This window comes from Streptomyces sp. NPDC001678 (assembly GCF_042892945.1).
Lineage (GTDB): Bacteria > Actinomycetota > Actinomycetes > Streptomycetales > Streptomycetaceae > Streptomyces.
Genome location: NZ_JBIAUP010000010.1, coordinates 57,672 through 115,342, shown reverse-complemented (window position 1 = coordinate 115,342; position 57,671 = coordinate 57,672). Strand labels below are relative to the sequence as shown.

The window sequence follows — 57,671 nt, the reverse complement described above, 5'->3', positions numbered from 1 at the left end:
CCCGCGCCCGTGGTCTCCTGTCCCACGCAGCCGCACGCCAGCGGCCAGGTCTCGTCCCGCTCGCGGGCCGCCTGGCCGCCCACGCGCAGCTGGAGCAGGACGGCGTCGGCGCCGTCGACGGCCGCGTCGAGGTCGTCGGTCCAGGTGACCCGGCCCGGGTGGCCCTGTGCGGCGAGGATGCGCCGCGCCAGGCCGCCGACCGGCTCCAGCCGTCGCGCGTCGGGGTCGACGAGGACGAGCTCCTCGACGGCGAGGACGTCGCGCAGCCGTGCGAATCCGTCGACGAGTTCGGGGGTGTAGGTGGAGCCACCACCCACTACTGCGAGCTTCAACCCTTGACTCCTGTCAGTGTGACGCCTTCGACGAAGGCCTTCTGGGCGAAGAAGAAGACGGCGATGACCGGCGCCATGACCAGCAGGGTGGCGGCCATCGTCAGATTCCAGTTGACGCTGTGGGCGTTCTTGAAGGACTCCAGGCCGTAACTCAGCGTCCAGGCGCCCGGGTTCTGGGCGGCGTAGATCTGCGGCCCGAAGTAATCGTTCCAGCAGGCGAAGAACTGAAACAGCGCGACCGCCGCGATGCCCGGCTTCGCCATCGGCACGACGACGCGCAGCAATGTGCGCAGCTCGCCGCAGCCGTCGAGCCGCGCGGCCTCCAGGTACTCGACGGGGATGGTGAGCAGGAACTGCCGCAGCAGGAAGATGGAGTACGCGTCGCCGAACGCCAGCGGCACGATCAGCGGCCACAGCGTCCCCGACAGGTGCAGCTGCTGGGCCCACACCAGGTACATGGGGATCACGACGACCTGCGGCGGCAGCGTCATCGTGGCGATCACCAGGCCGAGCGCGGCCCGCCGGCCCCGGAAGCGGAACCGGGCGAGCGCGTAGGCGACCGGGACGGAGGAGCACACGGTGAACAGCGTGCCCAGCCCGGCGTACAGCAGCGAGTTCCGCCACCAGGTGAGGAAGCCGGGGGTGCGCAGGACCTCCGCGTAGTTGGACCAGTGCCAGGAGCGCGGCCACAGCTCGCCGCTCATGGCCTGGTCGTCGCTCATCACGGAGGTGAGGAGGACGAAGACGAACGGCAGGGTGAAGAAGAGCGCCGCCGCCACGGCGGTGGTGTGCACGGCGATCCAGTGCAGGACGCGGCTCCGTCTCATGGTTCAGTCCTCCGCCCCGAGCAGCCCGGCGCGGCCGCGCATCAGCAGCGCGGCGGCGGCCATGGCGACGGCGAAGAGCACCAGGGAGAGCACGCACGCGGCGCCGGTGTTGAAGTTCTGGAAGCCGAGGGAGTAGACGAGCTGGGTCACGGTGAGCGTGGAGTGGTCCGGATAGCCGGGCTGGAGGGTCGAGCCGGGGCCGACGCCGACCCCGGAGGCGAGCTTCCCGGCGACGAGCGCCTGGGTGTAGTACTGCATCGTCTGCACGACGCCCGTCACGACCGCGAACATCACCACCGGGGTGATCGCCGGCCAGGTGACATAGCGGAACGTTGCGATGGCCCCGGCGCCGTCGAGCTTCGCGGCCTCGTACTGCTCCTTGGGCACGTCCAGCAGGGCGGCCAGGAAGACGACCATCAGGTCGCCGATGCCCCACAGCGACAGCAGCACCAGCGAGGGCTTGGCCCAGTCGGGGTCGTTGAACCAGTCGGGGGCGGAGACGCCGAGCGCCGTGAGGGCGCCGTTCACCGGGCCGGTGCCCGGGTTGAGGAGGAAGACGAAGGCGACCGTGGCGGCCACGGGCGGGGCGAGGTAGGGCAGGTAGAAGGCGGTGCGGAAGAAGCCGGCGCCCGTCTTCACCTTGGTGACCAGCAGCCCGGTGCCCAGCCCGAAGACGACGCGCAGGGCCACCATGACCACGACCAGCCACAGCGTGTTCCACAGCGCCGGCCCGAACAGCGGCATCTGCGTGAACACATACGTCCAGTTGCGCAGCCCCACGAAGGACGGGGGCCGGATCTGGTTGTAGCGCGTGAAGGAGAAGTAGACGGTGGCGATCAGCGGATAGCCGAAGAAGACGGTGAAGCCGATCAGCCAGGGGGAGAGGAAGCCGAGGACGCGCAGGCGTTCCCGGGTGTGCCGGAGGTGTGCCATGACAGGGGGGCCTTCGTCGGGTAGCGGACGGTGCGGGCGGGTCGGCCGGCCTGGTCAGTCGGCCGTCTGCCGGGTGTCGGCGTCGATCCGCCGGTCGAGGCGGCGCAGCCCCCGGCCCAGGTCGGGGACCCGGCCCGCCTCGCTGCCGTAGGCGAAGTCGCGCAGGGTACGGAGGTACATCCCGCCGTTGGCCGAGGGCGGCATGGAGACGCTGTGCGGGTCGGCGGCGATGTCGACGAAGGTGCGGAAGGCGGGGTCGGCGTCGAGCGCGGGCGAGGCGAGCGCGGCCTTGGTGGAGGGCACGTTGTGGATGGCGTTCGCGAAGGCGACGACCTGATCGGTGTCGGTCGTCAGGAACCGCACCAGCTCCCAGGCCGCGTTCTGGTGCCGGCTGCTGTGCGCGATGCCGATGACCGTGCCGGTGAGGCAGCCGCGCCCGTAGGCGTCCGCCTGGTCGTCGGGTACGGGCATGGGGGCCGTGGCCCAGCGGAAGTCCGCGCCGTCCTCCTTGAGCATCCGGCCGCGCCACTCACCGTCGAGGTGCATGGCGACCTTTCCCGTGCGGAAGGCGTTCTGCGTGGACATCTCCGCGCCGAAGGTGGTGCGGAACCGTTCGAGCGGGCCGTAGCCGCCGAGGGCGGTGACCAGGCCCCGCTGGAAGCGGAAGAACTGTTCCGTCGCGGGCTCCCGGGCGAGCCGGGACGTCCCGTCGGCGTCGAACCAGTCGGGCGCCCACTGGGCGAAGAGCCGGTCCGGGCTGTTCTCGTAGAACCGGAAGCCGGGCATGAAGCCGAGCTGTTCGTAGGAGCCCCCGGCGGACCGCCGGGTGAGCTTGACGGCCGTCTCCTTGAACTCCGACATGGTGCGCGGCGGCCGGGCGATGCCGGCCTTCTCGAAGGCGTCCAGGTTGTAGTAGAGCCCGTAGGCGTCGGCGAGCAGCGGGAGGGCGCACTGCCGGCCCCGGTAGGAGGTGTAGCCGAGGAGGGTCCCGGGGAAGACGGCCGTCTTGTCCAGTCCGGACTTCCGCAGGAAGGGGTCGAGGTCGGCCCACATCCCGGAGGAGCAGTACTGGCCGACGTTGTCGGTGGTGAAGGACGACACCACGTCGGGCGTGGCGCCACCGCCCGCCCGCAGTGCCTGGTTGACGGTGTCGTCCGTGACGTTCCCGGTCGTCACCACCCGGATGTTGGGGTGCCGCCGCTCGAACCGGGCGATCGCCGCGTCGACGGCCGCGACCTCGCTCCTCTCCGACCAGCCGTGCCAGAACCGGAGCGTCACCGGGCGGGCCGGGTCGTCCTCGGCGCTCCCCACGGCGGGGCGGGCGCAGCCGGAGAGGAGTAATCCGGCCATCGTGAGGAGCGTGATGCGGTGTCGTAATCGCTGCATGGCGGAGCTTCCTTGGCGGCGGTGGACGGGGGGTGTCGCGCGGTGGGGGGAAGCCGGGGAAAAACGGCGTCAGGCGGTGTCGAAGACGTCGTTCCGGACGTCGGCGAGGGCGGTGCGCAGGGCGCCGATGAGGATGGCGGAGCCCGTCACCTCGCTCAGCCGCAGCCGGGGCCGGGGCAGTGCGAGCCCGGTCAGCCCGGTCTCGACCACCGCGCGGAGCCGCTCACCACCCGCGCGGCAGACCGCGCCCGAGAGCACGATCAGCTCCGGGTCGACGACGGCGACGACCGCCGCGAGCCCGGTGGCGACACGCGATCCCAGCTCGGCGAGGAGGGCGTCGGCGGCCGGGCCGGGGGTGCGCGCCGCGCGCTCCAGCGCCTCGGGGCCCGTGGGGGCGTCGAAGCCGTGCTCGCGCGCGAGGCGGGCCACGGCCGGGATGCCCACGAGCGTCTCGAAGCCGCCCCCGCCGTCCGGGGCGTTCCCGGCCCCGCCGCGGGCGAGCGGGGCGCCGGGCAGGGGCATGTAGCCGATCTCGCCGGCGCCGCCGGTCGCCCCGCGCAGCAGTCGGCCGCCGAGGACGATGGCCGCGCCGACGCCCTCGTCGATCCAGACCAGGACGTAGTCGTCGGTGTCGTGCGCGGCACCGGTGTGGCGCTCGGCGACGGCGGCGAGGTTGACGTCGTTCTCGATGACGACCGGGGTGCCGATGACCTCGGCGAGCTCGGCGCGCAGGGTGCGCGAGTGCCAGCCGGGCAGGTGCGGGGCGTAGCGCAGGGTGCCGGTGCGCGGGTCGAGGGCGCCGGGGGTGCCGATGACCGTGCGGTGGAGGGCCTCGCAGCCCAGGCCGGCGGCGGTCAGCGCGCCGTCGACGGCGGCGGCCACCAGATGGGCGGTGCGGCCCGGCACCCCCTCGTCCGTGACGTCGGCCTCGACGCGGTGCTCGCCGAGCACGGTGCCCGTGATGTCGGCGACGGCGGCCGAGATGCCCTCCTTGTCGACGGAGAGGCCGGCCACATGGGCGACCGAGGGGTCCACCTCGTACAACTGGGCGTTGGGCCCGGGGCGGCCGGTGACATTGCCGACGGCGCGCACCAGCCCGGCGGCCTCCAGCCGGGCGAGCAGCTGGGAGGCGGTGGGCTTGGACAGCCCGGTGAGCTCGCCGAGGCGGGTACGGGTCAGGGAACCGTGGCTGATCAGCAGGTCCAGCGCGGCGCGGTCGTTCATCGCGCGCAGGACACGGGGCGTCCCGGGGATTCCGGTTCCGGCCATGGCGTGTGGTCCCCCGACCTGTCTGTAAGGAAACTTTCCTATCGTTTGCATCAGGACGTTAGGCGCAGGTCAGCGCACCGTCAAGAAGTCCGGACCGGCGGAATTTAATATTCCGTGGGTGTCCCGCAGTAAAAATAGCGCGACATCCCCGCGACCCCACGGGTAGGTTCCCGACGCATGGAACCACTGGGCGACAGCGAGATACGCGCCTCTTTCGTCAACTGCTCGAAGGGCGAGGCCCGCAGGATGAGCCTGCCCCGGGAGCTCGACGGGCTCCCCTGGGCCGATCTGGACTTCCTGGGCTGGCGGGACCCGGGCGCCCCGGACCGGGGCTACCTCGTGACGGAGCGGGCCGGTGAGCTGATGGGGGTCACCCTGCGGGTGCCGCAGGGCGGGCCCCGGGCCCTGACCAAGACCACCATGTGCTCGCTGTGCCTGACCGCGCACGGTGGTTCGGGCGTCTCCCTGCTGGCCGCCCGCAAGGTCGGCGCCTCCGGCCGCGACGGCAACACGGTCGGCGCCTATATGTGCGCGGACCTGGCCTGCTCGCTGTACGTACGGGGGAAGAAGACGCCGCTGATGGCCATGCGCTACAAGGAGTCCCTCTCCGTCGAGGAGCGCCTGGACCGGCTGCGCGGCAACCTCGACGACTTCCTGGACAAGGTCCTCCGGGAGGGCTGACACCCCGGGACGGACCAAGGGCCCCCTTGCCACATCGGCGGCGAGGGGGCCCTTGGCCTGTCCCCGGGGACTCCGGTGCTACGGCTTGCCGAGCGTCACGCCCGGCGGCACCGGCGGTATCGGCGCCGTGGCCAGCGACTGAGGGGAAGCGGGGTTGGCCATGGCGGACGGGGCGGCGACGGCCGCCGCCGGGTCCGCCGCGGCCGCCGTCCGCAGCTCCTGCTCGTGCGGCTGGCCGACGATGGCGATGCCCTCGGCGTCCAGGGCGCGCTTGATGCGCCAGCGCAGCTCGCGCTCCACGGAGAGCGCCTTGCCCGGCACGGTCTTGGCCGACACCCGGACGACCACCGAGTCGAGGTAGACCGCGTTCAGGCCCAGCACCTCGACGGGCTCCCACAGCCGCTCGTTCCACGGCTCGGCCTTCTGCATCTCCTCGCCGGTGCGCTCGATCACCGCGCGCACCCGGTCCAGGTCCTCGTCCGAGCGCACCTGGACGTCGACGCCCGCGGTCGCCCAGCCCTGGCTGAGGTTGCCGATCCGCTTGACCTCGCCGTTGCGGACGTACCAGATCTCGCCGTCGGCGCCGCGCAGCTTGGTCACGCGCAGCCCGACCTCGATGACGGTGCCCTTGGCGACGCCCGCGTCGACCTCGTCGCCGACGCCGTACTGGTCCTCCAGGATCATAAAGACGCCCGAGAGGAAGTCGGTCACGAGATTGCGGGCGCCGAAACCGATGGCCACGCCCGCCACACCGGCGCTGGCCAGCAGCGGCGCCAGGTTGATCTTGAGTACGGAGAGCACGGTCAGCGCCGCCGTACCCATGATCAGGAACGAGGCGACGCTGCGCAGCACCGAGCCGATGGCCTCCGAGCGCTGGCGCCGCCGCTCGGCGTTGACCAGCAGACTGCCCAGCGCCGTGCCGTCGACGGCCTGGGCGGTGCGGTTCATCCGCGCTATCAGCTTGGTGATGGCCCGGCGGATCAGGGAGCGCATGGCCACCGCGATCACGACGATCAGGATGATCCGCAGGCCGTTGCTCAGCCAGATGGACCAGTTCTCCTCGACCCAGCCCGCGGCGTCGCCCGCCGTGCGTTGGGCCTCGTCCAGGGACACCGGGCGGGGCGTCGCGTCTGCGGCCAGGGCGGCGGACCGGAACACAGCAGAAATCCTCCGATAGGGGACGTGACCCGTGGCGAGGAGTGGTACGGGCCGATCCACCACACTAACGGGGCAGACGAAATGCTCCGTTGTTGTGTTCGAGATGGGACGCGTCTTGCGCATGCGTGGCCGTGATTGTCCGGGGTGTGCCCCAAAACACCTGAGACCCGTTACCCGATGATGGTGGCGCTTGTGGCGGGGGCCAGGGGACACTTGCAGGAGATCGTCCCGGCGCGAGCCACGCGCCGCCGGCGTACAAGGAGGCACCCGTGCCGCATGTCCTGGTCCTCAACGCGTCGTACGAGCCGCTCGGCGTCGTACCGCTCCGCCGCGCGCTCATACTCGTCCTCAATGAGAAGGCCGTCAGCCTTGAGGACACCGGCGCCTTTCTGCACAGCGCGACCTGCACCATCCCCGCACCCAGCGTCGTCCGCCTGAAGCGCTTCGTGCGGGTGCCCTTTCGGGGCCCCGTCCCGCTCACCCGCCGTGCCCTCTTCGCCCGGGACGGCGGACGCTGCGCGTACTGCGGTGGCGTCGCAACCAGCGTCGACCACGTCGTCCCGCGCAGCCGCGGCGGCCAGCACAACTGGGAGAACGTGGTGGCGGCCTGCCGCCGCTGCAATCACGTCAAGGCCGACCGGCACGTGTGGGAGCTCGGCTGGCGGCTGCGCCATCAGCCCGCGCCGCCGTCCGGCCTGGCGTGGCGGATCATCGGCACGGGCCATAGGGACCCGCGCTGGTTGCCCTACCTGGAGGCATACGGCGCCGAGGACGCGATGGCCCGGATCGACGGCATTTCCGCCTGAGACGACCGGGCCTTCTTCGTTCACGGCCGCACGTTTGTCCACGGCCACGCGCGCGGGCGGCGCCGGGCGAGGCCCGGCGCCCCCGCTCAGGAGCCCTTGGCGGGCTCCCGCACGGCGTAGGCCTCCACCTCCCACAGCGAATACCCGAAGCGGGTCGCCCGCTTCTCGCCCTGGACGCGCACGAACCGCGCGTCCGGCGCGTCCATGCGCACCGACTCCACGCCGCCCTTGCCGTCGGTGACCACCGCCGCGTCCCGCCAGGTGCGCCCGTCCGGCGAGACCTGGACGCGGTAGCGGAGGGGGTGGGCGTCCTGCCAGTGGAGCACCAGCCGGCCCAGCCGGACCGGCCGGGCCAGCTCCAGCTGCCACCAGGCGGCGTCGGTGCGCGGGGACGACCAGCGGGTGCGCGGATCGCCATCGATCGCGGCCGAGGCCGGGAAGGCGGCGGTCTCGTCGCCGGAGGACGTCGCCCGGGCGCCGCGCGCCAGGTCCGGGCCACCGGTCGGCGGATACGCCCGGACGGTCACCGTCTTCTCCTGCCCGGCCAGCCGGATCGGCACCGTGAACGTCCGGGCGGGCGCCCCCGCCGGCACCGACAGCTCGATCCGGGCCGTGGTCACACCTCCGCGCACGGCGGTGAGCTCGGCCGGGGCCTTGACGTTCACGCCCGTCGGCGCGGCGACGGCGAGCCGCTCCCGGATCGCCTCCGGACGCTGATTGATCATGCGGAGCTCGACGACCGCGGGCCGCCCGCCGATCTCCGCGTCCATGTCGCCGCCGGTCAGCTCGACGTCCGCGGTGGGGCTGTCGGCGAACCACGGGGTGAGCTCGTGCACCGGGGGCGGGGTGGCGCCGCCGTCCCACACCACGCGCAGCGCGTCGGCCCGTACGCCCTTGCCCGGCAACTGGGTCCAGCCGCCGTCCGCGACCCGGCCCAGCGGCTGCCAGCCCCGGGCCGGGTCATGGGCCTCGACCACGCCGGCCGCCCCCGGCGCGGGCCCGGTGAGCAGGGTGACCACGGTCAGCGGACGCGGCTCGGGCAGCCGCACGGACAGCGGGACCCCCGGCCGGGGGGTGACGGCCGTGGCCGGGTCGCCGTCGGTGGCCGCGCCCGCCGTGCGCAGCGGCCGGTCGACACCGGTCCAGCCGTTGGCCCGGGCCAGGGCCGTCTCGAGGAAGGGCAGCAGCACGCCCTTGCCCACGGTCGCCCGGCCCGCCGTGATCGCCTCGCGCAGCCGCTGGACGTCCAGCTGGGCCTGCCAGGCCGCCGCGCCGTCGCCCCGCGCCTGCGCGGTGATCATGTCCACGGCCCGCTGTCCCGCCTCGCCGTGCCGGCCCAGCTGCTCCAGCCACGGCCGCACCTCGGCGCCGAGCAGCGGGGTGAGCCGCGCGGGGGCGTCGGCCATGGTGCGGAAGGCCGCCTTCAGCCGGTCGGCGGCCTCGGCGAGCCTTCCCGCGTCCGCCGTGCCCTGGGCGTCCCAGAAGGCGTCCAGCAGCGGGCGCAGATACGCCGACTCCTCGCCGCCGAGCACCGAGGACGCGTCGTTCGCCGCGAGCGCCCGCAGGGCCTCGCGCGTCGCCGGGTCACCCGACTGTCCGCCCGCGAGGTCGTCGACGGCCGCCCGCCAGGACTCGTCGGGCCGGTAGCCGCGCGGATTCCACGCGTAGTCGGCGGCGGTGAACAGCGGGATGCGCGAAGCGACGGGCTGCGCCGCGGCGTTGGCCAGCAGCGCGGCGGAGCCCGCGGCCACGGCCGGCTCACGGCCGGTGTACGGGCCGAGGAAGATACGGTCCTGCGCGAAGTCGTTGACCGGGTAGTTGTCCATGGTCACCAGCGGGTGCCCCAAGGCCGCCCGGGCGTCGGCCAGTTCGCCGCCGGTGATGGTCTTCGGCACCACCCCGACCCCCGTCCAGGCCACCTCCACCCGCCGGTCCAGCGCCTCGGCCAGCGCGCGCCGGAAGGTGGTGCGCCCGTCCTGGTAGTACTCGGTCGGCAGCAGCGACAGCGGGGCCGCCTCCGGGCCCTTGGCCGCCAGGTGCTTCGCCAGCTCGCCCGCGACCTTCGCCTGCGCCTTCGCCGCCGCCTTGGGGCCGGAGCCGAACGCGTCCGCGTCCGCGTCGCAGTGCCACTCGCTGTAGCTGACGTCCTGGAACTGGAGCTGGAAGGCGCGCACCCCCAGCGCCCACATCGCGTCGACCTTGCGCTTGAGCGCTCGCATGTCCGAGGCCGACGAGAAGCACATCTCCTGCCCCGGCGCGACCGCCCAGCCCAGCGTCACATGGTTGCGGCGGGCCCGCTCGGCCAGCTCCCGGAACTCCGCGCGCCGCTCGGCGGGATAGGGGGCGCGCCAGCGGGCCTGGCGGTAGGGGTCGTCGCCGGGCGCGTAGAGATACCGGTTCTGCTTGGTGCGGCCCAGGAAGTCCAGCTGTGCCAGCCGTTGCTGGTGCGACCAGGGCTGCCCGTAGAAGCCCTCGGTTAGCCCGCGCACCGCCGTGCCCGGCCAGTCGCGGATCACGGCCCCCGCGAACGCGCGGCCCCCGTCGTGCGCCACGGCCAGCTGGCGCAGCGTCTGCGCCGCGTGGAAGAGCCCGTCCTCGCCCACGCCCGCCAGCGCCACCACCGGCCGCCCGTCCAGCTGCCCGGCGGCCAGCCGGTAGCCGCCCGAGGGCAGGTCGTCGACCGGCTGGGCGCCCAGCGAGCGCAGTGTGTCCTCGGCGGCCTTCCCGCCCGCGTAGACGATCAGGCCGTCGGCCGGCGGGGTGCCGCCGGGCTGCGCGTCGACGACCGTCCGGGCGCCCTGGGCGCGCAGCACGTCGCGCAGCGCCTCCAGGGCGTACTGGTCGGTCCCCTGATCGGCCATCAGCGTGACCTCGTCGCCCACCCGCGCGTACGCGCCCAGGGCCCGCGCCGACTGGGGGCGCGGCCACACCGGCGGCAGGGCCCCGGCGCTCTCCCGGTCCGGCGAGCCGGGTGAACCGGCGGCGGCCGACGCGGCGTCACCCGGTAGGGGGTCGGCGACGGCGTCTCCCGCCCCGCCGAGCAGCCCGCCGAGGAGCGCGGCCGCCAGCACGGTGACCCCGGCGCGGCGCGGTCCGGGGCGCCCCAGACGCCCCGTGCCCACGGCCCTGCCGGTCCGCTCGCTTCCGTGGGACATGGTTCTTCTCCTCCGGACGCGTTGCGGGACCGAGTTGCGGGACCAAGGTGGGGGACCAAGGTGTGGGACCAAGGCGTGGACCGAGGTGCGGGGCGGCGCCCCGGAAAAGCCGCGACGAGCCCATCACCAGCGCTGAAGCGATGTCAACGCAGGTGACCGAACTGCCGGTAATGCCCGGCGGGATGTACGGATGTGTCGTCCGCCGCGCGGAGTGGGTAGGCAGAAGCAGTCGGCGGTGGCGACCACGGAGGTCCGGATGGACAGAGCACGCCTCGCCGCTCTGCACGGCGTCGCGACGTCCTACGAGAGCGCGCCCGGCAGCGTCGTCCGGGTCCCCGAGGACACGCTCGTCGCCGTCCTCGCCGCGCTGGGCGTCGACGCCTCCACGCCCCGGGCCGTCCGGGACGCCCTGGAGGCCCGCGAGCAGACCGAGCGCGGCCGGCTGCTGCCCCCGGCCGTCGTCCTGCGGGGCCGCGCGGGCGCCCGGCCCCGGCTCCCGCTCCCCGAGGGCACGGCCCTGAGCGTCGAGACGGAGGACGGCGCCACGCTCCCGTGGGGCATGGAACAGGACGGGGAACCCCTCCCGTACGGCGGCCACGTCCTGCGCGCCCGCACCCCAGACGGACGGTCCGCGAGCGCGCCGCTGATCGTCGCGCCCGAGCGGCTGCCCGCGCCCCCCGCGCGCGGCCACGGCTTCCTGGTCCAGCTCTACTCCCTGCTGTCCGCCCGCTCCTGGGGCATGGGCGACCTGGGCGACCTCGCCGACCTCGCCGCCTGGGCCGGCCGCTCCGCCGGCTCCGACTTCCTCCAGGTCAACCCCCTCCACGCGGCCGTCCCCGGACCGCCCACCGACCCTTCGCCCTACCGCCCCTCCTCGCGCCGCTTCCCCGACCCCGTCCATCTGCGCGTCGAGGAGATCCCCGAGTTCGCCTATCTGGCCGGAGCGGCACGCGAGGAGGCCGGGACGCTGCTCGCCCGCGCCGCCGCCCTCCGCGAGGCCGTCCTGCGCCACGACGCGCTGATCGACCGCGACGCCGTCTGGGAGCTCAAACGCCGGGCGCTGGAGTTGCTGCGGGCCGTCCCCGCGTCCCCCGGCCGCCGGGCCGCCTACGCCGCCTTTCTCGCCGAGGGCGGCCAGGCCCTCGACGACCACTCCACCTGGTGCGCCCTCGCCGAGGTCCACGGGCCCGACTGGCGGTCCTGGCCCGCGGGCCTGCGCGACCCCCGCTCGGCCCGTACCGCCCGCGCCCGCGGCGAGCTGCTGGACCGCGTCGACTTCCACTGCTGGCTCGCCTGGCTCACCGACGGGCAGCTGGCCGCCGCCCAGCGGGCCGCCCGCGACGCCGGCATGCGCGTCGGACTCGTCCACGACCTGGCCGTCGGCGTCCACCCCTCGGGCGCGGACGCCTGGGCCCAGCAGGACGCCTTCGCCGCCGGGATGTCCATCGGCGCGCCCCCCGACGCCTTCAGCCCCCACGGCCAGGACTGGGGCCTGCCGCCCTGGCGCCCCGACGCCCTCGCCGCCACCGGCTACGCCCCCTACCGCGATCTGCTGCGCGGGCTGCTGCGGCACGCGGGGGCGCTGCGCATCGACCATGTGATGGGCCTGTTCCGGCTCTGGTGGGTGCCCCAGGGCTACGAGCCCCGGCGGGGGGCCTATGTGCGCTACGACGCCGAGGCGATGCTGGGCGTCCTCGCCCTGGAGGCGCACCGCGCGGGCGCCGCCGTCATCGGCGAGGACCTGGGCACGGTGGAGCCCGGCGTCCGGGAGGCCCTGGCCGAGCGCGGGGTGCTCGGCACATCGGTGCTGTGGTTCGAGAAGGACTACGCCGGTGACGAGGAGGACCCCGGTCCGCTGCCCCCGGAGCGCTGGCGCGAGGCCTGTCTGGCCACCGCCACCACCCATGACCTGCCCAGCACCGCCGCCCGGCTCACCGGTGACCACGTGGCGCTGCGGCACCGGCTCGGGCTGCTCACCCGGCCGCTCGCCGTCGAGCAGCGCGAGGACACAGCGGACGTCGCCCGCTGGCTGGCCGTCCTGGGACGGCTGGGCCTGCTGCCGGAGGGGCCCGGCGACGAGGAGGGGGCGGTCCTGGCCGTCCACCGCTTCCTGCTGCGCACCCCCGCCCGTCTGGTCGGCGTCTGGCTGCCGGACGCGGTCGGGGACCGCCGCCCGCAGAACCTGCCGGGCACCTGGGACCAGTACCCGAACTGGCGGCTGCCCGTGGCCGACGCCTCGGGCCGGCCGCTGTCGATGGAGGAACTGGTGGCCTCGCCCCGGCTCCAGGCGCTGGTGGACGAGGTGCGGGCCCTGGCGGACGGGGCGCGGGGCGGGCCGGCCGGCGGTCCGGGTGGCGATAGGCCACCCCGGGCGCGCGGCCCCCACGCCGGTCCGATAATTTGAGGTTGTGAGCAATAAGGTCAACAAGAACGCCGTGCGCGCCGGTGCGATCTCCGCCGGCACGCTGCTGATGCTGCTGATGTCGTCCCCCGCCTTCGCGCTCACCCGCGACGACGGTGACGACCCGGGCCCCGGCCTGAGCGTGATCAACACGCTCGGCCTCTACGTGGCCGCACCGATCGTCCTCTTCCTGGTCATCGCGGGCCTGACCATGGTCCTCGCCAGGAACTCCGACAACGCCGCGACCCACACCGTCAACACCCACCACTCGCGCTGACACCACCGCGCGGAAGCGAAAGCCGACACCCTGAGGGTGTCGGCTTTTTTGCTGCCCTTTTCGCTGTAGGGGCCACGGGCTTTGGCATTCGGGGGACGGTTAACCTACGGTGTCGTAACCTACGCCACCGTAGGTGATGATCGTTCCAGGAGCTGCCCGTGACCATCGCCCCCACTTCCCACGGCTCGGCCGTCTGGAGCGACAGCCGCCTGCTGTACGCGCTCGAGGAAGTCGTCGAGACCGAGCTGAACCGCCACCTGAAGGTCGCCAAGGAATGGATGCCGCACGAGTACGTGCCGTGGAGCGACGGGCGGAACTTCGACGGCGTCATGGGCGGCGAGGCCTGGGCGCCCGAGCAGTCCAAGGTCAGTGACATCGGGCGCACCGCCCTCATCGTCAACCTGCTGACCGAGGACAACCTCCCCAGCTACCACCACGAGATCGCCCAGCTCTTCGGCCGCGACGGGGCCTGGGGCACCTGGGTGCACCGCTGGACGGCGGAGGAGGGGCGGCACGGCATCGTCATGCGCGACTACCTGCTCACCTCGCGCGCCGTCGACCCGGTGGCGCTGGAGCGGTTCCGGATGCAGCACATGTCGGAGGGCTTCGAGTCCGACAACCGGCACAGCATGCTCCACTCGGTGGCCTACGTCGCCTTCCAGGAGCTGGCCACGCGGATCTCGCACCGCAACACCGGCCACCACTCCGGCGACCCGGTCTGCGACCGCATGCTCTCGCGGATCGCCACCGACGAGAACCTCCACATGGTCTTCTACCGCAACCTGCTCAAGCAGGCCTTCGTGCTGGCGCCCGACCAGACGATGAGCGCGGTCCGGGACGTCGTCACCGGTTTCCGGATGCCGGGGCACGGCATCCCGGGCTTCGAGCGGGCGGCCGCGACGATGGCGATCGGGGGGATCTACAACCTGCGGATCCACCACGACGACGTGCTGCAGCCGGTGCTGCGCTTCCTGAAGGTCCTGGAGATCGACGGGCTGGGGCCGGAGGGGCTCCGGGCCCAGGAGGAACTGGGCCTGTTCATGGAGGGCCTGGACGACCAGGGCCGTAAGTTCGAAGAGCGCCGCCAGGCGCTTCTCGCCCGTCGCGCCGCCCGTCAGGGCTGAGGGGCCCCGGTCCCGCCCTTTCACCGTTTCTTCCAGGGGCTCCGCCCCCGGACCCCCGCTCCTCAAGCGCCGGAGGGGCTGAAATCAGCCCCTCCGGCGCTTGAGCGCGGATTACGCCGTCGCCGCCGCGTCCGCCGCCTGCGCCTTGAGCGCCCGCTCGACCCCCGCACGGGATTCGGTCACCAGCCGCCGCAGCGCCGCGTTCGGCTCGGCCGAGGCCAGCCACGCGTCCGTCGCGTCCAGCGTGGCCTGGGAGACCTGGAGGGCCGGGTACAGCCCGACCGCGATCTGCTGCGCCATCTCGTGGCTGCGCTTGTCCCAGACGTCCTTGACGACCGCGAAGTACCGCTCCGCGTACGACGCGAGGAGCTCGCGCTGGTCGGCCTGCTGGAAGCCGCCGATCACCGACTCCTGGACCGCGTTGGGCAGCTTGTCGGACTCGACGACCGACGCCCAGGCCTCGGCCTTGGCCTCCGCCGCCGGGCGGGCGGCCCGGGCCCACGCGGCGTGCTCCTCGCCCGCCGACGTCTTGTCGCGCTCCAGCTCGGCGGCGATGGCCTTCTCGTCGGCACGGCCGGTCGCGGCCAGCCGGCTGAGCAGGTCCCAGCGCAGGTCGGTGTCGACGGCCAGGCCCTCGACGGTCTCGGTGCCGTCCAGCAGCCCGGCGAGCAGGTCCAGCTGCTCGCCGGTGCGGGCGGTGGCCGCGAAGGCCCGGGCCCAGGAGAGCTGGTGGTCGCTGCCCGGCTCCGCCGCGCGCAGGTGCTCGAGCGCCGCCTCGGTCCACTTCGCCAGGCCCGTCTCGCGCCAGGCCGGGGACGCGTAGAGGTCCAGGGCGGTCTTGACCTGGCGCTGGAGGGACTGCACCACGCCGATGTCCGACTCCTTGGCGATGCCCGAGAGCACCAGGTCCAGGTAGTCGCGGGTGGCCATCTCGCCGTCGCGGGTCATGTCCCAGGCGGAGGCCCAGGACAGGGCGCGGGGGAGGGACTCGGCGAAGTCGCCCAGGTGCTGGGTGACGACCGCCAGGGACTCGGCGTCCAGGCGCACCTTGGCGTACGACAGGTCGTCGTCGTTGAGCAGCACGACCGCCGGGCGCCTCTTGCCGACCAGCTGCGGGACGTCGGTCAGCGCGCCGTCGACGTCCAGCTCGACCCGCTCGTCGCGGACGAGCTTGCCGTCCTTGAGCTCGTAGAGGCCGATCGCGATGCGGTGCGGGCGCAGGGTCGGCTCGCCCTTGGCGCCGGCGGGCAGGGCCGGGGCCTCCTGGCGGACGGCGAAGGCGGTGATGACACCGGCCTCGTCCGTGGTGATCTCGGGCCGCAGGATGTTGATGCCGGCCGTCTCCAGCCACTTCCTCGACCAGGCGGAGAGGTCGCGGCCGGAGGTCTTCTCCAGGGCGCCCAGCAGGTCGGACAGCCGGGTGTTGCCGTAGGCGTGGGCCTTGAAGTAGGCCTGCACGCCCTGGAAGAAGGCGTCCATGCCGACGTAGGCGACGAGCTGCTTGAGGACGGACGCGCCCTTGGCGTAGGTGATGCCGTCGAAGTTGACCAGGACGTCGTCCAGGTCGCGGATCTCCGCCATGATCGGGTGGGTCGAGGGCAGCTGGTCCTGCCGGTAGGCCCAGGTCTTCATGGAGTTGGCGAACGTGGTCCACGAGTGGGGCCACTTGCTGCCGGGCGCGTAGGCCTGGCAGGCGATGGAGGTGTACGTGGCGAACGACTCGTTCAGCCAGAGGTCGTTCCACCACTCCATGGTGACCAGGTCGCCGAACCACATGTGGGCCAGCTCGTGGAGGATCGTCTCGGCGCGCAGCTCGTAGGAGGCGTCCGTGACCTTCGAGCGGAAGACGTACTGGTCGCGGATGGTGACCGCGCCCGCGTTCTCCATGGCGCCGGCGTTGAACTCCGGCACGAAGAGCTGGTCGTACTTGGCGAAGGGGTAGGCGTAGTCGAACTTCTCCTGGAACCAGTCGAAGCCCTGCCGCGTCACCTCGAAGATCGCGTCCGCGTCCAGGAACTCGGCGAGCGACGGACGGCAGTAGATGCCCAGCGGGACGGTCCGGCCGTCCTTCTCGTAGGTGCTGTGCACCGAGTGGTACGGGCCGGCGATCAGCGCGGTGATGTACGTCGAGATGCGCGGGGTCGGCTCGAAGCGCCAGACGTTGTCGGCGGGGCGCTCGGGGGTGGGGGAGTTGGAGATGACCGTCCAGCCCTCGGGGGCCTTCACGGTGAACCGGAACGTCGCCTTAAGGTCGGGCTGCTCGAAGGAGGCGAAGACCCGGCGGGCGTCCGGCACCTCGAACTGGGTGTACAGATAGGCCTGCTGGTCGACCGGGTCCACGAAACGGTGGAGGCCCTCGCCGGTGTTGGTGTACGCGCAGTCGGCGACGACCTTCAGCTCGTTGCGCCCGGCGGCGAGGCCCGGCAGCGCGATGCGGCTGTCCTTGAAGACGTCGGCCGCGGCCAGCGCGGTGCCGTTCAGGACGACCTCGTGCACGGTGGGGGCGACCAGGTCGATGAAGGACTCGGCGCCCGCCTCGGCGGAGTCGAAGCGCACGGTCGTCACGGACCGGTAGGTGCCGCCGTCCTGGGCACCGGAGAGGTCGAGCTCGATCTCGTACGAGTCCACGCTGAGCAGCCGCGCCCGCTCCTGTGCCTCTTCGCGGGTCAGATTCGTACCGGGCACCTGGGCCATCTCCTTCACATCGCGATTTTCCGGCCATCCTTCCACGCCGTGCCCGGGACGTCGCCCTCCGTACGCTGACGGCGGATGAACGAAGGGGCGGGCCGTGGCGGCCCGCCCCTTCGCCTCGTTCGCGCCCGGCGTCAGCCGCGCAGCTCCTCGGCGACGAGCTCCGCGATCTGGACGGCGTTCAGCGCGGCGCCCTTGCGGAGGTTGTCGTTGGAGAGGAACAGCGCCAGGCCGTGCTCGACGGTCTCGTCGACGCGGATGCGGCCGACGTAGGAGGCGTCCTTGCCGGCCGCCTGGAGCGGGGTCGGGATCTCGGACAGCTCGACGCCCGGGGCGGCGCCCAGCAGCTCGTAGGCGCGCTCGACGCCGATCGGCCGCTCGAAGCGGGCGTTGACCTGGAGGGAGTGGCCGGAGAAGACCGGGACACGGACACAGGTGCCGGACACCTTGAGCTCCGGGATGCCCAGGATCTTGCGGGACTCGTGACGGAGCTTCTGCTCCTCGTCGGTCTCGAAGCTGCCGTCGTCGACGATCGCGCCGGCCAGGGGCAGCACATTGAAGGCGATGGTGCGCTTGTAGACGCCCGGTGCGGGGAAGTCCACGGCCTCGCCGTCGTGGGCGAGCTCGGTGGCCCGCTCGGCGACCGCGCGCACCTGCCCGTCGAGCTCGGCCACACCGGCCAGGCCGGAGCCGGAGACCGCCTGGTAGGTGGTGGCGATCAGGGCGGTCAGCCCCGCCTCCTCGTGCAGCGGCTTGAGGACCGGCATGGCGGCCATCGTGGTGCAGTTCGGGTTGGCGATGATGTCCTTGGGGCGGTTCGCGATCGCCTCCGGGTTGACCTCGGAGACGACCAGCGGCACCTCGGGGTCGCGACGCCACGCGGAGGAGTTGTCGATCACGACGGCGCCCTGCGCGGCGACCTTCTCGGCCAGCGCCCTGGAGGTGGCGCCACCGGCGGAGAAGAGCACGATGTCCAGACCGGAGTAGTCGGCCGTGGCCGCGTCCTCGACGGCGATCTCCGTGCCCGCCCAGGGCAGGGTCGTACCGGCGGAGCGGGCCGAGGCGAACAGCCGCAGCGTGTCGACGGGGAATTTGCGCTCGGCGAGGATCTTGCGCATGACTCCGCCGACCTGGCCGGTCGCTCCGACGATTCCGATCCTCACGAGGACTCCCTACTCGCATTCAGCACGTGCGTTCTACGACGGCTGGCGTGGTTCGTACGGTTCCCATCATGCGGTGCCACCCGCCCCATAAGTCCAATCGGTTGTCCGAGGGGCGGGACGGGGCGGCTTCAGGGCCATGCGTCGGGGATGTCCTCCGCCGGGTCGGCGTCGTCGCCGGTGTCGACCATGAGACGGGGCGGGCGCCCCCCTGGACGCCCGCCCCGTCTGCCACAGGTCCCCGGAGGGTTACGGCAGAACCTTCTCGATCTTCACGCTGCCGGTCCCGGCGACCGTGCCGGCCGCGTTGGCCAGCTGGACGTCGCCGAAGAAGGAGCGGCCCTCGGGAGCCGCGCCGGCGACCACGACCTGGGCCGTGAGCTGGGCGGACTGGCCCGCGCCCAGCTTGACCGGGTCCGCGCTGGTCTTGATCTCGCCCAGGGAGGGGGCGAGGTAGACGTCGCGGTAGTCGTAGGCGGTGCTGCCCGCCGGGACGGAGTAGCCGCTGACCTCGATCGTGTACTCGCCGGCGGCGGGCTTGGCCAGGGTGACCAGCTCGTCCGAGCCGCCGCTGGTGGAGGAGCCGACGACCTTGCCGTCCTTGAGGACGGCCAGGTCCAGGTCGGCCTTGGGGTCGGCGGTGCCGCCGATCGCGGCCTCGAAGCGGGTGACGCCCTCGCCGAGGGTGACCTTGGTGGTCTGCTTCTCACCCTGCTTGATCACCGGACGGGCGATCTTCGAGGAACCCAGCCCGCCGCCCTTGAGGGTGCCGTCCAGGGCCGCGAAGCCGTTGGTGGCCTTCCAGGAGACGGCGACCGGCGTGCCGACCTTGGCCTCGGGGACGGTCTGGACCGCCGGCTCGAAGGTGGCGCCGAGCGCCGAGGCCGTCAGGGTGTAGGGGTTGTCCAGCAGCGGGGAGGTGCGGCGGGACTCGACCTCGATCTCCCAGACGCCAGGCAGCGGGTTGGCGTAGGTCCGCAGGTCCGGGCGGCAGGTGTTGGCCGGGTTCTTGTAGTTCGGGTAGCAGTTGACCGTGGAGGAGGGGTCGACCGGCACGCCGTTGGAGTTGATCGCGATGAACCGGGTCTGGCTGCCCTCGGCCAGCCCGCCCAGCGCCACCTCAAGGGTCTTGGCGCCCTTGGGCACGGTCACGAAGTACGAGGTGGACGCGTTCCGCGTGGCGGTGGCCGTCTTCTTCACCACGTACGCCGGCTGCGCCAGCGGCTCGGCGACCACGACGGTCGTCATGATCTGCTTGTCGACGCCCTCGGTGCGGTCGTCGTTCACCTCGAGGATCGCGCTGTGGATGCCCGCCGTCTTCGCCTTGGCCCGGACCTTGACGGTCACCGGCTTGTTCAGCGGCAGCTTGACCTCGTCGTCGCCGACCAGCGAGAACGTGCCGTCGTTGTTCTTCCACTCCAGCTCGTGCCACACGGGCTTGTCCGGGCCGGAGGTACGGGTGACGGTGACGTCGTACGTACGGCTCTCGCCGGCCTTGAGGCCGCCCTCGCGGTCGTAGAGGCCCGTGCCGAAGCCGGGGGTCTTCAGCGAGCCGGAGAGCACGGTGGAGACGGGGGCCTTGACCGTGTAGTCATGGGCGGTCGCGCCCTCGCGGATCGCCTCCCACGCCTCGACGATGTCGATGAGGCCGGCGCCCTGCTCGTACGCCTGGGCACCCTTGATCTTCTTCGCGGTGCTGGTGAGCGCCGTGCGCAGATCGGCCGGGGTGAGCTTCGTCTTCTTCTGCTTGGCGGCCGAGATCAGCAGCGCCGAGGCGCCCGCGGCCTGCGGGGAGGCCATCGAGGTGCCCTGGAGCATGCCGTAGCCGGGCGGCAGGTCGTAGCCGGACTCGGCGACGGGGGCGCCGGGCTCCCAGGTCGGGGTGGTGTTGATGGAGGCACCCGGGGCGGTGATCGTCGGGGTGAAGCCGCCGTCCTCGCGCGGGCCGCGCGAGGAGAAGGGCATCATCGCGTACGGGGTCTTCACCTCGGAGCCGTAGTTCGCGGCCCAGGTCTCCTTGGAGACGGACGCGCCGACGCTGATGACCTTGTCGGCCAGACCGGGGTCGCCGATGGTGTTGGCGCCGGGGCCGCTGTTGCCCGCGGAGATCACCAGCTGGACGCCGTAGGTGTCGATGAGCCGGGTGTAGAGCTCGGAGCGGGCGTTGTTGCCGTCGTTGAGCGCCGGCAGACCGCCGATCGACATGTTGACGATGTCCACGCCGCGGTTGACGACGAGGTCGATCATGCCCTCGGTGAGCGCCACGTTGGTGCAGCCGCCCGACCAGGTGCAGGCCCGGGAGGAGACGAGCTTGGCGCCGGGCGCCGCGCCGTTCATCTTCCCGCCGAAGAGGCCGTTGGCGGCCGTGATGCCCGCGACGTGGGTGCCGTGCTCGGACTCGATGACGCCGATGTTGACGAAGTCGGCCTTCTTGCCGGCCCAGTCGCCGCCCTTCGGGTCCATCGGCACGTCCTTGCGGATCTGCACGACGAAGGGGATGCGCTCGGCGATCGGGGTGGCGGGGTCGTCCTTGCCGAAGTACCCGACCTGGAAGCCGTCCTTGTACGGCTTCATCTCCTCGTCGTTCCCGAAGTTCCCGTCGTCGTCGAGGTCGACCCGGACGGTGCCCTTGGCCTTGTCGTAGAGGACCGCCCAGGAGTCGGTGGTGTCGCCGTCCCGGTTGAGGTCGCCCTTCATGTCGCCGCCGGCGGTGACGCTCTCCTTGAAGAGGGCCACCTGGTACGTGCCCGTGCCGGGCGCGGTGTAGGTGCGGCCGTTGAAGGAGAAGCTCGGGCCCGAGACGTCCTGCGTCATCGGCAGCCAGGTGCCGTCGGCGTCCGCCAGCGGGTCGGTCGCGGTGACCCAGTCGACGATCTTGCGCTCGCCGGTGCTGGTCTTCTGCAGCGCCGGGTGGCCGAGGTCGATGCCGGAGTCCAGGATGCCGATGGTCACGCCCCGGCCGTCGGCCTTGGGGTGGTCCTTGACGAACTCGACGGCACCGGTCTCGAAGGCCGGCTGGTACGGGTTCTTCGCCGGGGTGTCCTTGCCGGGCGCCGGGTACTTCTTGTCCTTGGCGAGCTTCGGCGCGCCCTGGGCGACGTCGGCGCGCGGAGTCGGGTCCGGGAGGGGGATCTCCTGCTTGAGGTCGATGCCGTGCACCGAGGCCAGCTTCTTGGCCTCGTCGATGGCGGCGTCGGCCTTGGCGGTGGGGACGGTCGCCCGGACGTAGCCGAGCTTGTCGTACGCCTGGCCCACCGAGGCGCCCTTGATCGCGTCCAGCTTCGCGGCGACCTGCCCGGTCTGGCCGGGCGCCGTGGCGATCATCATGGTGACGGTCTTGTCGCCCTCGGCCTTGGCCTTGGCGAGGAGGCCCGCGTCGTGCGAACCGAGCTTGTCCGACGGGGACTTCACCGGACCCGGGGCGGGGGTGGGCACCGGCTTCGGGTCGTCCGCGAAGGCGGGCGCGGCGCCCGCGGCGGTGAGGGCGGCCACGAGGGAGGCCGCGAGGGCTATTCGGGCCGCACGTCTCGCGCCGCCCGGCGCGATCGGGGCCTCGGGGGTGGGGGTGGTCATGGGCATCCCTGGACTGGAAGTGATGGAGCGACAGCAAAAAGAAGCGACAGCGGAAAGAACAGAAAGTGCACAACGCTGGGCACCACGACGCGGCGTCCGAAAATCGGAGCCGGATGAGCGATCACTTTTATGGAAGTGATGCGGGTTTGGGGAGAGTTGCCAGGGCAGGAATATAAAGATGGCGTAAACCCGCCACACGCCATGTGGGATGAAGCGGGACGGAGGGCCATGAAGCGGTCGGCGCCCTTCCCTCGGCTCAGTGCCTGTAGGACAAACGGACTAAAAGACTGCGGCCAAGGGTGGCTCAAGGGTTCCCACGCGGGTGAACGCTGAGTGAGCGTCAGTACGCCAGGGGACGAGTGGTGTATGTCAGTTCGCAGTAGCCAAGATCCATGCGATGTGACCGGCGGCGACCGTTGCGGCCCTGTTCACTCCCAGGTCATCCGGGCTGCCAACGATCCTTGACAACGAGGCCCGCCGCCCGCCCGCCAGACCGCTTGCCTTCGCGTTCGCACCCGGGGAGACCGCCATGCACCGCAGATCCCGCAGAACCGCAGAGTCGCAGCTCGACCGCCGTGCCTTCCTGGCCGCCGCGGGCGCCGTCACCACGGCCGCCGGACTCGGACTGGGGGCGGGCGACAGCCACGCGGCCGCCGATCCACCGCCCGAACCGGCCGCCCGGGCGACCGCCACCGCGTCCGCGACCGCCCAGGCCGCCACCCCCACGGCGGAGCCCGCCGCCCCCACCGGGGCCGGTACCACACTGGTCTCCGTCGCCGCGCCCCGCGGCACCGGCGGCTACCGGCGCCTGGGCGACGGACCCGGCTGGCCCCGGCAGGTACGGGCCGAGCTGGCCGCGCCCCGGGGCGGCCGCGAGGACCGGCGCACCACCCTCGCCTCCTTCGTGCAGTTCACCGACCTCCATCTGACGGACGTACAGCACCCGCTGCGCTACGAGTTCTTCCGCTCCGGCGAGCCCGGCGCCTGGCGTCCGCACGAGGCGCTCACCCTGCCCGGCGTGGTCTCCCTCGTCGAGCGGGTCAACAAGGTGCGCCGGGGCCCGGTGACCGGTACCCCGTTCGCATTCGTGATCACCACGGGGGACAACGGGGACGAGAACGCCAGGATCGAGGTGGAGTGGTTCCTCACCGCCCTGAGCGGCGGCCGGCTGGACCCCAACACCGGTGACCCCCGGCACTACGAGGGCGTCCAGAACAGCGGCCTCAAGCTCTACTGGCACCCCGAGGGCGACCTGCGCGACCAGGACAAACAGGCCGGCTACCCGAGGATCGACGGCTACCTCGACGCCGCCACCCGGCGGGTCGTCAGCCCCGGGCTGAACGTCCCCTGGTACTCCACCTTCGGCAACCACGACCTGCTCTCCGGTGGCTGCTACCCGGCGGCGGGCTCCTTCATCGCCGATGTCTGCGTCGGCGACCGCAAACTCCAGTACGTCCCGCCCGACGAGGCCAAATACCTGATGCAGGGCGAGGCGGGCGGCTCCGACCCCAGGGGCAAACGCATAGAGGCCATGCTCAAGACGCACCGGAAGGAGATGCGCAGGATCACCCCCGACCCGCGCCGGGCGCCGCTCACCCCCCGGCAGTACATCGCGGCGCACCTCGACCCCCAGCACGCCGGCCGGGGACCCGTCGGCCACGGCTACACCAAGGCCAACCTGGACTCCGGCACCCTCTACTACACCTTCAAGATCTCCGAGAAGGTCATCGGTATCAGCGTCGACTCCACCGACCCCGGCGGCCACTACCAGGGCTCCCTGGGTACCGACCAACTGAACTGGCTCGACCGGACCCTGACGGAGCATCGGGACCAGTACGCGCTGATCTTCAGCCACCACCCGAGCTGGAGCATGACCAACACGGTCCCCGACCCCGCCCGGCCCCGCGACAAAAGGCACGGCGGCGACGAGGTGATCGCCCTGCTCCAGCGCCACAACAACGTCCTGGCCTGGATCAACGGCCACAGCCACCGCAACCGCATCCGCCCCCGGGGGACCTTCTGGGAGATCGCGACCGCCTCCCACGTCGACTACCCCCAGCTCGCCCGCATCGTGGAGATCACCGACAACCACGACGGGACGATCTCCCTGTTCACCACCCTCATCGAGTCGGACGCCCCCTACCGCACCGACTTCCAGGACCTCTCGCAGTCGGGCCTGGCCTCCCTCTACCGCGAGCTGGCCTTCAACGCCCCCGGCTCGGACACCTCCCTCGCCGGGACGCCCACCGACCGCAACACCGAGCTGGTCCTCTCCACCCGATGACCCCCTGACCCGCCGACCCGCCGCCCCGACCCGCCGACCCCGCGGTGACGCGCCGGCCACCGGCCCGGCACGTCACCGCGGCAGCACCACCACATACGCGGTGGGCCCGTGGTCGGCCGACGCCACCAGGGCGGTGCGCACGACCGCGGCCTGCTGCTCCAGCGCCGCGTCGTCGCGCAGCTTCCCCGGCGTCAGCCGGATCAGCGCGATGCCCAGCCGGTCCAGGTGCTCGCGCTTGCGGGACGGCTCCGACCACGGCACCTCGCCCTCCTGGCGCGGGGCCCGTACGTCGATCTCCAGCGCCACCCCGTGGTCCGGCCAGTAGGCGTCCACGCCCCCCAGGCACGGCCCGCCGGGCAGCCGCAGGTCGACGTTCCACAGCGGGGCCGGCAGCGCGTGCTCGCGCACCATCTCGTACAGCCGGCCCTCCGCGAACGACCGGCCCTCGGCCAGCAGCGCGTCGACGGCGTCCACCACGTGCGGCCGGCTCAGCAGCCGCGCCCGCGACAGCTCCCGGACGAGCGCCGAGGGCTCGCAGTGCCCGCCGCGCACCGCCTCCGCCAGCAGCCGCCGGACGGCCTGCGCATCGGTCAGCCGCGCCACGGTGTCGGCCACCGCCCGGGCGGCCGGGGCGACGGGCACGCCCGTCAGCAGCTTCGGCCGGGGCACGGTGTGCGCCCGGACCAGCCGGACGAAGCCGGTCGAGCGCAGCCGGCGGGTGCGCGGCACGAGGACGTCGATGTGCTCCAGGGAGAGCAGCGAGGGCACGGAGGTGAAGCGGTGGAGGGCCAGCGCGGCCGGCCCGGTGATCATGGCCTGGCCGTAGGGGGCGGGCGGGGTGTCGCGGTCCGTGGCCGGGCCGGGCTGCCGGGGCACCCGGTCGCGCGGCACGGTGTACATCAGGGCGGCGTGCAGCCGCTCCTCGCTGGTGGCGGGGCCCGTGTGGAGCAGGAAGACCCCCGGCAGCAGCAGCTGCCAGGGGCCGCCGGGGCGGCACCGCTCGGCGGCGGCCGACCCGGTGACGCCGTGCTCCCGCAGCTGACGTGTGCTCAGAACGCGGTGGCGGACGTCGGAGAGGTGGTGGAGGGGGCGCGGGGAGAGGGGGGTGTTGGGGTTCATGACCCGGCCATTCCCGCTCCCCGGCCGCCCCCTAACCGCTGTTACCGGCCCGTCGTCACTTCATGACAACGTGCCCGGCGGGCCGGTGGTGTTGGGTCGAAACTGCGTCGGATCAGGCCGTAACCGCGTTCGCGTCGCACTCCTGGGCGCGCAGGGCCCGCGCCAGGTCGTCCCGTGCCTCCAGCACCAGCCGCCGCAGCGCCGGGGCCGCGTCCGGGTGCTCCGCCAGCCAGGCGTCGGTGGCGGCCAGGGTCTCCGGGCGGTCCTGGAGCGCCGGGAACAGCCCGCGCACCACGGCCATGGCGATCTCGATGGACCGCTCCCGCCACACGCGCTCGATCACCTCGAAGTAGCGCGGCGCGAACGGCGCCAGCAGCTCCCGCTGCCCCGGCTGGTCGAAGCCCGCGATGGTGGCCTCGGCCAGGGCGTTGGAGAGTGTGTCGGAGTCCACGACCGCCCGCCACGCCGCCTCCTTGACCTCCGCGGACGGCCGGGAGGCCAGCGCCCGCACCTGGTGCCGCTTGCCGGAGGCGGTGTTGTCCCGGGCCAGCTCGGCCGCGAGCGCGGACTCGTCCGCCGCGCCCCGGGAGGTCAGCGCCGCCTGGAACGTCCAGCGCAGCTCCTGGTCGACGTCCAGCCCGTCGATCCTGGCGGTGCCGTCCAGCAGACCGCGCAGCATCCGGGTGTCGCCGTCCTCGGACGCGTGGGCGGCGAAGAACCGCGCCCAGGCCAGCTGGTGGCCGCTGCCCGGCTCGGCCAGCCGCAGCTCGCGCAGCGCGCCGGCCGCGAGCTCCCGGCCGGCGTCCTCGCGCCGGGCCGGGACCGCGTAGTGGGTGAGCGCCGCGGTGGCCCAGGTCTGCACCATCTGGAGCACCCCGATGTCGGTCTCGGCGCCCGCGAAGCGCAGGACCAGCTCCAGGTAGTCACGGGCGGGCAGCAGCCCGTCGCGGGTGAGGTTCCACAGCGCCGACCAGCACAGGGCCCGCGCCAGCGGGTCGGTGAGGTCGCCCAGGTGCTCGCGCAGGGTGGCCAGCGAGCCCTCGTCGAAGCGGATCTTGCAGTAGGTGAGGTCGTCGTCGTTGACGAGGATCAGCTCGGGCCGCTCGGCGCCCGCCAGCTCGGTCACGACGGTACGGAGGCCGGTGACGTCGGCCTCGGCGCGGGCGTAGCGCAGCAGCGGGCCGCCCGGCTCCTCGCGGCGGTAGAGGCCGACGGCGAGGCGGTGGGGGCGCAGCTCGGGGCGTTCGGCAGCGGCCTCCTGGAGGACCGCGAGCTCGGTGATCCGCCCGGCGGAGTCATAGGTGACCTGCGGGGTCAGCACATTGACACCGGCCGTCTCCAGCCAGGACCGCGACCAGGCGGTCATGTCCCGGCCCGAGGTCTCCTCCAGCACCTGGAGGAGGTCGGTCAGCCGGGTGTTGCCGTAGGCGTGCCGCTTGAAGTAGCGCCGGGCGCCCTCCAGGAAGGCGTCGCGGCCCACGTAGGCGACGAGCTGCTTGAGGACCGAGGCGCCCTTGGCGTAGGTGATCCCGTCGAAGTTGAGCTTGGCGTCCTCCAGGTCGTGGATGTCCGCCGTGACCGGGTGGGTGGAGGGCAGCTGGTCGGCGCGGTAGGCCCAGGCCTTGCGCTGGTTGGCGAAGGTGACCCAGCCGCTGGTGAAGCGGGTGGCCTCGACGAGCGAGAAGGAGCCCATGAAGTCGGCGAACGACTCCTTGAGCCACAGGTCGTCCCACCACTCCATGGTGACCAGGTCGCCGAACCACATGTGGGCCATCTCGTGGAGGATGACGTTCGCCCGGCGCTCGTAGGCCGACTGCGTCACCTTGCCCCGGAAGACGAACTCCTCGCGGAAGGTGACACAGCCCGGGTTCTCCATCGCGCCGATGTTGTACTCGGGGACGAACGCCTGGTCGTACTTCCCGAAGGGGTACGGGTAGTCGAAGTGGTCGTGGAAGAAGTCCAGGCCCTGCTTGGTGACGGTGAAGATCTCGTCGGCGTCGAAGTGGGGGGCGAGGCCCTTGCGGCACAGCGCGCCCAGCGGGACGTCGAGGACGGTCCCGTCGGCGAGGGTGCGGCTGTAGTGGTCGCGGACGACGTGGTACGGGCCGGCGACGACGGCCGTGATGTAGGTGGAGATCGGCTGCGTGGGGACGAACCGCCAGGTGGCCGAGGAGTCGTCCACGCGCTCGGCCTCGCCGTCCTGCGCGCCGTTGCTCAGCACGGTCCAGCCGGCGGGCGCGGTCACCGAGAAGGTGAAGGGCGCCTTGAGGTCGGGCTGCTCGAAGTTGGCGAAGACCCGGCGGGCGTCGGCGGGCTCGTACTGGGTGTAGAGGTAGACCTCGCCGTCCTCGGGGTCGACGAAGCGGTGCATGCCCTCACCGGTCCGGCTGTACGCGCACTGCGCGTCGACGACGAGGACGTTCTCGGCGGCCAGGTCCGTGAGCTCGACGCGGGCGCCGTCGAAGACCTCCTTGGGGTCCAGCTCCCGGCCGTTGAGCGTGACGGCGGTGACGTCGGGCGCGACCAGGTCCGCGAAGCTCGTGGCGCCCGGCTCGGCGCAGCGGAAGCGGATGGTGGCGACGGAGCGGAAGGTCCGCGGCTCGCCGCCGCCCGGACCGGTCGCGGAGCGCAGGTCCAGCGCCACGTCATAGGCGTCCACGGTCAGCAGCCGGGCGCGGACGCGGGCTTCCTCACGGGTCAGGTTCTCACCGGGCACGACGCGGCTCCCTCGGCTTCGTCTCGTCTCTCGTCCCATTTATCGAACACCAGGAATCATGGCACGCGGGTCTTTGTTGAATCACCGACCAGCTCGCGTACCCGGCTTCAGAGGAGACCCGCGTGACCGTGGAGAGAGTGACCGCCGACTTCTGGTTCGACCCGTCCTGCCCGTGGGCCTGGATGACCTCGCGGTGGATGCTGGAGGTGGAGAAGGTCCGGCCCGTGGACGTGCGCTGGCACGTGATGAGCCTGGGCGTGCTCAACGAGGACAAGCTGGACGAGCTCCCGGAGGAGTACCGCGAGGCGATGGCCCCCGGCGGCTGGGTCTGGGCGCCGGTGCGGGTGTGCGTCGCGGCCGAGCAGCGGTTCGGCGCCGAGGCGCTGGGCCGCCTCTACACCGCGCTGGGCACGCGTTTCCACAACCAGGACCAGCCGCGCACGCGCGAGACCATAGTGGCCGCGCTGGAGGACGCGGGTCTGCCGGCCGACCTGGTGGAGGCGGCGGACACGGACGAGTACGACAAGCTGCTGCGGGCCTCCCACAAGGAGGGCATCGACAAGGTCGGCCAGGACGTCGGCACGCCGATCATCTCCGTGCCCGGCCCGGAGGGCACCGAGGTCGCCTTCTTCGGCCCGGTCGTCACGCCGGCGCCGAAGGGCGAGGCGGCGGCGAGGCTCTGGGACGGCACGCTCCTGGTGGCGTCGACGCCGGGCTTCTACGAGATCAAGCGGACGCGGACGGTCGGGCCGATCTTCGACTGACACGGTGGCGCCGGAGGGGCTGATTTCAGCCCTTCCGGTGTTTGAGGACCGGGGAGTCTCGACGCGCACTACGGACCGGGCTCCATTAATGTCCCCGTATGGGCCAGACCGACCTCACCCGGCCCCTGGGCCGCCCCGGCGGCTGGGCCGACCCCGAGCCCCCCTGCGGCAACGCCGAGCACGGCACCCTCCCCGTACGCCCGTACGACCTGCTCACCCTCGCCGCCTGCCACGCCCTCGCCGCCCTGTGGCGCCTGCTGGGCCTGCGCAACGCGGCGGGCATGCTGCGCCACTACCTCCGCGGCACCGGCGCCCCGCACCGCGTCGACGCCGGGCGGCTGCTCGCCCTGCCCGCCGTGCGGGCGGCGACGGAGGCCCAGCTGACGCGGTGGCGCGCCGAGGCCCTGAAGCGCTGGGCGGCGGGCGGCCGCGCCCCTGCCGCCTACCCGGCCGACAGCGGCTGGCGCGATGTGCTGATCACCCGCGACGTCAGCCCCGACTGGTGGCTGGCGCTGCGGTACATGGAATTCCGGCTGACGGGCACGGTCCGGGTCGCCGTGGACGGCACCACCGTCGTGGACTACCGCTGCGCCGTGCACAAGGCGTGGAACTTCGATCGCGGGGGACGGGAACTGGGCGTACCCTTCACTCCGTTCGCCCGGTTGCACGAGACGGGCCTGGCGAAGGAGTTCGCCGTGACCGGCGAGGCGTTCGGCCACCACGCCTGAGAGGCCCCCGCGCGATGCGACCGCGCGGGGGCCTCTGCCGTGCCTGCCGCGTGAAGGGTGAGAAGACGATCACGAGCAGGCGGTCAAGGGGGGACAGGGCGTGTCAGGGCGCCAGGATGATGGAGCTGCCCTTTTCCTTCGCCGCGAGGTAGCGCGCGTTGACGTCCTGCCAGTTGACGACGGCCCACATGGCGTCGATGAAGTCCACCTTCTGGTTCTTGTACTGAAGGTAGAAGGCGTGCTCCCAGGCGTCGAAGACCAGGATCGGCACGGAGCCCTGGCCCACGTTGCCCTGGTGGTCGTAGACCTGCTCGACGATCAGGCGGCCGCTGATGGGCTCGTAGGCGAGTACGCCCCAGCCGGAGCCCTGCGTGGTGGCGGCGGCCTTGGTCAGCTGTGCCTTGAACTTGGCGAAGGAGCCGAAGGACTCGGCGACGGCGTCGGCGAGCTCGCCCACGCCGTCCTTGTCCAGCGGCTCGCCGCCGCCGTCGCCGGTCATGTTCTGCCAGTAGATGCTGTGCAGGATGTGGCCGGAGAGGTGGAAGGCCAGGCTCTTCTCGAGGCCGTTGATGGAGCCCCACTGGTCCTTGTCACGGGCCTCGGCGAGCTGCTCCAGGGTGTCGTTCGCGCCCTTGACGTACGCCGCGTGGTGCTTGTCGTGGTGCAGCTCGATGATCTCGGGGCTGATGACCGGGGCCAGCGCCGAGTAGTCATAAGGAAGTTCAGGAAGTGTGTAGATGGCCATGCCGAGCCCTCCGACTACTTATTGCAACTAACTTGCAGGTAGACGCTATCAGTAAGTACGTGTCAGAAGTGGTAACGGGGGAGGGCTTCGGTCCAAAGACGGAGGCGGGGTAGGTCCTGAAGATCAGGACCTACCCCGCCTCGTCGTGGAGTGGGGACGGCGCGTCAGCGCTTCGCGGCCACCGCCCGCTGCCGCAGGTATCCGATCAGCGCGAGCGCGATCGTGAGGCCGCCCGTGAAGTACAGCTGGATGCGGGTGTCCTCTTCGCGGAGCATCAGGGCCAGCACCCCGAGGATGCCGAGGATGGCCGCCCAGGTGAGGTAGGGGAACAGCCACATCTTCACGAGGAGCTGGTCCTTCGGGGTGCGCTTGCGGCCGCGCAGCTGGGAGACCGCGATGAAGCCCCAGACCACCAGCGTGGCGGCGCCGACCATGTTGAGCAGCCACTTGAAGATGGTGTCCGGCCACCAGTAGCTCAGCAGCACGGCCACGTAGCCGAAGGCGGCGGAGGCGATGACCGCGTAGCGCGGCACCCCGCCGCTGACCTTGCCCAGCCGGCGGGGGCCCTGGCCCCGGGAGACGAGCGAGAAGGCGATGCGCGAGCAGCCGTAGATGTTGGCGTTCATCGCCGAGAGCAGGGCGATCAGCACGACCACGTTCATGATCTGCCCGGCGCCGGGGATGTCCAGGTGGTTGAGGACGGCGACGTAGGGGCCGCTCTTGACGACCGAGGGGTCGTTCCAGGGGATCAGGGTGACGACGACCAGCAGCGAGCCCACGTAGAACAGGGCGATGCGCCACATGGCCGTGCGGACCGCGCTCGCCACGCCCTTGCGCGGGTGCTCGGACTCGGCGGCGGCGATGGTCACCGTCTCCAGGCCGCCGTAGGCGAACACGGAGGCGAGCAGTCCGACGACGAGGCCGTTGCCGCCCTTGGGGAAGAAGCCGCCGTTGCCGGTGAGGTTGTTCATGCCGGGGGCGTGGGTGCCGGGGAGCACACCCGCGATGGCGAGGACGCCCAGGATCAGGAAGACCGCGATCGCGGCCACCTTGAGGGTGGCGAACCAGAACTCGAACTCGCCGAAATTGCTCACCGCCGCGAGATTGCTGCCGGTGAAGACGACCATGAACAGGGCGACCCACATCCAGGAGGACGTGCTGGGGAACCAGTTCGTCATGATGGCCGCCGCGCCGATGCCCTCGGCGGCGACGGCGACGCACAGCAGGGTCCAGAACACCCAGCCGGCGGTGAAGCCGGCCCAGGGGCCGATCATCCGCTCGGCGTGGACCGAGAAGCTGCCCGAGGCGGGGTTGGCCGCGGACATCTCACCGAGCATGCGCATCACGAGCATCACGAGGATGCCGGAAGCCGCATACGCGAGCACGATCGACGGTCCGGCCGCGGCGATGCCCGAGCCGGATCCCACGAAGAGCCCGGCGCCGATGACGCCGCCGAGCGCGATCATCGACAGATGACGCTGCTTGAGTCCGTGCGACAGCGAGGGGCCCGGTGGGGTGTCCGGGATCGCGTCGGCGGGGCCGGTCGCCGGCGGGGAGGGTATACCAGTCATGATCGTAAAAGCCCCGTTGGGTGTGAGCGGAAAAGTTGCCTCAGTGTGGAGGTCAGGTTGGCCGAGGACAACACCCTTCACACATCTGTCCGGTATTCAGACAGACATGTGACCTTCCGCGACTGACATTTCGGCAGAAACGAAATTCCTCAGCGGCCGGCGGTCACCGAGGACCGCTGCCGGAGGTCGCGCAGCAGGGCCACCACGACCACCGCGGCCGTCGCGCCCGCCGACCACAGCAACTGCGGACGCGCCGCGTCGTCGGTCAGCATCAGCACCAGCACGGCGGCCATCGCGGCCAGCGCGACCCAGGTCAGATAGGGGAAGCACCACATTCGCAGGGTCAGCCGCTCGGGCGTCTCGCGCTCGATCCGCCGGCGCAGCCGCAACTGGGAAACGGCGATAAGGCCCCAGACGAAGAGCAGGACCGAGCCCACCGCGTTCAGCAGATATTGGAAGATCGAATCCGGCCACTCCAGATTGAGAATCACCGAGGCGAAGCCGAACGCGACCGAGGCGAGCACCGCCCGCCGGGGCACTCCGCCCGCCGAGACCTTCAGCAGCGCGCGGGGGGCCTCCTTCCGCTCGGCGAGCGAGAAGACCATCCGGGACGAGCCGTAGAGGTTGGCGTTCAGGGCGGACAGCAGCGCCACGAAGACCACGATGTTCATGATCTGTCCGGCCGCCGGCACCCCGATGCGGTCCAGCACGGCCACGTAGGGGCTCTCCCCGGGCTTCAGCGACGACCAGGGCAGAAGGGTGACGATGACGAGCATCGAGCCCACATAGAAGAAGAGGATGCGCCACATCGCGCTGCGCACCGCCCGGCCCACCGCGCGCGCCGGGTCGTCGGACTCGGCGGCCGCGATCGTGAGGACCTCCATCCCGCCGAAGGCGAAGACGACGGCCAGCACACCGGAGACCACCCCGCCCCAGCCGTGCGGCAGCAGCCCGCCCTGGCCGGTGAGGTTCGTCATGCCGACGGCGTCGGTGTTGGGCAGTACGCCGAAGATCGCAAGAAGGCCCAGGGCGAGGAAGAGCACGATCGCGCCGACCTTGAGGGCGGCGAACCAGAACTCGAACTCACCGAAGTTCTTCACGGCCGCGAGGTTGGCAGCAGTGAAGACGACCATGAACAGCAGCACCCAGCCCCACTGCGGCACCCCCGGCGCCCAGCCATGGGCGATCCGGGCCGCCGCCGAGGCCTCCACGGCGAGCACGACCACCAGCAGGAACCAGTAGAGCCAGCCCACCGAGAACCCGGCCCAGCGGCCCAGCGCTCGCTCCGCGTGCACCGAGAAGGCACCCGACGCGGGCATCGCCGCCGACAGCTCGCCCAGCATGCGCATGACCAGCATCGCAAGCCCGCCGGCCAGCAGATAGGACAGGATGATCCCGGGCCCGGCGACCGCGATCCCGGCGCCCGAGCCCACGAAGAGCCCGGCGCCGATCACCCCGCCCAGCCCGAGCATCGTCAGATGGCGCTGCTTCAGACCCGCCGCAAGCGGTTCCTTCTCGCCGGCGAGTGGCTCGACGACGGGCGGTGCATCGTGCATGGAGCTCGTTCTTTCGGGTCTTGCGAAGTTGTGCGCATCTGCAAGAACGCAAACGCGCGCAAAGGATAGGGTCCAGAGTCTCCCGGGCGGGGGCCACCGGCCAAGCTCCACTCGCACTCCGTGACGAGCATCACGTTTACAGGTGAAACCGCCGCCAACAGTGCGTACTCCGCCCCTCACCCGCTCGGAACCCGACAGGACCGGGCCCCGGCCTTTGTCACCGCCGCCCGGTGCCCAAGGTGTTTACGCTCGGCTAACGTCGGCGTGTCCCACCCGTCCCTCACCACCAGCGGAGTACCGATGGCCACCGCCGCCACCCTTCCCCGGACCGGTACGGTCCTCGCCGACCTGCTCCCCGCTTCCACGGCCGGCCGGGCCCGCGTCCGCGACGCCGCCCTGATCGTCGGCGGCGCCGCGCTGACCGGCCTCACCGCCCAGATCACCGTGCCCGTCCCCGGCTCCCCGGTCCCGGTCAGCGGCCAGACCTTCGCCGCCCTGCTGGTGGGCACCGCGCTCGGCGCCCGCCGCGGCTTCATGGCCCTGGCGCTGTACGCCATGGCCGGTGTCGCGGGCATGCCGTGGTTCGCCGAGGCCCGCTCCGGCGCCGCCTTCCCGTCCTTCGGCTATGTGCTGGGCATGCTGCTCGCCGCGACCGTCGTGGGCACCCTGGCCCGCCGCGGCGCCGACCGCTCCGTGCTGCGCACCGCCGGCACCATGGCCCTGGGCTCCGCGATCATCTACGCGGTCGGCGTCCCCTACCTGGCGCTGGCCACCCACATGTCGTTCGGCGAGGCCGTCGCGGCGGGTCTGACGCCCTTCCTGATCGGTGACGTCCTCAAGGCCGCCCTGGCGATGGGTGCGCTCCCGGCGGCGTGGAAGCTGCTGGGCCGCCGCGGCTGACACCTATATACGTACGGGCCGGGCCCGCACCCCGAGAGGGGGTGCGGGCCCGGCCCGTATCCGTTACCGCTCGACTACTCGGCGGCCGGGGCGGCCTCGACGGCCTTGGCCGCCTTGCGCCGCCGGTCCAGGACCAGGCCGACGGCCAGGACCAGGACGCCCACGAGGGTGGAGAGCAGGACCTGCTCCCGGTTGTCGCCGCCGTCCACGACCATGTAGCCCAGCACGAAGACGATCATGCCGATGGTGGCCCAGGTCAGATACGGGAAGAGCCACATCCGGACGACGAGCTTCTCCGGCATCTCGCGCAGGATGACCCCGCGCATCTTCAGCTGCGTGATGCAGATGACCAGCCAGACGAAGAGGGCGACGGCACCGGAGGAGTTCAGCAGGAACTTGAAGACGGTGTCGGGCCACAGGTAGTTGAAGCCGACCGAGATGAAGCCGAAGACGACCGAGCCCAGGATCGCCGCCTGCGGGACGCCACGGGCGTTGACCTTGGCGAAGGCCTTCGGGGCGTCGCCGCGCTGGCCGAGGGAGAAGGCCATGCGGGAGGCGGTGTAGAGGCCCGAGTTCAGGCAGGACAGCACGGCGGTCAGCACGATCACGTTCATGATCTGGCCGGCGTGGGGGATGCCGATCGAGTCGAGGGCCGCGACGTAGCTGCCCTTCTCGGCGATCTCCTTGGAGTCCCAGGGGAGCAGGGAGACCACGACGAGGATCGAGCCCAGGTAGAAGACGCCGATGCGCCAGATCACGCTGTTGGTGGCCTGGGTCACCGCGCGCTGCGGGTCCTCGGACTCACCGGCGGCCAGGGTGACGATCTCGCTGCCCATGAAGGAGAAGACGACCATCAGCACACCGGTGAGGATCGCCCCGGGGCCGTGCGGCAGGAAGCCGCCGTGCGAGGTGAGGAAGTCGAAGCCGTTGCCGGGGTTGTCGGAGCCGGGCAGCACGCCGAAGACGGCGAGCAGACCGATGACGACGAACGCGGCGATCGCCACGACCTTGATGCCGGCGAACCAGAACTCGAACTCGCCGTAGGAGCTGACCGAGGCCAGGTTGGTGGCCGTGAGGACGAGCATCACGATCAGGGCCCAGCCCCACTGGGGCACGCCCGGGACCCAGCCGTGGAGGATCTTGGCGCCGGCGGTCGCCTCGACCGCCAGCACGACGACCCAGAAGAACCAGTACAGCCAGCCGATGGTGAAACCGGCCCAGCGGCCCAGCGCCTTGTCCGCGTAGGCGGAGAAGGAGCCGGAGGTGGGGTTGGCGGCGGCCATCTCGCCGAGCATCCGCATCACGAAGACGACCATCGCGCCCACGAGGGCGTACGAGATCAGGATGCCGGGACCGGCGGCGGCGATGCCGGACGCGGAACCCACGAAGAGGCCCGCGCCGATGACACCACCGATGGCGATCATGGACAGGTGGCGGTTCTTGAGTCCGGCCTTGAGGCCGTCCCCGCCCTGCGCCGGGGCGTTGCCGGGATCGCCGGTCGTCGACCCCTTCGTCATGGTCGGCGGTGTCGCGCTCATCTGCACGTTCCTTCGGGTTGTTCCTTTGGGTCTCGGGTTGCGAGCCACCGCATTAGAACTTTTTGATGCCGCCTTTAGGAAGACCCGAATCCATTTCGTTGTGTTCACCGAGAGTCACCATGGGGTGCCGTCGCCCCCTGCTGATCGATCCGCCTCCGCGTTCGTGCCACACTCGGACGCATGCGCGTGTACCTCGGTTCCGACCATGCCGGCTACGAACTCAAGAACCACCTCGTCGAGTGGCTCAAGGCCCAGGGCCATGAGCCCGTCGACTGCGGTCCCCACATCTACGACGCCCAGGACGACTACCCGCCCTTCTGCCTCCGCGCGGCCGAGAAGACCGCCGCGGACGCCGACGCCCTCGGCATCGTGATCGGCGGTTCGGGCAACGGCGAGGCGATCGCCGCGAACAAGGTCCAGGGCGTCCGGGCCGCCCTGGCCTGGAGCGAGCAGACGGCCTCCCTCGGCCGCGAGCACAACAACGCCAACGTGATCAGCGTCGGCGCGCGGATGCACTCGCAGGAGGAGGCGACGAAGTTCGTCGAGATCTTCCTGGCCACGCCGTACTCCGGTGACGGGCGTCACACGCGCCGCATCGAGATGCTGAGCCGCTACGAGACCACGGGCGAACTCCCGGCCATCCCGCCGCACCACCCGCAGCAGGACTGACGGAGGATCCCCCACCCGCCCAGAAGACCCGTGGGCGCCTCGACGGCGCCGGGTAATCGGGCGGGCGGGTGGGGGAGGCCCGCCGCGAAGCGGCGGAAGAACGAGCCGTCCGGGAGGACACCCATGCCCGAAGGGCATACGATCCACCGCCTGGCGGCGGACCACCACAACGCGTTCGCGGACCGCCCGGTCCGCGCGACCAGCCCCCAGGGCAAGTTCTCCGACAGCGCGGCGCTGATAGACGGCCAGATCCTGGAGACCGCCGAAGCCCACGGCAAACACCTCTTCCTCGGCTTCGCCGCCACCGGCTGGGTCCATATCCACCTGGGCCTCTTCGGCAAGTACACCTGGGGCGAGGGTGCGGCCCCGCCCCCCACGGACACCGTCCGCCTCCGCCTCGCGAACACCACCGCGTACGCGGATCTGCGCGGCCCGACGACTTGCGCGCTGATCACCGACGGCGAGAAGCAGGCGATACACGACCGCCTGGGCCCCGACCCCCTGCGCCCCGAGGACGACGGCGGGCGCGCCTACGCCCGGGTCTCCCGCAGCCGGACGAGCGTCGCCGCCCTCCTCATGGACCAGAAGGTCGTCGCGGGCGTCGGCAACGTCTACCGGGCCGAGGTCCTCTTCCGGCACGGCATCGACCCGTACCGCGCCGGCCGTGACGTGACCCGCCGCGAGTGGGACGCGATCTGGGCGGACCTCGTGGACCTCATGCGCGAGGGCGTGCGCAACAACCGCATCGACACCGTGCGCCCCGAGCACACCCCCGAGGCCATGGGCCGCCCGCCGCGCGTGGACGACCACGGCGGCGAGGTCTACGTCTACCGCAGCGCGGACCGGCCGTGCCTCGTCTGCGGCGGCGGGATCCGCACCGCGGACCTGGCCGCCCGGAACCTCTTCTGGTGCCCGTCCTGCCAACAGGCATAGCCCGTCCTGCCAACAGGCATGGCCGACAGGCGTAGCGGTCGGCACGGGTGGTGACCCGGCGCGCGTGATCGCGCGTAATCTCCTCGCGCGCGGGTGCGCGCGTCATCGGGCGCCGACAAGCGGATCCGTACACCATCTGTTGCGTATGAGACGTCTGTGACTGACGGGACTTCCGGTATGACAAGCCGCACATGTGGGGCGCCGACACGCGCGTGAATTCCCTGTGTCGCGATTCCACGCCCGTGCCGGTTCAAAGGCGCCGCACCATTGATCCCCGTCGGCCGGGCGCAGTACCCGTGGATCCGTCGTCATAACCCATGACCAGCGACGCAATCCCGCTCAAGCGAACGAATCTCGCATATGGTTGCTCTCTGGGTGCTGACCCGGCGCTCCGAAGGCAGCCGTGTCGGCGCGGCGTGAATCGACGCACCGCCGAATGGGTGGATAAGGTCCCGATGCAATGACTGGCGGTGCGGAGACCCCGACGGCCCGGATGCGCAAAGCACTGCACCGGGCCCGCACGAGCATGCGCAAAGCCGGTGTCGACTACTTCCGGGGCGACGGCTCCGACTCGGTCGCCCTCACCGCCCTGCTGCTGGCCGTCCCCGCCCTCGCCTGGGGCACCGTCGCCCAGCCCGAGTGGTGCGCCCCGGCCGCGCTCGTCCTGCCCATCGTCGCGGGCGGCCTGCTGCTGCGCCCCGCGAGCCTGCTGGGCCTGTACGCCGCGTCGGCCGCCGCCCTCATCATGGAGTCGGCGCTCCTCGACAACCCCTCCCACCACGGCGCGGACCGGGTCACCCCCGGCACCATCCTCGTGGTGGCGGCGGTCGGTTTCTTCGGCCTGCTGATCGCGCAGTTCCGCAGCCGGGTCGGGGTCCCCTGGAGACGTGGCGGAACGATGCTCTTCGACCTCCGCGAACGCATCCGCGTCCAGAGCAAGCTCCCCAAGCTGCCCCGGGGCTGGCACCGCGAGATGGCGCTGCGCCCGGCCGGCGGCCAGTCCTTCTCCGGCGACTTCGTCGTGGCCGCGCGCACCAACGGCGGCCGCACCCTGGAGGTCGTCCTGACGGACGTCTCCGGCAAGGGCATGGACGCCGCGTCGCGGGCCCTGCTGCTCTCCGGCGCCTTCGGCGGCCTCCTCGGCTCCCTCCCGCCCCACGCCTTCCTCCCGGCCGCCAACGGCTACCTCCTGCGCCAGGACTGGGACGAGGGGTTCGCCACCTCCGTCCACCTCGTCCTCGACCTGGAGACGGGCGACTACGAGCTCCTCTCCGCCGGCCACCTGCCGGGCCTCCAGCTCAGCGCCGGCACGGGCCGCTGGGAGGAGAAGGCCGCCGAGGGCCCCCTGCTGGGCGTCTACGACGGCGCCCAGTTCGACCCCGTGAAGGGCACCCTGCGCCCCGGCGACGTCCTGATGCTCTTCACGGACGGCCTGGTGGAGACGAACGAGCGCGAGCTGACGGAGGGCATGGACCGCCTCACGGGCGAGGCCGACCGTTACGTCACCTCGGGCTTCCACGGCGCGGCCTGGCACCTGATCGAGGCGGTGGCCAAGGACGTCAACGACGACCGCGCCCTGCTGCTCATCTGCCGGGAGACGGGCGCGGTGCCGGCGAGCCGGAAGCCGCCGTTCAACGAAAAACAAACCGTCCGTCCGGCAAGGTGACACTCTAGACATCCGATAAGCAAGATTCCGGCCATTTGCGCCTACCCTCGGGGCCAGCCCAGGAGAAGAAGGTGCGTCGTGAGGTTCAGACTGATCGGCCCGTTCGAGATCGTGACCGAGGATGGCGTGGTCCGCCGGGCGGGGACGCCCAAGGTCTCGCAGACGCTGGCCCTCCTGCTGATACGGGCGAATGAGATCGTGACGACCGACTCCCTCATCCGTGAGCTGTGGCAGGGCGACGCCCCGCGCAGTGCCCTGAACACCGTGCAGACCTATATCCACCACGCCCGCAAGCTGCTGGCGCAGGAGGGCCGCCCCGCGGGCTGTGACCCGCTGCTGACGCTGCGGCCCGGCGGGTACACGATGCGGGTGGACCCCGAGGCCGTCGACATCAAGGTGTTCGAGGGGCTGGTGGCACAGGCCAGGGACGACGTCCGGGCGTGCCGCCACGAGAGCGCGGAGGCCGCGCTCGACCGGGCGCTCGACATCTGGCGGGGGCCGCTGCTGGTGAACGTGCCCACGGGCGACGTGCTGTCGAGCCGGATCGCCCGCCTCGAGGAGATCCGGGTCCGGGCCCTGGAACTGCGCATCGAGGTGTGGGCCGCGCTCGGCCGGCAGCGCGACGCCATCGCCGAACTGCGGGTGCTGGTCCACGAGTACCCGCTCAACGAGTCCTTCCACGGCCAGCTGATCGCGGCCCTCCACCAGGCCGGGCGCCGGGCCGAGGCGCTCCAGGCGTACCGGCAGATGCACCGCATCCTCTGGGACGAACTGGGCCTGGACCCCTCCTGGGAGATCCAGCGGCTGCACCAGGAGGTGCTCGCCGCGTCCCCGGCGTCCCCGCAGGGCGCCGGCGGGCCGGCGCGGCGGGCGGCCGCCGGGGCGTCGCGCCGGCCGCCGCAGCGCACCGCCTCCATGGGCGGCCCGCCGCCCGCGGGCCTCGCCTGGCGCCGGCCCTGCCGGCCCGAGCTCGCGCCCTGACATTCCGGGGTGCGGTGCGGCTCAGCGCTGCGCATCGTCTGTCCAAATCCTGCTGGTCAAATCCGTACCGCGCAGTACTTGTACCCGCCAAGGGTCTATCCGCAGAACGTGGTACTTGGGGTCGGTGGGACCCTCACGCCAGAAGTTGCGCGGGTTGTAGCCGACCCCGGCCGGGCTGCCCTTCCGGTAGAGGTCCCAGGCGTACTCCCGCGTCTCCGGGTCCGTCGCCCAGGTGGAGACGCTGTCGATGAACACCGCGTTCTGGCGCGGGTTCCAGTACGAGTACGTGGTGTGCGGGTTGTTCGCCAGGTGCGCGGCCTTGACCGGCGTCTTGTAGGCGGCGAGCCAGCCGACCGGCCGGCCGTCGACCACCTCCCATATGGGCAGCAGCACCCGTGCCCGGGGCCGCCCCTTCCGGTCGACGGTGATCATTGTGCAGTAGACGATGTCCCGGATGTATTCGAAGAACTTGTCCTCGATTTCGGAGAACGTCGCAACTTTGGTGGCCACAGCGGATCCTCGGCAGTCGTCATGGGTCATGGTGAAGCGTCATGGATCGAGACGGTGTGCACGTCCTGTCCGCCGTCAGCATGCATGGCCCGAACCCGCTGCGGAAGGAGGCACTTTCACCTCACCCACGCACTGCCGGGGTACCGCGCGCCCCGCACCGGCGGACGGCCCCGAACATCAAGAGAACCTCAAGAGACCGCTGCCATCATGGCCGCCCAATAGCACTCTCCACCGGGCATGTGGCCGGCCGGTGCCGTCCGTCCACGCCCGGTCAGGTGACGTCCTTTTGGGTTGGGGAATCCATGGATTTCAGATTGCTGGGGCCGTTGGAAGTCCTTTCGGGCGGCGTGCCGGTGGTACTGGGCGGGACGAAACAACGGGCCACTCTGGGCTCACTTCTGCTTCAGGCCAACCGAGTCGTCCCGACCAGCGAACTCGTCAGCTCACTATGGGATGGTGACGGAGCGCCACCCACCGCACGCAAGATCCTCCAGAACGCGGTGTGGGCCCTTCGCGGCCTGCTGACCGCCGACGGAACCCGCGTCCACACCGCGGAACTGATCACCAAGGCGCCCGGCTACATGCTCAAGGTCGACCCCGCGCGCGTCGACCTCTTCGTCTTCCGGCAGCGGGTGACGGACGGCCGTGCCGCACTGGCCGCACAGGCCCCCGAGGCCGCCGCGGCCCTGCTGCGCGAGGCGCTGGACCTGTGGCGCGGGCCCGTCCTCGCCGACCTCGTGGAGACCGGCATCGCCTGGCCGGAGCTGACCGCGGCCGAGAAGGCGCGGCTGGACGCGCTGGAGGACTTCTTCGAGGCGGAACTCGCCTGCGGGCGCCACCACATGGTCCTGGGGCGGCTGGAGGCGATGGTCGAGGGCCAGCCCCACCGGGAGCGGTCCTCGGCGCAGCTGATGCTCGCGCTCTACCGCTGCGGACGGCAGGCCGACGCCCTCAACCTCTACGACCGGGTGCGCGCCGCCCTGGGCGAGGGCCTCGGCCTGGAGCCGGGGCAAGGACTGCGGATGCTCCAGCGCGCGATCCTTCAGCACGACCCGTCCCTGCTGGCGCCCGGGGCCCGCGGCCCCGTACCGCACACTCCGCCGACGGCGGCGGTCCCTGCGGGGGTCCCTGCGGGGGCCCCGGTGACGTCCGGTGCGGTGGGGCGTCAGGTGCCCGGCCTGACGTACGGGCAGTCCACCGGCCCGGGGACCACGGCGGCCCGCCCGGGCGGCCCGGTCACCGGCCTGTCGTCGGGCTCCATGTCCGACCTGACGCCAGGCTCCGCGCCTGGCATGATGCCCGGCTCCACGTCCGGTCCGACGCCCGGCGCACTGCCGGGCTCCGCGCCGGGTCTGCCGTCCGGTTCCACATCCGGCCTGGCGTCCGGTGCGATGCCTGGCCTGCCGCCCGGCTTCGCACCCGGAGCGGGGCCCGGCTCCGCGTCCGGAGCGATGCCCGGCGTACTGCCGGGTTCCGCGCCGGGCCTGCCGTCCGGCTCCGCGCCCGGCACGATGCCCGGTTCCACGTCCGGTCCGATGTCCGGCCTGTCAGCCGGCCCCGCGCCTGGCACGGCGCCCGGCGCCGCGCCAGGCTCCGCCTTCGGGGTGGCATCCGGCCTGGCGCCCGGCCAGGGGACCCCGGTGGCGTACCTGGGCGCCCCGGGTGCCGCCCCGCTGCCGGGCGGCGGCAGCGCGCCCGTCACCGGCGGCGGCGCGCCCGAACGCATGACGGTCAGCGCCCTCCTGCTGTGCGCCCGCCCGGTGGGCTGGCGGACCGCGAACCCCGGCACCGCCGACTCCGCGCTCGAAGGGCTCGGCAGCCTGATCCGCGAGGAGGTCGAGCGCTGCGGCGGCACGTTCGTGACGAACATCGGCTCCATCGCCCTCGCGCTGTTCGGCATCGACGACCCCCGGGGCGCGGCCGAGCGGGCGGTCCGCGCGGCGCTGGCCGTACGGTCCAGGTGCGGCGCCGACGGCGGCGCGGTGGTGATCGCCGCCGTGACCTCGGGGCCCGCGCTCGTACGGCTGCCGGGCGGCGACGGCGCCGGGGGCGCCGACGCGGCGCGGCCCACGGTCGTCGGGACCCTCCTCGACGAGGGCCGGGCCCTGCTGGCGCGGGTGCCGGACGGCCGGGTGTGGGTGTGCGGGACCACGCGCCGCGACATCTCCGCCACCCTCCACCTGCGCAGGGCCTCCGGCCGACAGGACGCGTGGGAGGTCCTGGGCGTGCGGGGTGAGCCCGGGGCGCTGCGGGCGTACGCGCGCCTCGCGGCCGTCGGGGACCACGACCACGAACTCGACCTGGTGGCCGGGCTACTGGAGTGGTCGCGGCTGCGCGGCCTGTCCCATCTGGTGACCGTGCTCGGCGAGCCCGGGTCGGGCAAGACCCGCTTCCTGGCCGACTTCGAGGGCAGGGCCCTGGAGGCGACCAGGGCACCGGTGCGGATCATCACCGCCTATCCGCCCGACGACGATCCGGGCCCCCTGGCGCTCCCGGCCCTCGTCCTGGCCGAGTGCTGCGACATCCTGCCGGGCGACTCCATCGACACCGCCCACGACAAGCTGACCGCCGCCCTGCGGCGGCAGACGTCCGACGCCGGTGAACAGCGCAGGCTGTACGAGCGGCTGCTGCCGCTGCTGTCGCCCGTGGGCGCCGCCCTGCGCCGCCCGGAGGCCGGCGACGTCCTCGACGCGTGGCGGGAGTTCACGGTCGGGGCGGCCCGCGTCGAGCCGCTGGTGGTGGCCGTGGACGACATGCACCTGGCCGGGGACGAACTGCTCGGCTGCGTCGAGTCGCTCGCCGACACCGGGGCGGACGACTCGGCGGCGCTCCTCGTCGTCGTCACCGCCCGGCCCGATCTGGTGCGCCGCAATCCGTGCTGGGCGGGCAGCATGCGGCGCGCGGTCACCATCACACTGACGCCCCGGGCCGGCACGCGCCCCGAACCGCACATGGCCGTGCCGGGCGCGCCCTGCGAGGGGCGGATCGCCGTGTGACATAGGACGTATGGCACACAGGCGGTGGCCTCCCCCTGGCGTCGTCCGGGGGAGGCCACCGCCTCGTTCAGCCGCTCGGCCATTCAGTCGTTCAGCCGTTCCAGGCCCCATTGGCGGCGGCCCGCGCCACGAACTCCGAGAAGTCGCGCGGCGGCCGTCCCAGCACCCGCTCGACGGTGTCCGTGGGCGTGGCGTTCCTGCCGTCCCGGATCGTGGCGACGAGGTCGGCCACGAAGACGGCGTAGTCCTCCGCGACGCCGTACGAGACGAGCTCGGCGACGTAGTCCCCGTGGGAGACCGGGGTGTAGCGCACGGTGCGGCCGGTGGCCCGGGCGATCTCGCCGACGGCCTCCTCGAAGCCCAGGGCGCGGGGCCCGCTCAGCTCGAGGACCTGTCCGCCGTGGCCGTCCTCCAGGAGCGCGGTCACCGCGACGGCGGCGATGTCCTCGGCGTCCACGAACGGCTCGCGGCCGCTGCCCGCGGGCAGCGCCAGCTCACCGGCGAGGACGCCGTCCAGCAGCACGCCCTCGTCGAAGTTCTGGGCGAACCAGTTGGGGCGCAGCAGCGTCCACTCGGCGCCGGACTCCCGGACCGCCCGTGCGCCGGCGACCAGGGACTTGCCGCCCACGGTGTCGGTGACACGGGCCTGGAGGACCACCAGCCGCCGGACGCCGAGGTCGACCGCGTGCTTCGTCAGGTCGCGGATCTGGGCCTCCGCGTCCCACTCGCCCGGCTTGTCCTGGCGGTCGACGAGATAGGCGGCGTCCGCGCCCGCGAGGGCGGGCTCCCAGGTGTCCGCGTCGTCCCAGTCGAAGCGGACCTCGCCGGAACGGCTCGCCGCGCGGACCTTCGCGCCGCGTTCCCGCAGCCCGTTCACCACGCGGCGACCGGTCTTGCCGGTACCGCCCAGCACCACGATCTTTCTGTCCGTCATGGTGACAACTGCCTTTCCGTCGGGACGGGCCCGGTCAGAGGAAGAGGGTGTCGGGGGCGAGGCCCAGCAGGGAGCGGCCGTGCACCTCCTGGTTGGTGCGGTAGGCGAACAGCGCGTGCAGCGCCAGGCCCCGCATGTCGCGGTGGAACCGCTGGAAGGCCACGTCCCGCATGATCACGGAGGCGCCGGCGGCCTCGAAGAGCTCGTCCACGGCCTGCTTGGCGAGCTCGATGGCGAACGCCGCCTTGCCGCGCGCCGCGGCCCGCTCCTCGACGGAGGGCAGCGTGCCCGCGTCCGCGTGCTCCTGGAGCGCGCGCAGCCAGGCCTCCTGGAGGGCCTCGGCGGCCGCGATCTTGTTCTCCGCCTGGGCCACCTGGATCTGGGTGACCGGCGACTGGCTCTGGTCGGTCCAGGAGGTGTAGGTGATGCCGCGTCCGGGCAGCCGCTCCAGGAAGAGCTCGTACGCGCCCCTGGCGAGCCCGAGGTAGGCGGAGGCGCCCAGGGCCATGAAGAACGGGATGAACGCGTAGTTGCGGCCGGTGGCACCGGTGTTGGCACGGTCGCCGGTGGTGCCGGCGAGCACGTCCAGGAGGCTGATGACGCGGCGGGCGGGCACCGTGACCGCGTCGGCGGTGACGGTGGAGCTGCCGGTGCCCGCGGCGGCGGAGGCGTGCCAGTCGTCGGCGATGGACAGCGAGGAGACGGGCACCAGGGCGGCGGCCGGCGCGGGCGTGCCGTCCGGGCCGGGCAGCAGGGCCGCGAGCAGCGCCCAGTCGGTGCCCCGGCAGCCGGAGATCCACTTCCAGCTGCCGCTGAGGGTGTAGCCGCCGTCCTCGGCGGGGGTGAGGGTACCGGTGGGCGTGAAGCCCGTGGAGACGCGGACGGAGCCGCCCGCGTACACCTCCTCCTGGGCCTCGTCCGGGAAGAGGCTCGGCACCCACGCGCTGGACACCCAGATCATCGACACCCAGCCGGTGGCGGTCTCGGCGCGCGAGATCTCGGACACGATCCGGGTCACATCGGCGACCGGGGCCTCAAGACCGCCGAAACGGCGGGGGACGCTCAGCCGGAACACGCCCGCCTTGTCGAGCAGTTCGATGTTCTCGTCCGGAACCCAGCGCCGCTCCTCGGCCTCGGCGCCGCCGGCACGGAGCGTGGCGGCCAGGGCCGTGACCTCCTCGAGTACGGCGGCGACGGCGGCGCTGTCGGTGGTGGACATCATGCCTCCAGAAAGAAAGTTATCGGCTTTTCCGTGTGATCCGATTCTTTCGAGGGGGAGTCATGTGCCGGTAACGGCAGTTCCTCGGGGGAGGAATGGGGTGGCAATCGGGTTGCGGGTGCTTTTGCGGCAGGGTGCGGCAAGGAGAAATCGTCCGGTAATTCAACCGGTAACCCGTCCGGTAACTTCGGCCGGTAACCGGACGGGTTACCGGCCGAAGTTACCGGACGGGAAATGAAAAAGCGCCCTGCCCCGGGCATCGAGTGCGGCCGGGGCAGGGCGCCGTGGGAAGCCGGCCCCGGGGGGAGAGCCGGCGTGGTTCGGGTGGGGGTCAGGCGTCGACGGGCTCGCGGACGGGATCGGCGCCGGCGGAGGCGGCGTCCTCTATACCCGAGCGGTTGCCCAGGCCGAACGCGCTGATGAAGGCGGCGATCAGCGCGGCGGCGAGCGGCACGATCAGGGCGGCCCGGTAGCCGTCGAGCTGCGCGGCGGGCGACGTGCCGTGCGTGGCACCGATGGAGACCGCGGTCACGGAGGACAGGCCCAGGGCGGCGCCGAACTGGAAGGAGGTGTAGAGCAGACCGCCGGCCACGCCCTGCTCCTCCTCGTCGATGCCCTCCGTCGCCACGATGGTCAGCGGGCCGTACGCCAGCGAGAAGGCGAGGCCGAGGATGATCAGGCTCGGGAACATCGCCAGGTACGTCCAGTCCATGCCCACCGGCAGGAAGAGGGCGTAGGACAGCGCGGCCAGCAGCAGACCGCCGAAGATCACCCGGGCGTTGCCGAACTTGGCGACCAGCTTGGGCGTGAGCGTCGGGGAGAGGACGGAGTCGATGCCGATGACGATCAGGGCGAAGCTCGTCTGGAGGGTCGACCAGCCGCGCAGCTCCTGGAGGTAGAGCACCGCCACGAACTGGAATCCGAAGAACCCGGCGGCGAAGAGCAGCGCCGTCAGATTGCCGCGGATGAGGGTGCCGTCGCGGAAGAGGCCCAGCCGGATCAGCGGATTGGCGGACCTGCGCTCGATGAGGACGAAGGCGAGGAAGAACACCAGGCCGGCCGCGACCGTACCGGCCGTCATGGCGGCGGACACGTGCGTGGCCCGCTCGACGGCGAAGACCAGCAGCAGGATGCCGGCGGTCACGCTGATCGCGCCGCCCAGGTCGACGCCCTGCCCGGACCGCTCGGGCCGGGGCGACTTGGGGATGAGGGCCACCGCGGTGATGAGGATGAGGAGGGAGAGGGCGACCGGGGCGAAGAACACCCAGCGCCAGCTGACCGACGCCAGCAGCCCGCCGACGACCAGGCCGATGGAGAAACCACCGGCGGCGGTGCCGGAGTAGATGAGCAGCGCCTTGTTGCGCTGCGGGCCCTCGTCGAAGCTGGTGGTGATGATCGACAGGCCGGCCGGGGTCATGAAGGCCGCCGCGACGCCCGTCACGAAACGGGCCACGATGAGCATCCACCCCTCGGTGGCGAATCCGCCCAGGCCGGAGAAGAGGAGGAAGACGACGAGCCAGAACACGAACATCTGACGGCGCCCGAAGAGGTCGGCCGCCCGGCCGCCGAGCAGCATGAAGCCGCCGTAGCCGAGGACGTAGGCGCTCATGACCCACTGGAGCATGCCGGTGGACATGTCCAGGTCGGCGCGGATGGACGGCAACGCCACATTGAGCATCGCCACGTCGATGCCCTCGAGGAAGATCGCGCCGCACAGCACGAACAGCACGCCCCAGGCGCGCCCGCTCATGCGGTCGGTGCCGCTGCCCGATGAGGTCTGCGGTGTGGACACGGAAAGGCTCCTTGCGGGGACGGAAAAAGGGAAGGGGGAGGTAGGGAAGGGACGAGCGGAGACGACGTCGCTCTTGAGGGACGCTTGAAAGCGACGTGGAACGGGGCGAGTTGAGCCGGAGAACCCGCGGTTCCCTCTTGTAACCACTCGAATCATCGGGCAGGGTGAATCGCCATGGAAGAAGGCACTTTGAAGTCACCGACTCACTGCACGGGTACCGAGGCCGAGTACGAGATCCGGCAATGGGACGCCCGCGAGGGCTGCGAGGTGCGCCAGATCCTCGACCGGGTCGCCGACAAGTGGTCCCTGCTCGTCATCGCCCTCCTGGACCGCCGCAGCCTGCGCTTCTCCGAGCTGCGCCGGGAGATCGACGGCATCAGCCAGCGGATGCTCACGGTCACCCTCCGGCAGCTGGAGCGCGACGGGCTCGTCCTGCGCACGGTCCACCCCGTGGTCCCGCCGCGCGTCGACTACGAACTCACCCCGCTCGGCGTGACCCTCCACGACACGATCCGCGCCCTGGTCATCTGGACCGAGGAGCACCAGACCGAGGTCGCCGCCGCGCGCGCCTCGTACGACAGCCGAGTGGAGGAGGAGGCACAGGCGCAGGCGTCGTGACGGTGCCCGGGCTTCGCCGGGACACTCGGAGCAGGATGCCGGAAAGCACCCGGAGAGGCCTGGGCATGGGTATCGTCTCGTGCGAAGCGACCCGTCGCCACGAGGAAGGTACGCGTCCCGTGGAACTGCCCGACATCCCCCGCACCATCGGTGGTATCGCCGGCGCCCTGCGCCCGGAGCTCCAGGCGAAGTTCTGGGACGACGTGCGCCGTATCGACAACGCCGATGCCGCACGTCTCCTTCTGGACGACTGGTGGCGGCAGGCCGTCGTGGATACCGCCGGAGACAACGAGGTCGCCCGAGCGGCGCTCGAGGATGCCGCCGACCTCCGTCTGATCGAGGTGGCACGCGAGGAATCCGACGGCCGCACGATGACGCACGACGAGGTCATGGCCATGCTCGACAAGGCGAAGGCCTCGTGAGGCACACCCTGATCTGGGCCAACAACACCGCCCGCTCAATGCGTGCCCTGCGCGAACGCGACGGGGACGCGGTCAAGCCGTTCGCCGACGCGGTCAACGCACTCGCCCGCAATCCGCGGCCGCCCGAGGCCGTGCAGCTCGGCGGCACGGAACGTGGCGGCTACGCCTTGGCAAGTACAGGGCGATGTACGAGATCGACGGCACGCGTGTTTCCGTCACGCTCCTGCTGATCGGGAGTGCACCCGTCTCGTGAGGCCGGGTAGGTTGGACGGATGTCTACGACACCGCCCGTGATCCTCCTGCTCTCCGGCAGCCTGCGCGCCGCCTCCTCCAACGAGACCGCGCTGCGCACGGCCGAGTCCGTGGCCGCGTCGGCGGGCGTGCGGGCGGTGCGCTACGAAGGCCTCGCGGCCCTCCCGCACTTCAACCCCGACGACGACCACGACCCCCTGCCGGGCCCGGTGACGGAGCTACGCGCGGCCATCGCGGAGGCGGACGCCGTACTGATCTGCGCGCCCGAGTACGCGGGCACGCTGCCCGGCGCGTTCAAGAACCTGCTGGACTGGACGGTCGGCGGCACGGAGATCTGCGACAAGCCGGTGGCGTGGGTGAACGTGGCGCCAGCAGGGCGCGGCGGGGGAGCGGAGGCCACGCTGCGGACGGTGCTGAGCTATACGGGAGCCTCGATCGTGGAGGCGGCTTGCGTGAGGATTCCGCTGACGCAGGGGATGGCGGGCCCGGACGGGGTCGTCGCGGACGAGGGTGTACGGGGAGAACTCCGGCGTGTGCTGGAGTGTTTGGGGAAGGCTGGCTGAATACGGCCTGTGGGCGTTAGCTTCGGCGCATGGGTGATCACCGCACAGTCGAGGTCGGAGGGGTCCGGCTGGCCTACCGGGTCTCGGGTCCGGAGGGAGCCCCGCCGCTCGTGCTGCTGCACGGGCTGGGCGAGGGGGCTGCCGACTGGGACGGTGTGGCCCCGGCCTTCGTACGGGACTGGCGGGTGTACGCGCCCGACCTGCGCGGCCACGGCCTGAGCGACTGGCCCGGCGCGTACTCGTTCGAACTCATGCGGGACGACGTGCTCGGCTTCCTCGACGTCCTCGGCTTGGAGCGCGCGGACGTGATCGGGCACTCGATGGGCGGCATCGTCGCCTATCTGCTGGCGGCGGCACAGCCGCAGCGGGTGGGACGAATGGTGCTGGAGGACGCCCCGGCGCCCGTGCCCCGCGAACCCACGCCCCGCGCCAGGCCGGAGGGCGAACTCGGCTTCGACTGGGCGGTGGTCGAGGCCATCAGGGGCCAGATCGACCGCCCGGACGCGGCGTGGCTGGCGGACCTGGGCAGGATCGAGGCGAGGACCCTGGTCCTGGGCGGCGGTCCGCTCAGCCACGTTTCCCAGCACAACGTCGCCGAGTTGGCCAGGCGCGTGCCCGACGGGAGCTTCGAGACGATCCCGGTGGGGCACCTGATCCACGCCGCGGCGCCGGAGGCTTTCGCCGAGGCGGCGTTGCGATTTCTGCGGGCTCAACGGGGTTAACGGCGGGCTACAGCAGGTCTTTCGAGACGAACGACCCCATACCGGGCTCGGTGTAGATGAGGCCTTCGGCACGGAGAGCGCGGTGCACCTTGTGGGCCGTCATGCTGGCGATGCCGAACTCTTCGGTGAGTTGAAGGACGGACGGCACTCGTGTCCGAGGCGGATACGTGCCGTCCTTTATACGTTGTCGAATCACTTCGGCCACCTGGCGCCAGCGCGGGATGTCGGGAACGAATTCGATCACGTCGGCACGCTACGGGTGCCGCAAGTGTTCGTACAAGACGTAGGTTGCTTCGGTTTGTTTGGAATACAGCAACTCGCAAGGGTTCTATAGGGCTCTACTGCTAAGGTCCCGAGCACAAAGGAGACCCCGGCGGTCGCGGTAACGACCCCGGGGCATGGCCAACGCTGCTCTAGGAGCGTCGACATGCTCAACCTTATCCGCCGCCTCACCGCCTGGGCGAGGCGCCCGCACCACCCCCACATCCCTCCCACTCCCGCCCCACGCCCCCAGGAGTGCGACCACGTCGTGGTGATCACCGCCCACGGCATCAACTTCGTCCCCCGCCAGCCGAGCGCAGTGGAGGTGGCGGGCCGGTGAAGAGGGAGCGCTATCGCCTGACCGCGCCGACGAGCGCCAACACCGCTCGTCTCGCGAGAGAGTTCGTCACCGCCGCACTCGTGGCGGCCGACCGGTACCCGCAGATCGAGAACGCGCGCATCTGTGTCTCCGACACCGTCGCGAATGTCGTCCGGCACGCGCGCGTGCCGGAGCTCACCGTCGAGGTGACGGTCGACGAGGAGAGCGTCGTCGTGGCCGTCCGCGACGATGACCCGGGCCGGCTGCCGTGGCCGCGCCAGGCCACCGGCGAAGCGGGCGGCGACGGCCGGGGCCTGGCGCTCGTACGCCGTCTGTCGCACGCCTCCGGTGTGACGTGGGTGTGGGACGGACTCGACGTCGTCGGGAAGCAGGTGTGGTTCGAGCTACGGGAGCGTGCCGCGCTCACTGTGTGACATAAGGCGCCAAAGGGGCCACTGACGATTGTCAGTGGCCCCTGGCATGGTGTCTGCAACGGCGGGGAAACGAGCTCCACACGTTCGTAACAGAGTGCTCGTCAGCCCCGGAAGCACTTTGTGGTCAGCGTGGTGATGTTGATAGACATGTTCGAGTCGCCAAGTGACACATGAGATACGACGGGGGTGAGCTCGTGAAGTTCGATATGGGACAAACGACGCTGTCCGATCTGGTTTCGAAGACGCGTGGTTCAAGTGACGATCTGGGCGGTTTGATCCGCCAGCTGATCGCCGCCGCGCAGCCGCTGGAGGGCAAGTTCAACGGCGCCGGCAGGGCCGCGTTCGACCAGTTCAAGTCGCACTCCGACGAGGTGACCGCCGCGCTGAACAGCTCCCTGGGTGCGATTCTGGGTGGCCAGTCCGGCATGGACTCGTCGTTCGGCCAGGGTGACCAGGAGTCGGCGGACAACGCGCGCCAGCAGATGGCGGCGGCGAACTTCGACGCGGCCCGCTTCTCGGGCCGCTAGGACACAGGGGGTATTGATCATGGCTGGTGCGGGTGCGGACCGTCGTAGTTACGACACGGGCGCGTCGAGCGAGGTACAGGGTTCGCTGCAGGGCATCATCTCCCGCCTGGAGACGGTGCTGAGCGAGCGTGACGGCGCGGTGAAGGCGGCGATGGCCGAGTTCCAGGCCGACGGCGTCTCGGATCAGTACCACGGCAAGGAGCAGCGCTGGAACCGGGCGGCCACCGAGGTCCGCCAGATCATCCACCTGCTGCGCTCCACGATGGAGAAGAACGACGGCACGGCGCAGTCCACGCTGTCCAAGGCGAAGGCCGCCGTCGACGCCATCGGCTGACGCCGGTCTGATTCGCCTATTCAGGTAGGAAACGGGGGTTTGCGTGTCCAACTGGGACATTGATGTGAGTGGTGTGAACTCGGTGCTCTCCGGAACCGGCGAGGTCGCCGGAAAACTGGAGGGGGAGTTCAAGACGTACTCCACCAACATGGAGCACGCGGGCACGCACGCGGGCACCATCGCCGCCGGCGGCAAGGCGCCGGAGGGCGGTGGTGGCCTGGTCGCCGTGGCACTGGCGCAGTTCGCGGAGAAGACGAAGTCGGATCTGCAGTACATCGCCGTGCGTACAGGCAAGTCGATGACGGGCGCCGTCGAGGCGACCAAGGCGTACGTCCACGGCGACGAACAGATGGCACAGACGGCACAGAGCAACGCGCTGGTGGCGCCGACCCCCGAGGAGCTGAAGGGCAAGCAGCCCGAGCAGGGGCAGGGGAAGGCGTAAGTCGTGCTTGAAACGGGGGAGATACCGACGTTCACCGGGAATCTCGGTGAGCTGGAGAAGGACGCGGCGGGTCTGAAGTCGGATGCGTCGGCGATCCGGACGACGGGTGGGGACATCCACTCGAAGTTCCAGGGCTTGTCGGCGTTTTACCATGCGCCGGAAGCCGAGGCGCTTTTTGCGACGACGGTTCCGGTGCGGGACAAGGCGAAGGGTTTTGGCGACAAGCTGGAGAAGGTGTCGTCGGCTCTGACGGAGTACGCCGCTGAGGTGCGTCCGCTTGCGGACAAGCTGGATGCGTTGAAGCGTGAGGCCGAGAGCTTCGTGTCGTCCGTGAAGGGCGACAAGGACTGGGCTTACGACAAGAAGAAGACGGATCACCAGAAGCGCATCCGTAGTGACATCGACGAGACGGTCGGTGCGTTCTACGAGGCCGAGCGTCGTGCCGCGAACAAGATCACGGCGCTTGTAGGCGGTACGACGTTTGTCGCTGACGATGGCTCTCACAAGGACAACATGTATGGCTTCAAGGCTGATGACTTGAAGCATGCGAAGGTGCCGTGGGGTGAGCCGGAGGAGCAGCGGCATCACGCGTATGAGATCGGCTATTGGGTCAAGTCGTTCGTGTGGGACGGTCTGATCGTCGATGGTGTGTGGGGCACGATCAAGGGTCTGGGTACTCTGGTCGGTTTTGGTGGTTGGGACGCGTTCAAGAACGCGTGGAAGGGCCTCGGCATGTTGGCCGTGGGCGTGGCTGTGTACAGCAGTCCGATCGGTCGGGCGATTCCGGATTCGATGCTGCCGAAGTTCGTGCAGGATTCGAAGAAGGTGGCTCGTGAGGCGGGCAAGGCCATGCTGGCCTGGGACGAGTGGAAGAAGAACCCGGCTCGCGCGGCCGGTGCGGTCACTTTCAACGTCCTGACCTCCATCACGGGCGCGGGCAATGTCGCCAAGGCGGGCACGGTCGGCAAGGTCGTGAATGTCGCGGGCAAGGTCGGCAAGGTCATCGACCCCATGACGTATGTCGCCAAGGGGCTTGGTAAGGGTCTTGGTGCCCTGAACATCTCGGTGCCGAAGGTCGGTGACCTGATGGCCGGGCTGAAGAACGGGTTGGGCGGCAACAAGGTCGTTCCCGCCAATTTCGCTCTCCCGCACGATCTGTCGGTCGCGGCGCCGCACACGCCGAACGTGACGTCCGTTCTTCCCGACAAGTCGGTGAAGCTGCCGGACGGGACGATCCTGCACGAGAACGGCACCATGGTGTCGCCCAAGGGCGCACCGCATCAGAACCCGATTCCGGTGGAGGCATCGGCCGCCGACCGCGCCGCCCACCAGCAGATACCCACGCCGTCCCGTGTCGAGCAGCCCGCCTTCGCTCACGCGGGCGGTGGCAGCGCGGACAACGCCGTGCATGTCGGCGGCAGCGGGGGAACAGCTGACAATGCGGCCGCCCACACGGGCGGTCACGCTGCAGAATCGTCACTTCCTTCAGCGGGACGCGGCGCCGACAGCGCGCTGCCCCACTCGGGTGCCCACACTGCCGAACCCGCAGTCCACGCCGGAGGCGGGAGTGCGGACAACGCGGCCACGCACACGGGCGGAGCCCGAGGTGCCGACAGCGCTGCCCACACGGGAGGCCACGCCGCCGAGCCCGCCGCTCACGGCAACGGCGCTCACGCCGGGGCCGCCGACGCCGGCCACGGCTCCACGCCCCACCCCGGCCACGACACCCCGGGTTCCGGTGCGGGAGGCCATGGTTCCGAGGGCCACCAGGGCGCCGGCCACGAGACCCCGGCTTCGGATCACGGTCACGATGGCGCCGGTGGAAACCAGCACGACGCGGCGCATGGCGGGGACTCCGGTGGCGACCACGCCGCGGAGAGCCCGGGCGCGGAACACGAGCCGTCGGGTCATCACGCGGCGGAGGACGGCGTCGGCGCGGGAAGCCATCATGCCGATGACCCGCAGACCATGCGGGACTACACCCCTCCGCAGGACGACCCGAAGTCGAAGATCCCCGTTCCTCCCAAGGAGCACGGCGACATCGTGCTCGCGACCGGCGACCACGTGTACCACGAGCCGCATCTGACGACGATCGGCTACGACAGCATGACGCAGCTGAACCGTGATCTCACGGCGCGGCTCGAGGGCTACCACGATGTGGTCGTCCACGGAAACGACAAGGGATTCTTCATGCCCGGCAGGAAGAACGCCATGGGCGTCGACTTCCCTCCGGGCGAAGTGCACGCAACGCACATCGTCGAGGCGATCCGGAACAACCCCACCTACAAGGGCGGGCCGATCAGGCTCATCTCCTGCCACACCGGTCGTGTCAGGGAAGGCGTGTCGGACATCCCTGCGGCGCAGCAGGTGGCGAATGACCTGGGTGTCCCGGTGATGGCGCCGACCGATGAGGTGGGTATCTACCCCTCTCGCGGTAAGGGGCAGGTGCCGGAGGTGCAAAATGAGGGCTACTGGAGGACTTTCCTCCCCATGGCTCAGTAGTCCTGTGAAAGGAAGCGTCGTATGAAGGTCCTCGGCTTTTACAGTGAGCTTTGGCCGTCGAGTTCGGAGTGGGACGGGGGCATCCGTGACTTTGTGACGGACGCACCGCAGCCGAACGAGCAGGACGTCGCGGCCTACCTTCGCGGTGGGCATACGCTCTTCGCGTCCATGGGTGTCGTCGATGACGTGCTCGGGTCGGGCGAAGGCATTGTCGGTGGCAGCTCGCTCTTCACCGACGGGGAATGGGTGTGGCGCGGTGACCTCTGGTTCTACGCGACCACCTACCACCTCCGCCTTCCCGAGGAGTTCACGTCCAAGATCCATGCGGCCGGTTACGCGGTGCCGCCTGTCGCGCAGGAACGCCTGATGGAGCTGACGGACGAGGTTCTGGTCCTCCGGTCGCGGGGGCGGAAGTAGGCACGGGCGCCGCCTGGAGCCCCGACCGAACCGTAAGGCCGGGGATCAGGTGCACGGGCACGGCTGGTAGGGATGCCGGCAGAGCAGAAAGAGGGGGGCGTAGTACGTGCTGGAGCCGGGGGAGATACCGACGTTCACCGGGAATCTCGGTGAGCTGGAGAAGGATGCGGCGGGTCTGAAGTCGGACGCGTCGGCGATCCGGAGCACGGGTGGGGACATCCACTCCAAGTTCCAGGGTTTGTCCGCTTTTTATCATGCTCCTGAGGCCGAGGCGCTTTTTGCGACGACGGTTCCGGTGCGGGACAAGGCGAAGGGTTTTGGCGACAAGCTGGAGAAGGTGTCGTCGGCTCTGACGGAGTACGCGGCCGAGGTGCGTCCGCTTGCTGACAAGCTGGATGCGTTGAAGCGTGAGGCCGAGAGTTTCGTGTCGTCCGTGAAGGGTGACAAGGACTGGGCTTACGACAAGAAGAAGACGGATCACCAGAAGCGCATCCGTAGTGACATCGACGAGACGGTCGGTGCCTTCAACGAGGCCGAGCGCCGGGCGGCGAACAAGATCACCGCGTTGGTGAATGGCACGACGTTTGTCGCGGACGACGGTTCGCACAAGGACAACATGTATGGCTTCAAGGCTGATGACTTGAAGCATGCGAAGGTGCCGTGGGGTGAGCCGGAGGAGCAGCGGCATCATGCGTACGAGATCGGCTATTGGGTCAAGTCGTTCGTGTGGGACGGCCTGATCGTCGATGGTGTGTGGGGCACGATCAAGGGCCTCGGAACGCTCGTCGGTTTTGGTGGTTGGGACGCGTTCAAGAACGCGTGGAAGGGCCTCGGCATGTTGGCCGTGGGCGTGGCTGTGTACAGCAGTCCGATCGGTCGGGCGATTCCGGATTCGATGCTGCCGAAGTTCGTGCAGGATTCGAAGAAGGTGGCTCGTGAGGCGGGCAAGGCCATGCTGGCCTGGGACGAGTGGAAGAAGAACCCGGCTCGCGCGGCCGGTGCGGTCACTTTCAACGTCCTGACCTCCATCACGGGCGCGGGCAATGTCGCCAAGGCGGGCACGGTCGGCAAGGTCGTGAATGTCGCGGGCAAGGTCGGCAAGGTCATCGACCCCATGACCTACATCGGCAAGGGGATAGGCAAGGGCCTCGGTGCCCTCAATATCTCGGTCCCCAAGGTCAGCGACCTGATGGCCGGGCTGAAGAACACCCTCGGCGGCAACAAGGTCGTGCCTGCCAACTTCGCCCTCCCGCACGACCTGTCGGTCGCGGCGCCGCACACGCCGAACGTCGCGGCGCCGCACACGCCGAACGTCGCGGCGCCGCACACGCCGAACGTGACGTCCGTCCTCCCGGACAAGTCGGTGAAATTCCCCGACGGGACGATCCTGCACGAGAACGGGACCATGGTGTCGCCCAAGGGCGCACCGCACCAGAATCCGATCCCGGTCGAGCTCTCGGCCGCCGACCGCGCCGCCCACCAGCAGATCGCCGCGTCCACGTCGACGTCCACGCCCTCGCATGCGGGGACCCATGCCGAGCAGCCGGTCCTCGTCCATGCCACTGGCGGCAGCGCGGACAATGCCGCTCACGTCGGCGGAATCGCGGACAACGCGGCCGCTCGTGGCGCCGGCCACGCTGGAGAAACGTCACTTCCCTCGCTCGGTGGTCGAGGCGGCGACAACGTCGCCGCTCACACGGGTGGCCACACCGCAGAGTCCACCGCTCATGCAGGCGGGTCGCACGCGCCCACGTCCGCACACGTGGGTGGCGGCAGCGCGGACGCGGCCTCGCATGTGGGCGGTGGCCGAGGCGTCGACAGCGCTGCCCACGCTGGTAGCCATGGTTTCGTTGAGAATTCTGCTGCCCATGCGGGTGGTCGAGGCGCAGAAACGTCACTGCCCTCCGCCGGTCGCAGCGCGGAGCACGGTGCCGGCCACGCGGGCGGGGGAAGCTCCCAGCCTCCGCACGCCGGTGGTCCGCACGGCCCGTCGGAGCACGGCAGCCCGAACGCGTCGGCGCACCCCTCGCACGACACCCCGGCTTCCGGTACCGGTGGCCACAACGCCGAGGGGCACGGCGCCCACGGCAACGACGGCACCCCTCATGGCAACGGCCCGGCCCGCCACGGCGACGACGCGTCCGCGCCGCACCACAGCGGCCACGACGAGCCCCACTCGGGCTCGCACGGCAGCGACGGCCCTCACCAAGCGGACGACGCGGCTCACCATGCCGACGATGCGTCCGCGCCGCATGGCGATGGCCATGCCGACCATGGCCACGGCGCCACGGCGGACGCACAGCACGCCGGTACGGATGGGTCTCATGACGGCCAGGCCAAGCCGACTCCCAAGCCGTCGACGCCCGAGGTCGTCGCGGAACAGGTGCGGAAGGCCAACGAGAACCCGGAGTGGTTCAAGAAGTACTACCGGGAAGGTGATGGGCACCGCCTGGACGTCGACGCC

General features: G+C 71.2%; 48 protein-coding genes (2 of these 48 cut by a window edge). 27 read left to right on the top strand and 21 right to left on the bottom strand.

What is annotated here, in order from left to right; translation table 11 throughout:
* From ACFYZR_RS21500 to ACFYZR_RS21480, 5 genes are all read right to left on the bottom strand, one after another.
* Window positions 1–332: the beginning of a 6-phospho-beta-glucosidase gene (locus ACFYZR_RS21500; protein WP_391912578.1), read on the bottom strand. The gene continues 922 nt to the left of window position 1, outside the view; only the first 332 of its 1,254 coding nucleotides appear in the window; it begins with the start codon at window positions 330–332; the stop codon falls past the left edge of the window.
* On the bottom strand, window positions 329–1,159 hold the full coding sequence (locus ACFYZR_RS21495; protein ID WP_391912576.1) for a carbohydrate ABC transporter permease: 831 nt from the start codon (window positions 1,157–1,159) through the stop codon (window positions 329–331). Before ACFYZR_RS21495 ends, ACFYZR_RS21500 begins: the two co-directional genes overlap by 4 nt.
* A gap of 3 nt (window positions 1,160–1,162) precedes the next feature.
* Complete coding sequence (locus tag ACFYZR_RS21490) at window positions 1,163–2,092, bottom strand: carbohydrate ABC transporter permease (RefSeq protein ID WP_391912574.1); 930 nt, start codon at window positions 2,090–2,092, stop codon at window positions 1,163–1,165.
* Between the two features lie 54 nt (window positions 2,093–2,146).
* The gene (locus ACFYZR_RS21485; RefSeq protein WP_391912571.1) at window positions 2,147–3,478 is read right to left on the bottom strand and encodes an ABC transporter substrate-binding protein; all 1,332 of its coding nucleotides are present in this window, start codon (window positions 3,476–3,478) and stop codon (window positions 2,147–2,149) included.
* 69 nt (window positions 3,479–3,547) lie between these two features.
* Window positions 3,548–4,747: an ROK family protein gene (locus ACFYZR_RS21480; protein ID WP_391912569.1), complete on the bottom strand. Its 1,200-nt coding sequence runs from the start codon at window positions 4,745–4,747 to the stop codon at window positions 3,548–3,550.
* Window positions 4,748–4,924: 177 nt separating this feature from the next.
* On the opposite strand from ACFYZR_RS21480, the gene ACFYZR_RS21475 reads away from it, so the two are divergent.
* Window positions 4,925–5,428, top strand: coding sequence for an FBP domain-containing protein (locus tag ACFYZR_RS21475; RefSeq protein WP_391912567.1), 504 nt, complete (start codon window positions 4,925–4,927; stop codon window positions 5,426–5,428).
* 78 nt (window positions 5,429–5,506) lie between these two features.
* Here the strand turns inward: ACFYZR_RS21475 and ACFYZR_RS21470 are convergent, their stop codons facing one another.
* Window positions 5,507–6,586, bottom strand: a complete 1,080-nt coding sequence (locus ACFYZR_RS21470) for a mechanosensitive ion channel family protein (protein WP_391912563.1) — start codon at window positions 6,584–6,586, stop codon at window positions 5,507–5,509.
* 269 nt (window positions 6,587–6,855) lie between these two features.
* Between ACFYZR_RS21470 and ACFYZR_RS21465 the strand changes: the two genes are divergently transcribed.
* Window positions 6,856–7,392, top strand: a complete 537-nt coding sequence (locus ACFYZR_RS21465) for an HNH endonuclease (RefSeq protein WP_126914175.1) — start codon at window positions 6,856–6,858, stop codon at window positions 7,390–7,392.
* An 86-nt stretch (window positions 7,393–7,478) separates the two neighbouring features.
* Here the strand turns inward: ACFYZR_RS21465 and ACFYZR_RS21460 are convergent, their stop codons facing one another.
* Window positions 7,479–10,547, bottom strand: a complete 3,069-nt coding sequence (locus tag ACFYZR_RS21460; RefSeq protein WP_391912560.1) for a beta-N-acetylglucosaminidase domain-containing protein — start codon at window positions 10,545–10,547, stop codon at window positions 7,479–7,481.
* 256 nt (window positions 10,548–10,803) lie between these two features.
* On the opposite strand from ACFYZR_RS21460, the gene malQ reads away from it, so the two are divergent.
* The 3 genes from malQ to ACFYZR_RS21445 all read left to right on the top strand — a co-directional run bounded on the left by malQ (window position 10,804) and on the right by ACFYZR_RS21445 (window position 14,349).
* Window positions 10,804–12,951 carry a 4-alpha-glucanotransferase gene (malQ, locus tag ACFYZR_RS21455; protein ID WP_391912558.1) on the top strand — a complete coding sequence of 716 codons (2,148 nt, stop codon included), beginning with the start codon at window positions 10,804–10,806 and terminating at the stop codon, window positions 12,949–12,951.
* A 4-nt stretch (window positions 12,952–12,955) separates the two neighbouring features.
* Complete coding sequence (locus tag ACFYZR_RS21450; RefSeq protein ID WP_229357981.1) at window positions 12,956–13,225, top strand: hypothetical protein; 270 nt, start codon at window positions 12,956–12,958, stop codon at window positions 13,223–13,225.
* A gap of 158 nt (window positions 13,226–13,383) precedes the next feature.
* A complete protein-coding gene (locus ACFYZR_RS21445) occupies window positions 13,384–14,349 on the top strand; it encodes an acyl-ACP desaturase (protein ID WP_391912556.1) in 966 nt (321 codons plus the stop codon).
* A 111-nt stretch (window positions 14,350–14,460) separates the two neighbouring features.
* Here ACFYZR_RS21445 and pepN (ACFYZR_RS21440) read toward each other — a convergent pair whose 3' ends face one another.
* The 3 genes from pepN (ACFYZR_RS21440) to ACFYZR_RS21430 form a co-directional block, all read right to left on the bottom strand.
* The gene (gene pepN, locus ACFYZR_RS21440; protein WP_391912554.1) at window positions 14,461–17,034 is read right to left on the bottom strand and encodes an aminopeptidase N; all 2,574 of its coding nucleotides are present in this window, start codon (window positions 17,032–17,034) and stop codon (window positions 14,461–14,463) included.
* Window positions 17,035–17,174: 140 nt separating this feature from the next.
* Window positions 17,175–18,203, bottom strand: coding sequence for an aspartate-semialdehyde dehydrogenase (locus ACFYZR_RS21435; RefSeq protein ID WP_391912552.1), 1,029 nt, complete (start codon window positions 18,201–18,203; stop codon window positions 17,175–17,177).
* 246 nt (window positions 18,204–18,449) lie between these two features.
* Complete coding sequence (locus ACFYZR_RS21430; protein ID WP_391912550.1) at window positions 18,450–21,773, bottom strand: S8 family serine peptidase; 3,324 nt, start codon at window positions 21,771–21,773, stop codon at window positions 18,450–18,452.
* 529 nt (window positions 21,774–22,302) lie between these two features.
* On the opposite strand from ACFYZR_RS21430, the gene ACFYZR_RS21425 reads away from it, so the two are divergent.
* Complete coding sequence (locus ACFYZR_RS21425; protein WP_391912548.1) at window positions 22,303–24,057, top strand: TIGR03767 family metallophosphoesterase; 1,755 nt, start codon at window positions 22,303–22,305, stop codon at window positions 24,055–24,057.
* Window positions 24,058–24,129: 72 nt separating this feature from the next.
* Here the strand turns inward: ACFYZR_RS21425 and ACFYZR_RS21420 are convergent, their stop codons facing one another.
* A complete protein-coding gene (locus ACFYZR_RS21420; protein WP_391912546.1) occupies window positions 24,130–25,176 on the bottom strand; it encodes a hypothetical protein in 1,047 nt (348 codons plus the stop codon).
* Window positions 25,177–25,288: 112 nt separating this feature from the next.
* A complete protein-coding gene (pepN, locus tag ACFYZR_RS21415) occupies window positions 25,289–27,892 on the bottom strand; it encodes an aminopeptidase N (protein WP_391912544.1) in 2,604 nt (867 codons plus the stop codon).
* 122 nt (window positions 27,893–28,014) lie between these two features.
* Between pepN (ACFYZR_RS21415) and ACFYZR_RS21410 the strand changes: the two genes are divergently transcribed.
* Both ACFYZR_RS21410 and ACFYZR_RS21405 read left to right on the top strand, forming a co-directional pair.
* Entirely contained in the window at window positions 28,015–28,656 is a 642-nt protein-coding gene (locus tag ACFYZR_RS21410) for a disulfide bond formation protein DsbA (RefSeq protein WP_391912542.1), read from the top strand.
* A 98-nt stretch (window positions 28,657–28,754) separates the two neighbouring features.
* Entirely contained in the window at window positions 28,755–29,384 is a 630-nt protein-coding gene (locus tag ACFYZR_RS21405; protein WP_391912540.1) for a hypothetical protein, read from the top strand.
* Window positions 29,385–29,487: 103 nt separating this feature from the next.
* Here ACFYZR_RS21405 and ACFYZR_RS21400 read toward each other — a convergent pair whose 3' ends face one another.
* The 3 genes from ACFYZR_RS21400 to ACFYZR_RS21390 all read right to left on the bottom strand — a co-directional run bounded on the left by ACFYZR_RS21400 (window position 29,488) and on the right by ACFYZR_RS21390 (window position 33,256).
* On the bottom strand, window positions 29,488–30,129 hold the full coding sequence (locus ACFYZR_RS21400; protein WP_391912538.1) for a superoxide dismutase: 642 nt from the start codon (window positions 30,127–30,129) through the stop codon (window positions 29,488–29,490).
* Between the two features lie 164 nt (window positions 30,130–30,293).
* Window positions 30,294–31,700: an amino acid permease gene (locus ACFYZR_RS21395; protein ID WP_391912536.1), complete on the bottom strand. Its 1,407-nt coding sequence runs from the start codon at window positions 31,698–31,700 to the stop codon at window positions 30,294–30,296.
* A 149-nt stretch (window positions 31,701–31,849) separates the two neighbouring features.
* The gene (locus tag ACFYZR_RS21390) at window positions 31,850–33,256 is read right to left on the bottom strand and encodes an amino acid permease (protein ID WP_391912534.1); all 1,407 of its coding nucleotides are present in this window, start codon (window positions 33,254–33,256) and stop codon (window positions 31,850–31,852) included.
* 300 nt (window positions 33,257–33,556) lie between these two features.
* Here ACFYZR_RS21390 and ACFYZR_RS21385 point away from each other — a divergent pair, with 300 nt between their 5' ends.
* Window positions 33,557–34,156: a biotin transporter BioY gene (locus tag ACFYZR_RS21385; protein WP_391912906.1), complete on the top strand. Its 600-nt coding sequence runs from the start codon at window positions 33,557–33,559 to the stop codon at window positions 34,154–34,156.
* A 74-nt stretch (window positions 34,157–34,230) separates the two neighbouring features.
* Here the strand turns inward: ACFYZR_RS21385 and ACFYZR_RS21380 are convergent, their stop codons facing one another.
* Entirely contained in the window at window positions 34,231–35,694 is a 1,464-nt protein-coding gene (locus ACFYZR_RS21380) for an amino acid permease (protein WP_391912532.1), read from the bottom strand.
* Between the two features lie 180 nt (window positions 35,695–35,874).
* On the opposite strand from ACFYZR_RS21380, the gene ACFYZR_RS21375 reads away from it, so the two are divergent.
* From ACFYZR_RS21375 to ACFYZR_RS21360, 4 genes are all read left to right on the top strand, one after another.
* Entirely contained in the window at window positions 35,875–36,363 is a 489-nt protein-coding gene (locus ACFYZR_RS21375) for a ribose-5-phosphate isomerase (protein WP_391912530.1), read from the top strand.
* A gap of 123 nt (window positions 36,364–36,486) precedes the next feature.
* Window positions 36,487–37,296: an Fpg/Nei family DNA glycosylase gene (locus ACFYZR_RS21370; protein WP_391912528.1), complete on the top strand. Its 810-nt coding sequence runs from the start codon at window positions 36,487–36,489 to the stop codon at window positions 37,294–37,296.
* A gap of 460 nt (window positions 37,297–37,756) precedes the next feature.
* On the top strand, window positions 37,757–38,962 hold the full coding sequence (locus ACFYZR_RS21365; RefSeq protein ID WP_391912526.1) for a PP2C family protein-serine/threonine phosphatase: 1,206 nt from the start codon (window positions 37,757–37,759) through the stop codon (window positions 38,960–38,962).
* A gap of 78 nt (window positions 38,963–39,040) precedes the next feature.
* Entirely contained in the window at window positions 39,041–39,943 is a 903-nt protein-coding gene (locus tag ACFYZR_RS21360) for a BTAD domain-containing putative transcriptional regulator (protein ID WP_391912524.1), read from the top strand.
* A 21-nt stretch (window positions 39,944–39,964) separates the two neighbouring features.
* Here the strand turns inward: ACFYZR_RS21360 and ACFYZR_RS21355 are convergent, their stop codons facing one another.
* Window positions 39,965–40,453 (bottom strand): pyridoxamine 5'-phosphate oxidase family protein, encoded by a 489-nt coding sequence (locus ACFYZR_RS21355; RefSeq protein ID WP_391912522.1) that lies wholly within the window; start codon window positions 40,451–40,453, stop codon window positions 39,965–39,967.
* A gap of 500 nt (window positions 40,454–40,953) precedes the next feature.
* On the opposite strand from ACFYZR_RS21355, the gene ACFYZR_RS21350 reads away from it, so the two are divergent.
* Window positions 40,954–43,449 (top strand): BTAD domain-containing putative transcriptional regulator, encoded by a 2,496-nt coding sequence (locus ACFYZR_RS21350; RefSeq protein WP_391912521.1) that lies wholly within the window; start codon window positions 40,954–40,956, stop codon window positions 43,447–43,449.
* 91 nt (window positions 43,450–43,540) lie between these two features.
* Here the strand turns inward: ACFYZR_RS21350 and ACFYZR_RS21345 are convergent, their stop codons facing one another.
* The 3 genes from ACFYZR_RS21345 to ACFYZR_RS21335 form a co-directional block, all read right to left on the bottom strand.
* Entirely contained in the window at window positions 43,541–44,383 is an 843-nt protein-coding gene (locus tag ACFYZR_RS21345; protein ID WP_391912520.1) for an NAD(P)H-binding protein, read from the bottom strand.
* A 34-nt stretch (window positions 44,384–44,417) separates the two neighbouring features.
* Window positions 44,418–45,605 carry an acyl-CoA dehydrogenase family protein gene (locus tag ACFYZR_RS21340; RefSeq protein WP_391912518.1) on the bottom strand — a complete coding sequence of 396 codons (1,188 nt, stop codon included), beginning with the start codon at window positions 45,603–45,605 and terminating at the stop codon, window positions 44,418–44,420.
* Window positions 45,606–45,933: 328 nt separating this feature from the next.
* A complete protein-coding gene (locus tag ACFYZR_RS21335; protein WP_391912904.1) occupies window positions 45,934–47,352 on the bottom strand; it encodes an MFS transporter in 1,419 nt (472 codons plus the stop codon).
* A 216-nt stretch (window positions 47,353–47,568) separates the two neighbouring features.
* Between ACFYZR_RS21335 and ACFYZR_RS21330 the strand changes: the two genes are divergently transcribed.
* The 5 genes from ACFYZR_RS21330 to ACFYZR_RS21310 all read left to right on the top strand — a co-directional run bounded on the left by ACFYZR_RS21330 (window position 47,569) and on the right by ACFYZR_RS21310 (window position 49,971).
* Window positions 47,569–48,012, top strand: coding sequence for a winged helix-turn-helix transcriptional regulator (locus tag ACFYZR_RS21330; protein WP_391912516.1), 444 nt, complete (start codon window positions 47,569–47,571; stop codon window positions 48,010–48,012).
* Between the two features lie 119 nt (window positions 48,013–48,131).
* Window positions 48,132–48,434, top strand: coding sequence for a hypothetical protein (locus ACFYZR_RS21325; RefSeq protein WP_391912514.1), 303 nt, complete (start codon window positions 48,132–48,134; stop codon window positions 48,432–48,434).
* Window positions 48,431–48,664, top strand: coding sequence for a hypothetical protein (locus ACFYZR_RS21320; RefSeq protein WP_391912512.1), 234 nt, complete (start codon window positions 48,431–48,433; stop codon window positions 48,662–48,664). The genes ACFYZR_RS21325 and ACFYZR_RS21320 overlap by 4 nt, the downstream gene beginning before the upstream one ends.
* 42 nt (window positions 48,665–48,706) lie before the next feature.
* A complete protein-coding gene (locus tag ACFYZR_RS21315) occupies window positions 48,707–49,249 on the top strand; it encodes an NADPH-dependent FMN reductase (RefSeq protein ID WP_391912510.1) in 543 nt (180 codons plus the stop codon).
* A 29-nt stretch (window positions 49,250–49,278) separates the two neighbouring features.
* The gene (locus ACFYZR_RS21310) at window positions 49,279–49,971 is read left to right on the top strand and encodes an alpha/beta fold hydrolase (RefSeq protein ID WP_391912507.1); all 693 of its coding nucleotides are present in this window, start codon (window positions 49,279–49,281) and stop codon (window positions 49,969–49,971) included.
* A gap of 7 nt (window positions 49,972–49,978) precedes the next feature.
* On the opposite strand, the gene ACFYZR_RS21305 is transcribed toward ACFYZR_RS21310, so the two are convergent.
* Window positions 49,979–50,215 carry a GntR family transcriptional regulator gene (locus ACFYZR_RS21305; protein ID WP_391912505.1) on the bottom strand — a complete coding sequence of 79 codons (237 nt, stop codon included), beginning with the start codon at window positions 50,213–50,215 and terminating at the stop codon, window positions 49,979–49,981.
* A 183-nt stretch (window positions 50,216–50,398) separates the two neighbouring features.
* Between ACFYZR_RS21305 and ACFYZR_RS21300 the strand changes: the two genes are divergently transcribed.
* The 8 genes from ACFYZR_RS21300 to ACFYZR_RS21265 form a co-directional block, all read left to right on the top strand.
* A complete protein-coding gene (locus tag ACFYZR_RS21300) occupies window positions 50,399–50,572 on the top strand; it encodes a hypothetical protein (protein WP_391912503.1) in 174 nt (57 codons plus the stop codon).
* Window positions 50,569–50,985, top strand: a complete 417-nt coding sequence (locus ACFYZR_RS21295; RefSeq protein ID WP_391912501.1) for an ATP-binding protein — start codon at window positions 50,569–50,571, stop codon at window positions 50,983–50,985. Before ACFYZR_RS21300 ends, ACFYZR_RS21295 begins: the two co-directional genes overlap by 4 nt.
* A 194-nt stretch (window positions 50,986–51,179) precedes the next feature.
* Entirely contained in the window at window positions 51,180–51,512 is a 333-nt protein-coding gene (locus ACFYZR_RS21290; protein ID WP_391912499.1) for a hypothetical protein, read from the top strand.
* A gap of 19 nt (window positions 51,513–51,531) precedes the next feature.
* Entirely contained in the window at window positions 51,532–51,846 is a 315-nt protein-coding gene (locus ACFYZR_RS21285; RefSeq protein WP_391912497.1) for a pore-forming ESAT-6 family protein, read from the top strand.
* 43 nt (window positions 51,847–51,889) lie between these two features.
* Complete coding sequence (locus tag ACFYZR_RS21280) at window positions 51,890–52,288, top strand: DUF6507 family protein (RefSeq protein ID WP_391912495.1); 399 nt, start codon at window positions 51,890–51,892, stop codon at window positions 52,286–52,288.
* Between the two features lie 3 nt (window positions 52,289–52,291).
* Window positions 52,292–54,790 carry a hypothetical protein gene (locus ACFYZR_RS21275; RefSeq protein ID WP_391912493.1) on the top strand — a complete coding sequence of 833 codons (2,499 nt, stop codon included), beginning with the start codon at window positions 52,292–52,294 and terminating at the stop codon, window positions 54,788–54,790.
* A gap of 21 nt (window positions 54,791–54,811) precedes the next feature.
* Window positions 54,812–55,207, top strand: a complete 396-nt coding sequence (locus ACFYZR_RS21270; RefSeq protein ID WP_391912491.1) for a hypothetical protein — start codon at window positions 54,812–54,814, stop codon at window positions 55,205–55,207.
* Between the two features lie 106 nt (window positions 55,208–55,313).
* A protein-coding gene (locus ACFYZR_RS21265) for a hypothetical protein (protein ID WP_391912489.1) crosses the window boundary here: on the top strand, window positions 55,314–57,671 show its 5' portion. 747 nt of this gene lie beyond the right edge of the window; 2,358 of the gene's 3,105 nt are visible here — the first part of the coding sequence; the start codon lies at window positions 55,314–55,316; its stop codon lies beyond the right edge, outside the window.

Excerpts from the sequence above, each read along its gene's own strand:
- ACFYZR_RS21495 (WP_391912576.1), bottom strand. The coding sequence starts at position 1,159 with ATGAGACGGAGCCGCGTCCTGCACTGGATCGCCGTGCACACCACCGCC.
- ACFYZR_RS21490 (WP_391912574.1), bottom strand. The coding sequence starts at position 2,092 with ATGGCACACCTCCGGCACACCCGGGAACGCCTGCGCGTCCTCGGCTTC.
- ACFYZR_RS21485 (WP_391912571.1), bottom strand. The coding sequence starts at position 3,478 with ATGCAGCGATTACGACACCGCATCACGCTCCTCACGATGGCCGGATTA.
- ACFYZR_RS21480 (WP_391912569.1), bottom strand. The coding sequence starts at position 4,747 with ATGGCCGGAACCGGAATCCCCGGGACGCCCCGTGTCCTGCGCGCGATG.
- ACFYZR_RS21475 (WP_391912567.1), top strand. The coding sequence starts at position 4,925 with ATGGAACCACTGGGCGACAGCGAGATACGCGCCTCTTTCGTCAACTGC.
- ACFYZR_RS21460 (WP_391912560.1), bottom strand. The coding sequence starts at position 10,547 with ATGTCCCACGGAAGCGAGCGGACCGGCAGGGCCGTGGGCACGGGGCGT.
- malQ (WP_391912558.1), top strand. The coding sequence starts at position 10,804 with ATGGACAGAGCACGCCTCGCCGCTCTGCACGGCGTCGCGACGTCCTAC.
- ACFYZR_RS21430 (WP_391912550.1), bottom strand. The coding sequence starts at position 21,773 with ATGACCACCCCCACCCCCGAGGCCCCGATCGCGCCGGGCGGCGCGAGA.
- ACFYZR_RS21425 (WP_391912548.1), top strand. The coding sequence starts at position 22,303 with ATGCACCGCAGATCCCGCAGAACCGCAGAGTCGCAGCTCGACCGCCGT.
- ACFYZR_RS21420 (WP_391912546.1), bottom strand. The coding sequence starts at position 25,176 with ATGAACCCCAACACCCCCCTCTCCCCGCGCCCCCTCCACCACCTCTCC.
- ACFYZR_RS21405 (WP_391912540.1), top strand. The coding sequence starts at position 28,755 with ATGGGCCAGACCGACCTCACCCGGCCCCTGGGCCGCCCCGGCGGCTGG.
- ACFYZR_RS21400 (WP_391912538.1), bottom strand. The coding sequence starts at position 30,129 with ATGGCCATCTACACACTTCCTGAACTTCCTTATGACTACTCGGCGCTG.
- ACFYZR_RS21395 (WP_391912536.1), bottom strand. The coding sequence starts at position 31,700 with ATGACTGGTATACCCTCCCCGCCGGCGACCGGCCCCGCCGACGCGATC.
- ACFYZR_RS21390 (WP_391912534.1), bottom strand. The coding sequence starts at position 33,256 with ATGCACGATGCACCGCCCGTCGTCGAGCCACTCGCCGGCGAGAAGGAA.
- ACFYZR_RS21385 (WP_391912906.1), top strand. The coding sequence starts at position 33,557 with ATGGCCACCGCCGCCACCCTTCCCCGGACCGGTACGGTCCTCGCCGAC.
- ACFYZR_RS21380 (WP_391912532.1), bottom strand. The coding sequence starts at position 35,694 with ATGAGCGCGACACCGCCGACCATGACGAAGGGGTCGACGACCGGCGAT.
- ACFYZR_RS21375 (WP_391912530.1), top strand. The coding sequence starts at position 35,875 with ATGCGCGTGTACCTCGGTTCCGACCATGCCGGCTACGAACTCAAGAAC.
- ACFYZR_RS21370 (WP_391912528.1), top strand. The coding sequence starts at position 36,487 with ATGCCCGAAGGGCATACGATCCACCGCCTGGCGGCGGACCACCACAAC.
- ACFYZR_RS21365 (WP_391912526.1), top strand. The coding sequence starts at position 37,757 with ATGACTGGCGGTGCGGAGACCCCGACGGCCCGGATGCGCAAAGCACTG.
- ACFYZR_RS21345 (WP_391912520.1), bottom strand. The coding sequence starts at position 44,383 with ATGACGGACAGAAAGATCGTGGTGCTGGGCGGTACCGGCAAGACCGGT.
- ACFYZR_RS21340 (WP_391912518.1), bottom strand. The coding sequence starts at position 45,605 with ATGATGTCCACCACCGACAGCGCCGCCGTCGCCGCCGTACTCGAGGAG.
- ACFYZR_RS21335 (WP_391912904.1), bottom strand. The coding sequence starts at position 47,352 with ATGAGCGGGCGCGCCTGGGGCGTGCTGTTCGTGCTGTGCGGCGCGATC.
- ACFYZR_RS21330 (WP_391912516.1), top strand. The coding sequence starts at position 47,569 with ATGGAAGAAGGCACTTTGAAGTCACCGACTCACTGCACGGGTACCGAG.
- ACFYZR_RS21315 (WP_391912510.1), top strand. The coding sequence starts at position 48,707 with ATGTCTACGACACCGCCCGTGATCCTCCTGCTCTCCGGCAGCCTGCGC.
- ACFYZR_RS21310 (WP_391912507.1), top strand. The coding sequence starts at position 49,279 with ATGGGTGATCACCGCACAGTCGAGGTCGGAGGGGTCCGGCTGGCCTAC.
- ACFYZR_RS21300 (WP_391912503.1), top strand. The coding sequence starts at position 50,399 with ATGCTCAACCTTATCCGCCGCCTCACCGCCTGGGCGAGGCGCCCGCAC.
- ACFYZR_RS21285 (WP_391912497.1), top strand. The coding sequence starts at position 51,532 with ATGGCTGGTGCGGGTGCGGACCGTCGTAGTTACGACACGGGCGCGTCG.
- ACFYZR_RS21270 (WP_391912491.1), top strand. The coding sequence starts at position 54,812 with ATGAAGGTCCTCGGCTTTTACAGTGAGCTTTGGCCGTCGAGTTCGGAG.